Below are 44,080 nucleotides of genomic sequence, written 5' to 3' on the forward strand. Positions count from 1 at the left end.
TCTTGGTTTTTGTTCCTACTTCCATGATGACACAAAAGAGCTTCCTTGGCTGTTTTCTTAGCTTGAGGGGTATAGGGCGCATCGCGATGCGCCCCTACGGATGGGATGCCGGGCATTCAATGGGGTTCACACAAAGGCGAGGAACCATGACCGACAATAACGACGAACTCCAGCGCCTGTTGCCGACGCTGCCACCAGAGGAGTTGGCGCGCCTGCTGGCAACCTACGGTGCGCCACCGCCGCCCGCCATCGAGGTTGACCAATCTGGTCACTCCGGGGGCAACAGCGGCGGTGCAGCGAATACCTATGGCGACCAGACCCAGATTGGCGATACGGTTCACGGCCCGAAGATCGAGGGTGGGGTGGAGAGTGAGCGCGATACCAATCTCGCGGGGCGCGATCAGATCATCAACAACTTTTATGGTGCCGATGCGGCTGATGTAGCCCCCCTGCTGCGCAGTTACCTCGCCGAGCTTGCCGGTACCTGTGATCGCCTCGCGCTCGCCGATACGGATAGCGATGACCCCCACAAGGCCGCGCTCAAACTGCAAGCGGTCTATGTTGGCCTGGAGGTGCGGCGTGAGGTGGCGTTGCCGCCCGAAGATCCGCAGCAGGTGCGCGAACGGGCGATCAAAGTGATTAAGGATTGGGGATATGCCAGCCCTGAGGCGTATGCGGCGGCCTATGATGTGTCACTTGAAACGGCAATCAATCATGTCATCAAGCAACTCAACCCCCGCGAGCAACAGCGCCGATTGCGGGCGGTCGAGGTGTTGGCCGCCCATCCGCGCTTGGTGATCACGGGTGCTCCCGGCAGCGGCAAGAGTAGCTTCGTCAACTTTGTGAGCATCTGCCTTGCCCAAGCCTGGATTGGCGGCGCAGATTGGCTCGATCACCTGGGGGCAGATTGGCCCCACGGTCGCTTGATCCCGATTCGGGTGGTGCTGCGCGAGTTTGCGCATTGGCTCGCGGGGCGTGCGCATCCTGCGAGCGTCGATCCGGCTCTCTTCTGGCAGTGGCTCGAACACGGGGCGGGGCATCCACGCCTGCTGGTGCAGCACCTGCGCGCCGCCTTCGCCGATGGTCAGGCCATCCTGATGCTCGATGGCTTGGACGAGGTATCGTCGGATGCGACTGGCCAGCCGTTGCGCCATCTGCTTGCGATCATCACGACGCTCGCCAACGGGCAGGGGCGCTGTGTGCTGACCTGCCGGGTGCTCGATTACCAGCGCCCGGAGCGCCAATTGGCCGACTGGCCGGTCGAAGAGATTGCGCCGCTGGCGCTCAGCCTGCGCGACCAACTGATTGCCCAGTGGTTCGCCGCACTCGATGTGCTGAAGCGCCCCATGCGTGGCAATGCGGACACGCTGCGCGATGGTCTGCAACGGGCGATCCGGGTACGCCCGGAGTTGCAACGGCTGGCTGGGAATCCGCTGCTGCTCACCATGATGGCGCGCCTCCAAGCCCACGATGGCGATTTACCCGGTGAGCAGGTCAAGCTCTACGAGCGCAGCCTGACCCTGCTGCTGCTCCAATGGCGGCGCGATGCGCTGGGGCGAACCGCGCTCGGTGAACAGTTGGGGCTGCCGCAGTGGAGCGATTCGCACATGGATCGCCTGCTCGACCGACTCGGCTATGTGGCGCATACCCGTGGGGTGAGCGGTGATGCCGAACAGGGTGCGGATCTCCCGCGTTCCGTGCTCCGCGATGCCGCCGAAGCCTTCTTTGATGCCTATGGGTCGGATCAGAGTGTCATCCGCGCCCAAACCTTCTTGAACTATATCAGTGCCCATGGCAACGGCGTGCTTCAGCAGCACGACCAGAAGATCTACCGCTTTCCGCACCGCACCTTCCAGGAGTACCTAGCCGGACGGCGCTTAATGAGCGATGAGGGCTGGGAGCACGCGGACGAACAGGAATTTGTTGATCGGGTGCTGAAGGTCAGTGCCGAGGGGCCACAGTGGCGCGAGGCGGTGCTGCTGGCGATCAGCGACTATGCGATCCGGGGGCAGACGCGCCCCGCCCTGAACGTGAGTGAGGAGTTGTTGCGGCGTGCCGAGCGCGAGGGGCATGGCCGCGACACCATCCTCGCCGCCGAGGTGCTGTTAGAAGTCGGGCGCGAACGGGTCATGGCGCGTTCTCCGGAACTCTGGCAACGCCTGCGCCGTGCCATCACCGCGCTGCTTCAGCGCCGCACCCCTGATGGCAGCGCCACCCACCCGGTGGCCGAACGGGTACGGGCGGGCTTCCTCTTGGGGCAACTGGGTGATGAGCGCATGCCGGTGCGCAGCGCCGAGTGGCAGGCACACTGCACCCAGCGCAGCGGCGATGGCTACTTCTGCCCCATCCCCGCCGGGAACTACCAGATAGGCAGCAGCGATGATGATCCTGATGCTGATGACGATGAACAACCGCAGCACACGGTCAAACTCGAAGCCTATTGGATCGCCCGCTTCCCCATCACCAACGCGCAGTGGCAGGAGTGGGTTGCAGCCGGTGGCTCACCCGCTCGCTACGCCGATGATGATGACGTGAACCAGCCCAACCAGCCGGTGGTGGGCATCACCTGGCACGAAGCGAACGCCTTCTGTGACTGGCTCACAACACAGGTGGCTGCGGTGTTACCAGCGGGCTATGTCGTGCGCCTACCCCGCGAGGCGGAATGGGAAACAGCGGCGCGCGGACCAACGGGGTGGCGCTACCCCTGGGGCGCGACGTGGCAGCCTGACTGCGCGGCGATGGGAGATGATCAGGATGCCCGTGGCGCGTACTGGACGGTGCCGGTGGGCTGCTACCCATCCGGCGCAGCAGCCTGCGGGGCGCTGGATCTGGCCGGGAATGTTTGGGAATGGACATGTGACCGCTGGCAGTCGTACCCCAACGCGAAGAAACCTTTTACACAGGAGAAGTTCGTGGTGGTGCGGGGAGGGGCATACTACAGTAATAGAACATATGTTCGCTGCGGGGCGCACGGCAGGCTTCTTCCCGACGCCTGGGACGACAACGACGGTTTTCGGGTGGTGGTGGCCCCTCCGCTCGCACAAACGTCCTGATTTCTTGCTTCTGAATCCTGATTTCTGCATTGCTGAATCCTTACGGGTGTCAAGGGTTTCTGGTGGTTGATCGCCAAGAGTATCCGCAGATTACGCAGATTACGCAGATTATTGGGTAAGCTATGGTTCAGAAGGGGCACACCTGCTTGATACATGCGGTGTGGCCCTCGCCCCCCTCTCCTGTGGGCGAAGCCCACGGGAGAGGGGGGCGAGGGCTGTTCGGCAGCGCCGTAGGCGCGAATCGGGGTATTTTTTTGCCCCATCCTCTGCGCACCTCGGCGTCCTCTGTGGTTTCGATTCGTCTACCGCAGAGGACACAGAGGGACGCAGAGGATGGGGGCGGATTGGCAGATATGCTGGCTGGGCGCATCGCGATGCGTTTCTCCATCCCATCCTCTGCGCCCCTCGGCGTCCTCTGCGGTGGATCACATCTCCCATTCTTCAACCGCAGAGGAGACAGAGGGACGCAGAGGGGGCGTTGTTGCGATGGTTTTTCCTCTGCGTCCCTCTGTGTCCTCTGCGGTTTCGATTCGTCTACCGCAGAGGACACAGAGGGACGCAGAGGATGGGGGCGGATTGGCAGATATGCTGGCTGGGCGCATCGCGATGCGTTTCTCCATCCCATCCTCTGCGCCCCTCGGCGTCCTCTGCGGTAGATCACATCTCCCATTCTTCAACCGCAGAGGAGACAGAGGGACGAAGAGGGGGCGTTGTTGCGATGGTTTTTCCTCTGCGCACCTCGGCGTCCTCTGTGGTAGAACAAAGGAACACATCCCCAAATAGCGAGGCTCCATGAACGACAAGAAGATTGACCAATCCCACCACTCCGGGAGCAACAGCGCCGGGGCGGGCAACCACTTCGCTGGCCCGGTGCAGATTGGCAATACCGTGCATGGCCCGGTCATCCACGGCGGGGTTCAGAGCGGGGGCGATACGTATATCGCCGGGGGTGACCAGACCATCCACCATGCGGATCGGGATGCGCCGGAGGTTGCAGCGCCCCCACCCACCCCGCCGTCGCTGCGGCTCAGCGCCTCGCAGGAGGGCGACGGTGACCACCTGGAGGTTGGTGCGGAGGCGCTGGTGCATCTTGAACTCACTGCCCCCACCCATGCCGACGCGATCACCCTCTTCTTTGCCCGTGGTGGTGAGACGGTGCGCCTCGTGTTGCTCGAACGTGGCCAGAGTTGGGATGTTCCCCTGCCCCTCACCGACCATGACCTAGCCAGCCTCACCCAGCGCGCCCATACGACGTTGCGCGACCTCATTCTGCACCAACCTGGCCGCGCCCTGAGCGGGACGCTACGGATTGCGCCTGTGGTGCGGGATGCGACGTTGCGCCGCTTGGCCGATGTGGGGGCTGGGCTGTGGACGGGGTTGTTCCATCCGCATGGCGCGTCGAGCGACCTGCATGACCTGCGGGCGCACCTTGCGGCGCGCAGCCAGCGCGGCCCGCTCCAGATCACCATCGTCGGCCACCGCGTGGCCTTGCCCTGGCAGTTACTCTTTGTGGGTCAGCCCGATCCGGCGATTCGTGCCGACTCGTTCTGGGGCTTGCGCCACGAACTGGCCGTGCAGCCGCTCCAGGGGCGACGGCGGGCGAGTACGCTCACCCCCGCAGCGTCCGCGCCGCGCACTGCGCTGCTCGCTTTCAACCTTGGCATTGACGATCAGGTGAAGCTGCCGGTGATCGCCCCGCAGCGTGCGGCGCTGGCTGTACTGGGCCTCCGCATCCACGAAGTGACGACCGAGGCTGGTCTGCGGGACGCGCTCAGCAGTGGCAGTGATGCGGCGCTGGTCTACCTCTACGGCCACATGCGCAGCCCGCTGCGGCGACCGAGTGGGCCAACGGTGGATATAGATCAGATGGAGATCGAGTTGACCAGCCCCGCGCAGGCGATCAGCCTGGAGGAACTGCGGCGCGTGGCGGCGGTGGAGCATGAAGCCCGGTTGCGGGCTGGCCCCTTGGTGCTGATCAACGCCTGTAGCAGTGGCGAACAGACCCCGCTGAGCTTCGGGGGCCTCGTGCCCTACCTGCTGGATCTGGGGGCGCAGGCGGTCATCGGTACCGCCGTGGAGACCCCCATTCACTTCGCGGCGGCCTTTGGCCCGGATGTGATCGGGCGGGTCTTTGGCGCGGGCCAACCCGTGGGCGCGGCGCTGTTGGCGGCGCGTAGCAGCGCCCTAGAGCAGCACGACAACCCGTTGGGGTTGCTCTACGAACTCTTCGGGAATGCGACGGTGCGGGGGTAGAATGTAAGGGCGCATCATACGCATCAATCGAAGACAAGGTTCGTAGCAATGCGATCAATTGCCGCCGAATGGCGCTCACCCCCAGCCCCTCTCCCATGGGCTTCGCCCACAGGCAAGGGAGGCTAGGGGGGGGGAGCGCCAATGACGTTAACCTGCTCTTTTGCCCTTGCACAAGCACGGGGTAAATCGTGTACAATGTACTCCCGTACCCTGTTCTGACAAACACCCCTCAGAGAGGAGGCACTCGCATGGGATATGATGATACCCATCGCCGGTCAATCGAAGATCCAGCCGGCTATTGGGGCGAGTTGGCCGAAGAGCTGCACTGGTATAAGCGTTGGGATAAGGTTCTCGACGACTCGCAGGCACCCTTCTATCGTTGGTTTGTTGGTGCTGAAACAAACCTTTGCTATAACGCTGTAGATCGTCACGCACTCGGTACGCGCCGAGGTCAGGCGGCATTGATTTGGGAGAGTGCGGAGACGGGGCAGTCCCGCACGCTGACCTATTTTGAACTCTACCGTGAGGTAAACCGCCTTGCAGGGGTGCTGAAGAATCTGGGCGTACAGAAGGGCGACCGGATTATCATCTATATGCCCATGGTGCCTGAGGCGATCATCGGGATGCTCGCCTGTGCCCGTTTGGGCGCGATCCACTCGGTGGTCTTTGGTGGTTTTAGTATTACCTCACTGGCCTCGCGGATTGATGATGCCGAGCCGGTGTTGATCATGACCGCCGATGCCAGCATCCGTAAGGGTATTCCTGTTCCGCTCAAAGAGATTATTGACCACGCCCTCGAAGCGGCGGAGGGCGATAGTGTCCGCAGTGTGCTGGTACTCAACCGTGACATGGTCACATGTGAGATGAAAGAGGGCCGGGATCTAGATTGGAAAGAGCAACTGGAGAAGCGCGGCGAGAAGTATGTCGAGCCAGTGCGCGTTGCGAGTACCGATCCGTCCTACATTCTCTATACCTCTGGCACGACTGGCAAGCCCAAGGGTGTGGTGCGCGATACCGGCGGGTATATGGTCGCGCTGCACGCCAGCATGAGCCAGATCTACAACTGCGGTGATGGCGATGTCTTCTGGTCTACCTCGGATATTGGCTGGGTGGTGGGCCATTCCTACATTGTCTATGGGCCGTTGCTCAAGGGTGTGCCGACGGTAGTCTATGAGGGTCGCCCCGATCATCCCGATCCGGGGGTCTGGTGGCGGGTGATCGAGAAGTATGGTGTCACCCATGTCTTCACCGCGCCGACGGCACTGCGCGCACTGCGCAAGTTCCCCGACCAGTGGATGAAGAATAGCGACATTAGCTCGATGCGGATTCTCTATGCCGCTGGTGAGCCACTGGATGCGCCGACCTATGAGTGGGCCAAGGAGACTCTAGGGGTGCCGGTGATTGATCACTACTGGCAGACCGAGAGCGGTTGGAGTATGCTCACCAACCCGGTGGGGGTGGAGTTGCTGCCGATCAAGGCCGGGTCGCCTACGAAGGCCGCGTTTGGTCACTTCTTGGAAGTGGTGGATAGTGATGGCAACCCGGTGGCGCGCGGGGAGAAGGGCTTCCTCATTGATAATGGCCCACTACCACCCGGTATGCTCATGACGCTCTGGAACGATGATGATCGTTATGTCCAGAGTTACTGGAACCACTTCAAAAACAAGCTGATCTACATGACGGGCGATTATGCCATTCAGGATGAGGATGGCTATTTCTGGATGCTTGGGCGCGCCGATGAAGTGCTGAATGTGAGTGGCCACCGCCTGGGTACCCGTGAAATTGAAGAAGTGATCGCCTCGCATCAGGCCGTGGCCGAGAACTGTGTGATCGGTGTGCGCCACGAACTGAAGGGCGAGGGCGTGTTGGTGGTGGTGGTGCTCAAGCAGCATATCGCCCCCGCCGACCAAGATGGAGTGGCACGCGAACTGCGCACGCTGGTGCGCGAGCGGATTGGGCCAATTGCCAGCCCCGATGCGGTTCACTTTGTCAATATGCTCCCCAAGACCCGTTCGGGTAAGATTATGCGCCGCGTGATCCGGGCGGTCTATCAGGGTGATAACATTGGTGACTTGAGCACCATCGAAGATGATGCGACGGTTGATATGGTTCGTGAGGCGGTGGACGTGCTCAAAGGCGAGCTTTAATCGGAGCAAAGTCCTTGGGGCTACGCCCCAAGCCCTAAATCGTCGGGGCGGCTGCGCCGCCCCCAAACCCCACCAGGGGTGGACTTTGCACATACTCTGTGACGTGTCCTTTATTCTGTGAACTGTGCAGCGTAACAAGGAGGTTCCCTGTGGCCGAGTCCCCTGAGATGGTTGCCCCTAATACCAGTGAGATCTACCACCCCAATGCGTCCATCGTTGAGCAGAGCAATGTGATGGCTTATGCACGCAGCAAGGGTATCGAGAGCTATGAAGAGTTGCACAAGTGGACGCTAGAGCACAACGAAGAGTTCTGGGTCGACATGGCCAACGAGTTGGAGTGGTATGCACCTTGGGAGAAAGTTCTCGACGACAGCAATAAGCCCTTCTACAAGTGGTTCACCGGCTCCAAGACCAATATTGTCCACAATGCGATCGATCGCCACCTCAAGACTTGGCGCAAGAATAAGCTGGCGCTGATCTGGGAGGGTGAGGATGGCTCGCATCGCACCTTCTCCTTCTTTGCGCTCAACCGCGAAGTGAGTAAGATCGCCAACGTGCTGAAGAGCATGGGTGTCAAGAAGGGTGATATTGTCACCATCTACATGCCGCGCATCCCAGAACTGATGTTCAGCATGCTCGCATGTGCCAAGATCGGTGCTGCGCACTCGGTGGTGTATGGTGGCTTCTCCGAGGCCGCATTGGCCGACCGTCTGGCTGATGCGAAGAGCAAGGTGCTGATCACCGCCGATGGCGGCTTCATGCGCAACAAGGTCATTGAGCTGAAGAAGATTGTGGACGAGGCACTGTCGCGCACCCCCACGGTTCAGACCTGTCTGGTCTTCAAGCGCACCGGCCATGCCGTCGAGATGGTGCAGGGCCGCGATCTCTGGATGCACGATCTGCTCAACCTGCCAATCGCCAACACCTACTGCCCGACCGAGGAGATGGATGCTGAGGATATGCTCTTCATCCTCTACACCTCCGGTACTACCGGCAAGCCCAAGGGCGTTGTGCATACGCACGGCGGCTATCAGGTAGGCACGAGCACCACGCTGCGCTACGTCTTCGATGTGAAGGATGAGGATCGCTACTGGTGCGCCGCCGATCCGGGCTGGATCACCGGACACTCCTTCATCGTCTACGCCCCGTTGTTGTGTGGTGTCACCTCGATCATGTACGAGGGTGCCCCGAACTATCCCTACCCAGATCGCTGGTGGCAGATTGTGGCCCGCACCGGGGTGACGATCCTCTATACCGCGCCGACCGCCATCCGTGGCCTCATGCGCTTCGGTGAACTGTGGCCAACCCGCCACGATCTGAGCAGCCTGCGTCTGCTGGGTTCGGTGGGTGAGCCGATCAACCCCGAAGCCTGGAAGTGGTTCTACGAGGTGATTGGGCACAAGAACTGCCCGATTATGGATACCTGGTGGCAGACTGAGACCGGCCACTTTATGATTACGCCCACCCCGGTGGTGCCGCTGAAGCCCGGTTCGGCCACCAAGGCGTTCCTGGGGATCGAGGTGGATGTGGTTCACGAGGACGGTTCGCCCTGTGCCCCCAACGAGGATGGTCTGTTGGTGATCAAGCGCCCCTGGCCGGGAATGTTGCGCAACGTGCTCAACGATCCGCAGCGCTATGTAGACAACTACTGGTCGCGGCTGGATGGCATGTATGCGGCGGGTGACAGTGCCCGCAAGGATGAGGATGGCTATATCTGGGTGATCGGGCGTCTGGATGATGTGATCAAGGTCTCCGGTTACCGCCTGGGCACCGCCGAGGTGGAGAGCGCCCTGGTCAGCCACCCGGCTGTTGCCGAGGCGGCGGCGATTGGTCTGCCCCACGAGGTGAAGGGCAATGCCATCCACGCCTTTGTCATCCTGCGGTCGGGCTTCGAGGGCAACCACGCCCTAGAGGAGCAGTTGCGCGCTCACGTTGGCCATGAGCTTGGGCCGATTGCGCGCCCCGACTCGATCACCTTCACGCCCTCGCTGCCCAAGACGCGCTCCGGCAAGATCATGCGCCGCGTGCTCAAGGCGCGGGCGTTGGGTCAGCCTGAGGGTGATGTTTCGACTCTGGAGGAGTAGGTTTTTCTTGTTCTTGTGTGGCGGCTGCGCCGCCACACAAGAACATGTACGATCTTTGGGGCACAGCCCCAAACCCCGAACCCCCACCCCTACAATTTGACAATCAACTCCATCAAGCGCCGCCGATAGGTGGCGCTTGTAATTTTTGCCCAGCGGGCGGGGAGGCTGGCTTGGGCGCTGCGGCGTTCGTTCTCACGCAGTGCGAGGTAGGTGGTTACGGCGGGTTGGCTCGTGGGGCTGAGGGTGACGCTCTCTAGAATCATTTCGGCCACAATTGTATCGTTGAGGATACCCAGATCATCCTGGAGGTTGGTGAGTTGATCCACCACCAGATCGGCACGTTCGTTGAAGCTGGCGGCGAAGAGTTCGAGCACATAGCGCAGCTTTTTGGCGTCAATGCGGAGGGCATGCATTGGTGGGCCATCAAGCGGCATGTGGCCTTGATCATGGGCGCGCAGCGCTTCGTAGTGGCGCCAGATGGTTGAGCCAGCGAGATCGCGCACCTGGGGTTGCTCGTTCCATCCCTCGGCAGTGTTGATCAGGTGGGCAAAACGCTCCTTGAACTGGGCATAGTCGGGGCTATCAAAGAGCGTGATCAGGCGTTGGTAGGCCGCGCTGCGCTGATCGGTGAGCGTGGCGACCAGTTCATCCAGACCGACATGCAGATCAGTGGGGAGATCGGCGCGGCTTTGCGCGAGATGTACGAGCAGTACATCACGGTCGCGCACGGCCCCGGCAGATCGGGCGAGGCGGCGGATGGCCTTGTGGATGGGGCGCAGGTGCTTGGCCGGGGCCACTGGGGCAAGTAGGTGCAGGGTGGCACGCAACCGGCGCGAGGTAACGCGCAAGACGTGGATCTCTTCATGATCACGGTCGGCACGAATGGCACGTTCTGTGGCGATGAGACGGCGCAGGTAACGACGGAGGAGCACGCGGCCCAGTTCGGCTAACGTGGTGGTCGGAGCGGCGTACCACGGTGGCAGAAGTGGATGCTCCTGGACATCCGATTCTGGCGCGATCACCGCCACTTCAGCGGAGGTCACAACCACACCCAACTCCAACGGCAGATCGAAGCTGCGCTGCCAGAGATCGGCCTTGGTGATGGCGCGGGCACCATCGCTGGCGGCTTGGGGGCCTTCTAGGTTCAAGCGGTAGGCCGTCGCGCTTGGTTCAAGCGCCACGATGCGCGTAGATTGGGTGTGGCTATAATCTAGGCCATCGGCCACGCGCAATATGGCCGCCAGTTGCAGTACCAACGGACGTTGCTTCTTGGGTAGGCTGAGGAAAGCGGGTTCCTGCTGCGGGCGCACCCGCTTGCGGTGGAAGGCGACCAGACACGCCACCATCCCGCGTTCAGTCGGGGTCAGATCGGCGATCTGGTGGTGAAGCACAATGTCACGACCCGCCACATGATGGTTGGGCGGGTCGCTACTCAAGCCGACATCGTGCAGCAGCCCGGCATATTCGAGCAGCAAGCGCGAGTGATCGGGCCACGAAAGATGATCGGCAAGCGCATCAAAGAGCGCCAGCGCGTGCGCGGTAACTGCACGGACATGCGAGAGATTGACCCGATAGGTGGTCAGAATTTCAGCCAGCGCAGCACCAGGTTCATGCATCAGAGTTCCTCCATCAAGGCCAAGCCGCGCTGAAGTTTGGAGCGCGATTCGGGGTGAAGATCAATAATGGTGCGGAGCGTATCCGCGATGGCCATCAGATCCGATTCGGAGCCGCCGGGGAGAAGTTCAATTTCAAGTTCACTAAAGGGCTGCTCGTGTCCAGATGCGTAGATCATGCCCTGATCCAGACAGATCTCGGCCACCGTGCGATCCTGGTAGGCGGCAAAGATGATCTTGCGGTGGGTCATGATCGTCACGGTCGGAACCAGCCTCGCGTTCCCAATCAGCGCCAGGGCCAGTTCACGCGCCGGGCCAGCCGGCCAAGTGTGGGGGTCGGGATCGGTGTGATCAAACTCATACTCGGCGCGACGGTGAAGGCCATTCGAGACCTCAGCGGGGCCTTTGAGGGTCACCAATGAGCGCGCAGGTAGCTCGCGCAGCCGCAGACCATAGCGCGCCTGAGCCAAACGCCGGTCGGGCGTGTCAAAGTAGCGATTCTGTTGATGTTCCGGCTTGGGTTCGGGATGCAGAACGTAGGGGCCAAGCTGATCGAGTGCAGCAATGACATCCATGTCACGCACACTGACCACGTATTTCGCCTCAACTTCCATAGTTCAGCGGGTCCTATGCTATACTCATCGCTTACAGAGCGCCAGCCCAACCGGGATGATAACGGAGGCGCGGGCTGACATGTATGTATAGAATACCACACGCCGATGAGCCAGCGCATCATCCAGATCTCCGATGTCCCCTTACCAACGCCCGATCCCTGGGCCGATGATGCAGCGGGAACGCGGCGTTGCCCGGCATGTGCGTTGGTTGATCCGGGCAAGGATCGCTGTCGGCGCTGCAAGGAGCCGCTCACACGCCAGATTCGGCAACGCAAACCAATTACGGCCACTATGGCCAATCTGTTGGTGATGCTGACCGGGCGCGGCCCATTGTTGATCATCATTGCGGCGGTTTACCCGCCCGAAGGTATGGGGATCGTTAACCCCTGGTCGATCCTGTTGACGCTTGAAGCTGCGATCTATGTCGCCTGTGGCATCGGGATGGCTCTTTTGCGCTGGCGTTGGACATGGTTCATGACCATGGCAGTCATGCTCTTAGATTCGGTCATCCAGATCGTTTTTCAATATATTTTTCAAGGCAATGCGCTCGTTCCAGTCGCTGCGGTTATCAGCAACTTCATGGTGCTAGGAATGATGCTGATTGTCTATGATGAGGTACGCATCGAGACTGCAATCATCGGTATGCCACCCGATTATGCGCTGCCCAAGACGCCCCAAGGCTCGTACAATGTAGGGGTTGAATATAGCAAACTGGGGCAGTGGTATTTTGCGGCGCGGTTATGGCAGCGTGCCGTGGCACTCGAACATAGCGAGGGGCGCTACCGGCGGGCGTTGGGCACCGCCTACTTACATTTAGGTGAACGCGGCGCCGCCGCCCACGAGATTGCGGCTGCACACTGGCTCATGCCGGATGATGAGCAGACGCGCAAGTTAATGAAGATAGTTGAGGCGCATGTGGATGCGTCGTGACGCACCCACATGACCATGGGGCTACGCCCCAAACCGATGGTTTTGGTGGTGCGTTTGGCCGCAAAGCGGCCAAACGCACCACCAAAACCACAAATTTCGTGGGAGCCTGCGGCCTCCACACCCTCGCTACGGGCGCTGCCCCCCTACTTCAGAATATAGTACGTCGCCCGTTTCTCCCCTACCCGCAGTAACATCCCGCGCTCGACCAGATCGGCCAGATCGCGGCGGATGGTTTCGGGGCTGACATCGGGGTGACGATCCTGAAGATCGCGGTTGGTGATGCGGCGTTGTTCCGCGAGGAAGATCATGGCATCAATCTGGCGCTGGTTGAGGCCCAGACGCACCCACGCACGGGTATCTATCGTGTCAGGGCCGCGATCTTCAAGCAGTTGGCCCTGGAGCGTGACCAGAAAACCCGCCGCTGTTTCGCGGAACTGGGGTGGTGGCAGACCGGCATCCTCCATGTGGCGCAGCATGCGGTCAATGCCATAGCCGAGGCGCTCGATCAGGCCCAGATCGGCCAACACCTGCACGATGCTCTCGTTGCGAGAGAAGCGTTCAACCACGATATTCTCAAGCGTTACGTGGCCGGGCAGCCGCCCCGGTGAGTAGCATTCCAGGCGATCCGCAAAGAGACCAATCCGCACCCCCTCGCCACGCACGCTATAGTCGCGGTGAGCCACCGCATTCACCAGCGCCTCGCGCACCGCAGCGGGCGGAAACTGGGTCCAGTCGTGGCGTTCGAGGCCGACCATGCGGCTGCCCTTGCGCATATGCTCGCTGAGCCAGCGTTCGGCGCGGCGGATGGCTTCGGGCAGGGTATCGCGCACATCTTCGCGCTCAAAGGCATCGCCCATATCGCGGCCCTGGTAGTGAACCAGAGTGATCTCGGCTTGGGGATAACGCACTTCAACACTGTGCGCAAAGAGGAGCAACCCGGCATTCGTCGGCAGCGCCGGATCGTCGGACACCAAGCACCCGCGCCGCCGGAGCAGATCGCGGGGATCTTGTTCGGCCTGCGGGCCAACCCGGCGCGCATAGGCATGCACTTTATGCGGATCGAGTTCGGCCAGACTGACAGCGGGGGGCGTGCTGCGATCCCAGGCGACATCGCCACGGGCGATCAGGAGGCGGCGCAGCGCATCGGGGGCGAGGGGTTGGTTGGTGGCGGCAGAGCGGGCCAGATACTTGCCGTGTAGGCTATAGACCTGGGCCAACCCGGTGGGGATACGACAGAGGAGCAGATCATGATCGGCGTAGCGGATATGATGCGGCAAGGGCAGGATGAGCGGGGGGGTACAGGCCAGCGCCGCTTCGAGGAGCAGTTCGTGGGCGGCAGCAAGATCGCTCAGCCCTTCAAGCTTGGGTTTGGTGTGGCCACTCACCCCTAAGAGCAGATCGCCACCCTGCGCATTGGCAAAGGCCACCATCGTCTCGGCCAGATCCTCCAAGCGGGTACGCTCGCGGGCAAACGCGAGGCGCGGGCCAGCGGGGGTTGTGAGCAGGGTAGAGATCTCGGCGTCGTCCATAAGGCTCCCCTCCAAGCACTGCGGGTGTGTGGGTAGTATACCAGAATTCGCCCGAATGTGCTAGAGTAATGGACGCCGCTGTGCCCATGGGCGGGCGCGTTCAAGCTGGCCAGCGAGACGGAAGAGAGTGGCTTCATCGCCATAGCGAGCGGCAAACTGCATCCCAATCGGCAATCCTTCGCCGCTCCAGATCAGCGGCACCGACATGGCTGGTTGGCCGGTGATGTTGAAGAGTGGCGTGTAGGGCATGTAGTCATAGAGCTGATTGGCGATCTGGTGTGGAACCGTGAGGGCGCGCAGCATCCAGCCCGCCCCTAGACGATTGACCACCCGGAGGAGGAGAGCTTGGGGTGGGGTGAGGGCAAAATGGCCGAGCGGCAGCGGTGGCTGGGCGAGGGTGGGGGTCAGCAGGACATCATAGTAGGTGAAGAACTGACCCACCTCGCGGGCGGTCTGGCGCATACGCCGCCAGGCGGCCATATACGCCTGGAGACTATAACTCGCGCCGAGTAGGCCCAGCGCATAGGTGGCCGCCTCAAAGTCCTCTGGGTGCGGGCGCCGCCCGGCCAATAACGCCGCCTCCACAAGTGCGGCGCGTACCTCAGCGGACACCACGATCATCATCGCCTTGGCACACACCCCGCCATCTATACGCGGGGCATCCTCAACCACCTCGTGGCCGAGTTGTTCCAACATGCGCGCCGTAGCCCGCACCCCAGCGCGACACTCGGGGTGAACCGCATGACCAAAGAAGGGGTGGTCGGTAAAGGCGATCCGCAAGCGACCCGGCTCACACGTCACCTCATCCAAGAAGGGGCGCTGCGGTGCTGGCGCAGCGTAGGGTGCGCCCACATCCATCCCGGCGGTAGCATCGAGCATCGCGGCACTGTCACGCACGGTGCGGGTGATCACATGTTCCACGCCTAGCCCGCTCCACATCTCGCCATGATCGGGGCCGGACGGGGTGCGTCCGCGTGAGACCTTGAGGCCAAAGAGGCCACAACAGGCGGCGGGCATACGGATCGATCCGCCACCGTCTGTCGCACTCGCAATCGGCACCATACGGGCTGCAACCGCCGCCGCAGAGCCACCGCTCGATCCCGCCGGAGATCGGCGCAGATCCCAGGGGTTGCGGGTTGGCCCGAAGGCGGCTGGCTCGGTGGTAGGCTGAAGGGCAAATTCGGGGACATTCGTCTTGCCCAGAATGATCACGCCACTCGCCTTCCAACGCCGAACCATTTCGCTGTCACACGGACGAGGAAAGTGGCGTAACATCGCATTGCCATCGCTGGTAGGTACCCCGGCGCATGTGGCCCAGAAATCCTTGAGCAACATGGGCACCCCGGCAAATGGTGCATCAGGAAGCGGAGCCTGCGCTGCCGCCCGTGCATGATCAAAGAGCGGGAAGGTGACCGCATTCAGGGCGGGATTATGCGCCATAATCTGCGCAATCGCCGCCTCAACCAACTCCAGCGGCGTTACCTGACGGGTACGAACAAGATCGGCAAGGCCGAGGCCATCATAGTTAGGGTAGTCGCTGAAGGGTGACATAGGTGCCTCACATAGTTGGGAGGATATACTTGTACAAACTATCCAAACCCACCCCCCCAAAGCTTGGATAGCCTAACCGTAGCGCACAGTGGGTAATTTGGCTATACTGAACACAGTTACTTCATACCAAACCGCTCGTGCGGTAACAATAAGTGAGGACACTACAATGGAACTGATCATCGCTCTCGTGCTCTTCTCCGCTCTGGTCGCTACTTGGTTCGTTCTTCCCGCTACAGCCGTGGATGAGCCCGCCGAGAAGAGCGGAGTGGTGGTGACCAGCAGCGCAGTTGCGCATACCGCGTAGGGTTCCAGTAGGTCTCTCGTAAACTAAAAAAGCAAGATTGAGTATACACTCAATCTTGCTTCTTTGTTTGTGGGGTACGCAGAGACGCCATGGGGAGGGGTAGAGACGCCATGGGGGGGGGTAGAGACGCCATGGGGGGGTAGAGACGCCATGGGGGGGGGTAGAGACGCAATATCTTGCGTCTCTACCCGCGATAGGCCAATAAGCGCAGCCCGTTCAGCACCACGATGATCGTTGAGCCTTCGTGGCCGACAACACCGAGTGGCAGAGGAACCCCGATAGTGAGGGTGGTGACCACCAGGATGACCACTACTGCCAGGGCGAAGGTGATGTTCTGCCAGACGATGCGCTGGGTGCGCTTGCTTAAGCCAACCGCGTAGGCAATCGCGCCGAGATCGTCGGACATAAGCACAATATCGGCGGTCTCCAGGGCAGCATCGGTACCAGCGGCACCCATTGCAATCCCACTGGACGCAGCGGCAAGGGCCGGGGCATCATTGACGCCATCACCGACCATCGCTACTGGCCCGTACTGTTTGCCCAACTCCTCCACCAGACGCAGCTTATCTTCGGGCAAGAGGCCCGCGTGAACCTCATCAATCTTGAGGCGACGCCCCATTGCCTCGGCGACACGGGCGTTATCGCCGGTGAGCATCACCACCCGCCCGATGCCCGCCGCCCGCAGCGCGAGAATCTTCTCGGCGGCGTCGGGGCGCTCGCGATCCATCACCGTTACCAAGCCGAGCCAGCGCTGACCGCGATGCACGAGTAGCACCGTCCCGCGCCCCTCATCGGCGAGGCGATCCATCTCGGCGAGTAGCGCGGCAGGCACCTGTAGTCCCGCCTGATTCATGAGGCGCGGCGAGCCAACCAGGGTCTCCTCATCGTCCCAGGTGGCGCGCACGCCCATCCCGGTAACGGCGGCAAAGTGGGTTGGTTCGGGTGGGGTGAGGTTCTGCGCCGCTGCATAGCTCATGATGGCGCGGGCAATTGGGTGTTCGCTGGGTTGCTCGGCACGCGCCACCGCTGCGAGCAGTTCATCGGTGCTCACCCCTGGTTGAGGAACCAGATCGGTCAGTTCGGGGTGGCCAAAGGTGAGCGTGCCGGTCTTATCGAGGGCGATAATCTTCACCTTGCTCAGTTCCTCCAGATGCGCCCCGCCCTTAAAGAGCACCCCACGGCGAGCGGCATTGGCAATCGCACTCAGCAGCGCCGCCGGGACACTAATCACCAGCGCACAGGGCGAAGCAACGGTAAGCAGCACCATGCCCCGGTAGAAATTCTCGCTGAAGGGAACCTGGAAGAGCGGCGGCACCAAGGTGATGAAGAGCAGCACCGCAACGATGACCCCCACCGCGTAATACTGCTCGGCGCGGTCGAGGAAACTCTGGGTACTCGCCTTACGCGCCTGAGCTTCACTGACCATCGCGATGATCCGCGAGAGCGTACTCTCACTCGCCGATTTGGTCACCAAAAGCTCAATCGAGCCATTGATATTGAGCGTTCCAGCCAGCACATGATCGCCCACATCACGCAGCACCGGCATCGCTTCGCCCGTGATCGCCGCCTCATCGAAACTGCCGCGCCCGCGCTGAATCGTACCATCGAGCGGCACCCGGTCGCCGGGGCGCAACAGCACCACATCACCGACGGCAACATCCTCAAGCGCGAGTGCCAGCACCTCGTCCTCGCGACGCACATCAACATGATCGGGGCGCAATTCGAGCAGCGACGAGATCGCCCGTTCGGTGCGGCGCATCGCATAGCCCTGGAGCACATTACTGAGCGAGAAGAGGAAGAGCAGGATCGCGCCTTCAGTCCAGGCACTCACGTAGGCAGCACCCAGAGCGGCAAGCACCATCAGCAGATCAACCTCGATGGTGCGCTCGCGCAATGCGGCAATAATGGCGCGCATGGCATAGAAGCCACCCGCTGCATAGGTAGCGATATTGATCGTGAGGAGCAGTTCCGCCGCTAATCCCAGATAATCGATCACCACACCACTTATGATCCCCAGTAGCGTCAGGGAGACCAACAATGGCTCAATAAACTCATCATTCCATGTGAATGGCCAGCCAGAAGCCGGTTTGATACGGGTTTGTTGGAGGGTAGACATAGGGCAATCCTTACGTTATTAGTGCAACACCTGTTGATCTTCAGGATCGAGCTTTTGTAACAGATCGGCACCCAAACGAGCAAAGATGCGCTGGGCGAAGAGTTCCATCCAGATAAACTGGCGGGCGATGAGCACCATATTGATATTGGTCGTCACCGTGGCATCTGTATGTTGATGACCAGAAGAGATCAAGAACTCACGCTCATCAGCAACCACAATCAGCGTCTCCTGCATGCGGTGCAGTTGGGTCTCTCGTTTGGGATGGCGCACCACCTGCCCAAGATCAAAGGGCAGGTCGCCGGTGAGGATGATGCCTAAAGCGACGCCACGGGTATGAGCAGTAGTGAGATGCGGATGGAGAGCAACCACATCCGCATCGGTGAGGACGAGCATCAATTCATGCTTGGCCTCATCAATTAAATCTATCGCGTAGTTGATCGCCTCGCGGCGGCCACTAAAATTCCACAGCCGCCCGGTCTTCTCTTGCTGGTAGATCGGTACGAGGGCGGTTCGCAAACTGGAGGCGAGATCATGGGCTTGGCGCTCATAGCGATCCAGCAGCATCTCCGGATGGACGGGGCGATAGATCGTCGCCTTCTCTTCCGGCGACTTGAGCACCGCACCGCGCACCTCTAAGCGCCCCAGTGCCTCGTAGACCATGGAGCGCGGCACGCCCGAGGTTTTACTGATCTGGTAGCCGGTGGCGGGATTTTCGCTGAGCAACGCCAAATAGACCTTGGCCTCGTAGTCGGTCATGCCTAGCGCAGAGAGTTGTTCGAGGAGATTATTCATACATCACTCATAGTAGTTTGAATTAGAACTACTATGAGGAGTATAGCGCATCAGAGGTCGTTCGTCAATGGAGAGATACGAAGTAACCGTTCACGATTGGGGTAAAGAACAATGCGCCCAAGCAGAAGCGCATCCTGGCGAAGATCCACGAGCGGATTGCCAACCGGCGCAGCGACTTCGCCCATAAGGAAAGCCGCAAGCTGGTGAACGCCTATCAAGTGATCGTTTTCGAGGATCTGGCCCCAATGGAGATGGGCCGAAGCCGTGGGATGCGTAAGAGCATCTTGGACGTGGCGTGGACACAGTTCATCAGCATGACCGTTGCCAAAGCGGAAGAAGCTGGGCGACGGGTGATTCTGGTGAACCCCAAGAACACGACCAAGATGTGCTCGACCTGCGGCGAGATGGTCCCCAAGGCGTTAAGCGTGCGCGTCCATGCCTGCCCGCATTGTGGGCTGGTCATGGATCGAGACGAGAACGCGGCGCTCAACATTCTGCAACGGGGACTCCTTTCGCTCCGCCTGTAGCGTTGTGGGATGGGGCGGCATCCCTCAAAAGGTGTCACTTTTTTTAGGGTGCCGTCCCAATGCGGCAAAACGGCTCATGGGTGCGTGCCAGCACGGGTGCTGCATCAGGACGCGCTCGCGGCGACCGCTTCGGCACGGAAGCCTGCAAAAGCCGTAAGGCATGGGTTCAGAAGGGGCACATCTGCTTGACCGTTGCGTCATGGCCCTCACCCCCCTAGCCCCCCTCTCCCGTTCGCTGCGCGAACAGGCGAGGGGGGGATACGCTCCGGGGGATACCCCAGCACGGTGCCCCCCTCTCCTGTGGGCGAAGCCCACGGGAGAGGGGCTGGGGGTGAGGGCCATGCGGCGGCGAACTGCCACGTGGCTACGAACCATGTCTAAAAAAGTGACACCCTTTGAGGGCGGCATCCCCTTGAAGCCCAAGAGCTTTAGCCTTGGGAGCCGTCACGCCGCCGGAAAGTGAGCAAACTGGGGCGCTCAGGTGCCTCATTGGGGCGATTGAAGGCATTTTCGCCGGGGCGCAGGTTGGGGCGACTCTCTAGCCAGATGTCGCGCTGCTCTTTGGCGTGACGCAACATAGCCTCAACCGACGCGGCATCACCGGACTCAATCGTGTCGCGGGCCTCAACCAGAAAGGCGATCATCGTATTGATCCAGTGGCTCATCGCCTGGGCGTTGGTGAGGCAAATATCGCGGTGCATGGTGGGGTCGCCCGATGCTAAACGCGAAACATCGCGGAAGCCACTGGCGGCCAGCGGGGCCATCTCCTTCCACGCCGGGCTACGGCTGGTGATCGCGGTCAAGCCAACCGAGAGCAGGAAGGGGATGTGCGAAATAGCGGCGACGTAGGAGTCATGTTCGATGGGATCGATATAGTAGGGTTTCGCCCCGACAGTACGCACCAGCGCCTCGACCGCCTCGACGGCCTGGGGGCGGGCGTGGGGGCTGACGGTCAGGCAGTAGATCGCGCCATTGAAGAGGTCGGGATCGGCGGCGGCGGCCCCGGCCTGCTCCTTACCCGCCATCGGGTGGCCCCCGACATAGCTCAGGGTTGCCGGGAGCAGTTCGGCAGCCCACTGGCCCACCTCGCTCTTGGTGCTGGCCACATCGGTAATGATCGTCCCGGCGGGAAGCAGCGTGGCCAGTTCGGCGAACACATCGCGCATGGCGCGCACCGGGGTTGCCAGCACCACCATCTGCGCATCGCGCACCGCATCAGCGAGGCTGCGCGCCTCATGATCGATGGCCAAGCGCCCGCGTGCATCCTTCACCGCTCGTGGGTCACGGTCGTAACCGACAACCTCCAGCGCCCCCAGCGGGCTTTGCTGGGGATCAGCATTGCGCAGCGCCATCCCCAACGAGACCCCGATCAGACCCATTCCTATGATACTGATGCGAATCATCGCGGTGTTCTCCTGCTTATTCAGCCTGAACGCGGGCCAAAAAGAGCAATTCGGCCATGGTGAAGGCCAAGGTGAGGAGCAGCACATTGCCCCACGTAAAACTACGCAACGCGGCGAGTGCGGCCAGTGCGGCGAGTAAGAGGCCACATTCGTAGGACTGCCGCCGCACGCGGCGCTGGTCGAAAGCGCGCACGCGATCCGTGAACATGCGCCGACCGAGGGCGTAGAGGATCGGACGAATGATCGCCGCGCTACACAAAAAGATCGCGCCGATCAGGAGCGTATAGACCGGCATGTCGGGTGGTGAGAGCAGCCATTCGGTGGGTGGCGGGACGAAGGCGAGCGCGTAGAGGAGCATGGTGACGCCCACCCCACCTTCGACCGCCAGACCCTTGAGGCGCATACTCCACTCAATCGGGGTGAAGGTGAGAATCGCGGCCCCCAGCACCAACCCGTAGTAGAGCAGGCGCAACTCGGAGAAGAGCGGCAACTCCGGGCTAAGCCCACCCAAGGCCAGCAGACTCAAGGCACCGGCCCAGCAGAGTCCGGCGGCGAGTGCAGCAATCAGCGAGAGCGGGATTTCGGTACGTGGACGTTCCATGGGCAAGTACCTACGGATATGTGCGGCGCGGGGCTTCGACAAGCTCAGCCACCGCGCCGCTGGCGGTAGCTGAGCCTGCCGAAGCTGAGCCTGCCGAAGCCATGCGGCGCTCCCAGGTTTCTCCCGGCATCACTGACCCGCTGGGGCATTGGTGAGTACCTACGGATAGGTCACCCGTGCGCAGCGTTGGCGCAGCAGATGATCGGCCAGCACGAGCGCCAACATCGCCTCGGCCACCGGCACCAGACGGGGCAGAACGGTGGGATCGTGGCGGCCATGGACTTCGATGCTGGTCGGGTTGCCATCACGATCAACGGTCGGTTGGGGTTGAGCAATGCTAGGCGTCGGCTTGGCAGCGAGGCGCACAATAATCTCCTCGCCGGTCGAGATCCCACCCAGGATACCGCCGTGGCGATTGCTGAGCGTACCGATGCTACCATCGTCACGGCGCACAAAGGGGTCGTTATTCTGCGACCCGCGCAGATCGGCGACACCAAAGCCCTCACCGATCTCCACGCCCTTGATGGCGGGGATCGAGAACATCGCCTTACCAATATCGGCCTGGAGCTTATCGAAGACCGGCTCGCCCAGCCCTGGCGGAACGCCCCGGGCGCGGACTTCCACCACGCCACCTAACGAGTCGAGATCGCGGCGTGCCTGATCAACGCGGGCGATCATCGCTTCAGCAACGGCAGGATCGGGGCAGCGCATGATATTGCGTTCAATCTCGGCCTCATCAATCTGGGTAGCACGCAGATCGCCCAACTGGAGCGTATAGCCCACAATCTGCACCCCAACGTGGGCCAGCAGCAGCTTGGCAATCGCGCCGCCCGCCACACGCCCAATCGTCTCGCGGGCGCTCGAACGGCCACCGCCGCGCCAATCGCGCAGGCCATACTTGGCATCCCAGCTATAATCAGCGTGGCCAGGGCGGTAGAGATCTTTGATCGCCGCATAGTGGCTCGACTTAGCATCGCTATTCAGCACCAGCATCGCAATCGGTGCGCCGGTGGTACGGCCCTCAAAGACGCCCGACATGATCTGCACCTGATCGGCCTCTTGGCGCTGCGAACTGACCTTACTCTGACCAACCCGGCGGCGATCCAGTTCGCGTTGAATATCTGAATCAGCAAGCGCCAAGCCTGCGGGGCAACCATCAACAGTACAGCCCACCCCCGGCCCGTGCGATTCACCCCAAGTTGTGAGGCGAAAGATCTGACCAAAACTATTCCCTGACATAGCTTACTATTTACCCCAATTCCCGGCCTGCCACTCAGCAAGCACCCGCACATAGATCTGAATGGTATCTGCCGCGATAATATCCCACGTATAGGCGCGTTGCACCTCAGCGAAGGCAGCCGCAGCGCGCATCTGGGCCTGTTCCGGCTCGTGGAGACAATCGAGCACCGCCGCCGCCAGGGCGAAGGGATCACCAGCCGCCGCGATCATGCCCGTCTCGCCGTGGCGCACCACCTCCGCCAAGCCGCCAGCGTCACTCACCACCAGCGGGCAACCCGCCGCCGAAGCTTCGAGGGCCACAATCCCAAACGGCTCGTAGACCGAAGGAAAGACCGCCACATCGGCTACGCGATAGATTTTATCACGCTCCTCATCACTCATAAAGCCCGCGAAGTGGATCACATCATACAAACCCATCGCTTCGGCCTGAGATTGGAGCGCATCGCGGTAGCCACCGGTACCAGCAATAAGGAGGTGCGCATTGGCCCCGGCCATAATCTGCGGCCATGCCTCAATCAAGATCTGCAAGCCCTTTTCGGCGACAATCCGGCCCACATAAAAGACGAGGTAGGCATCATCGGGAAGGAAGCGGCGGCGAAAGATACGGCGCTCTTCATCATGACAGTTGGCGAAGGGATCGGGGGTGAGGGTGACCCCATTGGGCAACACATCAATCTTGTCGCTCGGAGTATGGAAGGAGTCGGTCACTTCACCCAACATAAACTGTGAGCAGACAATAATCCGCCACGCCTCGTAGGTGAGCAACCACTCCTGATCATTGATCTGTTGGGCAGCGCGGCCATTCAGGCTACCGCGTCCGCGCCCGCGCTCAGTGGCGTGGATCGTCGCGATCAAGGGAATCTGCCAGAGGTGCTTGAGACGCGCCGCTGCTTCAGCGGTGAGCCAATCGTGGGTATGGATGAGATCGAAGCGGCCCAAGGAGCCTTGGAGACTGAGTGCGGCCCGTTCCAACTCACGATTACACAGCGCCACAAAGTGGGGATAGTCGGCACCGGGGGCATACTCCATCGGGATACGGTAGACATTGAGGCCAGGGGCGAGCTGCTCGGCATCAGGCCCACCACGTAGCTGCGGAGTGACAATTGACACCCGCAAGCCAGCCGCAGCAAGGGCCGGAGCCAATTCCGCCACATGGCGGCCCATTCCACCGACAAGGTGGGGCGGAAACTCCCAGGAGAGTTGGAGGACGTGCATAGGCGGATTATAGCATAAGAGGGTGCGAACGCGAACCTACGATTTGCGTGTACCTGTTTATGCTTGGGTAAAACGCAAATGACAATGAGGCTACCGGCGATCCAGCACCTGCTGAAGCGCCTGCTGAAGTGTCGCCATTGCGGGAATCTCGTCGGTAAGTGCCCCCAGCGACACCAACGTCTGCGCAATTTCGGGGCGAACACCAACCAGGATACAGCGTGCCCCAAGCAGGGCAGCAGATCGTGTCGCCTGGGCCAGCGCCACTGCGCCAGCTTGATCCAACAACGGTACTCCGGTGATGTCCAGCAGCACTAGGCGTGCCCGCTCACGCTCAATCGCCTGGAGTAGCAACGCAGTCAACTGCTGAGCCCGTACCGCATCAAAATCACCCACCAGCGGCAACACCAGCACCCCATTGAGGATGGGAATCACCGGCAGAGCCAGCGCCCGCACGGTCGCCACGAGATCGTCGCGCTCGCGCTCGCGGGACTCCAACGCCTGCACAGTCGCCGCCAGACGCATGCGTTCGGCCTCAAGCTGAGCACCGCGCTGTTCTAGTTCGGTCATGTCGCGCCCTAGTAGCAACTGGCCCACCGTATGCCCACGCCGATCACGCACCGACGTGCGGTTGACTACGACCTGGCGACCTGCCAACGTTAGCGCCACATCCTGCTCGGCCATAGCATCTGTATCGCAAAGCAAATGCTGCGCCTGTTCCGCCGACACCCCCACGGCAGCCATGGCATCGGCCAACGAACGACCACTGATCAGCCCTAAGTCTTGCGCCGCAGGGTTAGCATAGAGCAACTCTCCATCGGGCGTGATCACCAGCACCACATCGCGGATAGCCGCCACCGCCAAGTCGAAGGCAGCCTGGGTGGGAACAAGCAACTGGGTACGTAGTACAGCATAGGCAAGCGAACCCAACACCGGGATGGCTGTCGCCAGAGTCTGGAGGGAGGCGAGCGCGGGAACCTGAACGACGAGCAACCCACTCAGGATACTGATGCTAAACCCGACCATCAGTATCACAATTGTTTTGCGCTGCTGCGGCTGGCGTACAAAACCGGCGATCAACACGGCGACATGTATCAACCAACTCGCACTAAACAAGAAGATCACGAAGGGCAAGCGAGGATGGATACCCTGTAGCACCATCCGATTTCCTACCTTAGCGATCCCGGTGAAGATCAGGCCGGTTCGTCCGAACAGGTCAATCACTAAGAACATTGTCACCAGTAGGTAGGGCAACCCGATCCAGATGATCGGTCGGCGACCCTGCCACCACTCAGGAATGAAGATCCGGCTGAGCAGCAGCAGCACGGAGATCGAGACCAAGCCCAGTAGTACCACATTGGTTGAGGCCAACCAATAGGCCAACTCCAGGGTGTCGGCTACCTGGCGGAGGGCAGAGTTAAGTGAGATCGCGACAAACAGGGTAATCACGAGCACCAGCAGACGAGCCGGGGGATAGGTACCCGCACGGATGATCACGTAGGTCGCCAGAGCCGCTGCAACAATCATGAGCAGGTAGCGTGAGAAGAGTTCAAGCATAATGTCTCACTACAAGACAGGAGCTATCGCAATGGTATCAGCATGGTTCAAATGCGCATGACCACTGGTTCCACAGGCCAACATAGCCCCCGGTAGTATTGTGTAATTAGAGAAGCTATCGTGCGTCACAGTATACCATTAACCCTATACCATTAACCCTGTGCATAGGTACAGAGCAGGGCATATGCAAAGTCACCTCCGGTGGGGGTGCGGGGGCGGCTGCGCCGCCAAAACACCACAAAAAATGGGGCTTGGGATGCAGCCCCAAGGACTTTGCACATGCCCTGAGGTACAGAGGGTGTGACGATACTGCACCTTGATGAATGACAAAAATCTGTGAAATCTGTAACCAGCATGTAACTACCATCGGCTATACTCGTCATGTCCTGTGCAATACCTGGGCAGCGGCCCATGTGTCAGCCGATGTCAGCGGAGACTTGCGGCTTATTTGCCTTCTCTGATCTGCGGCGAGCTCGTGCGCCCTGCTATCATTTGGTCTCTTAACACTAGAAGTCTGTGAAAGGAAGAGGATTCATGTCGCGCGAGCAGCAGATCGCTCAGATTGCCGAGAGCTGGAACAGCCCTCGTTTTGCTGGTATTACCCGTGGCTATTCAGCCGAGGAAGTCTATAAATTGCGTGGTTCGGTCGTTCCTGAGTACACGTTGGCCCGTATGGGTGCCGAGCGACTCTGGAATTTGCTCAACACCGAGCCATTCGTAAATACCCTGGGTGCCCTGACCGGCAATCAGGCGGTGCAGCAGGTCAAGGCGGGGCTGAAGGCGATCTATCTGTCGGGCTGGCAGGTGGCGGCAGATGCCAACCTCGCGGGCCAGATGTACCCCGACCAGAGCCTCTACCCGGCCAATAGCGTGCCGATGATCGTCAAGCGCATCAATCAGGCATTCCAGCGCGCCGATCAGATCCAGCACAGTGAGGGCACCGGCGACACCTACTGGTTCGCGCCGATCATCGCCGATGGTGAGGCGGGCTTCGGTGGGCCGCTGAACGTCTTCGAGTTGACCAAGGCCATGATCGAGGCCGGTGCCGCCGGTGTCCACTTCGAGGATCAGTTGGCCTCCGAGAAGAAGTGCGGCCACATGGGTGGCAAGGTGCTCCTACCGACCCAGCAGGCCGTCCGCAACCTGATCGCCGCTCGTCTTGCGGCTGATGTTTCGGGTGTGCCGACACTGATCATCGCCCGCACCGATGCCAACGCCGCGAACCTGATCACCAGCGATGTGGACGAGCGTGATCACCCCTTCCTGACCGGCTCACGCTCGCCGGAGGGTTTCTACTACGTCAACGCAGGCATCGAGCAGGCGATTGCGCGTGGTGTGGCCTATGCCGAGTATGCCGATATGGTCTGGTGCGAGACCGCCGAGCCGAACATCGAGGAGGCGCAACGCTTCGCCGACGCCATCCACGCCAAGTACCCCGGCAAGCTCCTGGCCTACAACTGCTCGCCCTCCTTCAACTGGAAGAAGAAGCTCAGCGACGCCGACATTGCCCGCTTCCAGCGCGCCATTGGCGAGATGGGCTACAAGTTCCAGTTCGTCACCCTGGCTGGGTTCCACTCGCTCAACTACAGCATGTTCACCCTGGCCCACGGCTACAAGGATCGCGGTATGGCCGCCTACTCCGAGTTGCAGGAGGCCGAGTTCGCCGCCGAAGAACTGGGCTACACCGCCACCAAGCACCAGCGCGAGGTCGGTACCGGCTACTTCGATGAGGTGAGCATGGTCATTTCGGGTGGCACCAGCTCCACCACGGCGCTGGCTGGCTCGACCGAGGCCGAGCAGTTCCATTAGGCAAATCGCGGTGGTGCGCACTGCAATGTGCGCACCACCCGTAGGGGCAAAGCATCGCCTACCATGTAGCCTTGGGAACACTGACTGGATTGGCAGGCGATGCTTCGCCCCTACTGGGGCGGCGTAGCCGCCATTTTTTCGGGTATAATAGAAGTGGAATGCTTTTCCACTATATGAAAAAATCAAAAGGACACCCGTATGACCACACTCCCCACCGGCATGAGCATCAGCGGGACGATCAGCCCCGAATTTGCCGCGATCCTCACCCCAGAGGCGCTCGAACTGGTTGCTACGCTGCACCGCCGCTTCAATGCCCGCCGCATCGAGTTGCTGGAGCGCCGTCAGCAGCGCCAAGCCGAGCTAGATGCAGGCAAGTTGCCCGATTTCCTGCCAGAGACGGCGGAGATTCGGGCGGGGGATTGGACGATTGCGCCCTTCCCTGCGCAGCTTAACGACCGCCGCACCGAGATTACTGGCCCAGTGGATCGCAAGATGGTCATCAATGCGCTCAACGCCGGGGCCAAGGTCTTTATGGCCGACTTCGAGGATTCGAGCACGCCGACCTGGGAGAACACGATCCAGGGCCAGATCAATCTGCGCGATGCGTTGCTGCGCACGATCTCCTTTAGCTCGCCTGAGGGCAAGCAATATGCGCTGAAGAGTGACGTGGCGGTGCTCTTTGTGCGCCCGCGTGGCTGGCACCTGAACGAGAAGCATGTCACCGTGGATGGTGAGGTGGTGTCGGGCGGGATCTTCGACTTTGCGCTCTACATGTTCCACAATGCGCGTCAGGCGATCAGCGTGCAGGGTGGCCCCTACTTCTACCTGCCCAAGATGGAGAGCCACCTGGAGGCGCGCCTCTGGAATGCGATCTTCGTGGCGACCCAGGAGGCGCTCGGTTTGCCCCAGGGGACGATCAAGGCCACCGTGCTGATCGAGACCATCCTGGGGTCGTTTGAGATGGATGAGATCCTCTACGAGTTGCGCGAGCATTCGGCGGGTCTCAACTGTGGCCGTTGGGACTACATCTTCTCGTGTATTAAGAAGTTCCGCCACAACCCCGATTTTGTGTTGGCCGACCGCGCCCAGGTGACGATGACGACCCACTTTATGCGCTCCTACTCGCTGTTGGCGATCAAGACCTGCCACCGCCGCAAGGCGCATGCGATGGGCGGGATGGCGGCGCAGATTCCGATCAAGAATGATCCGGCGGCCAACGAGGCCGCACTGGCCAAGGTGCGCGCCGATAAGGAGCGCGAGGCGAGCGATGGCCACGATGGCACCTGGGTGGCCCACCCCGGTCTGGTTGCGGTGGCGTTGGAATCCTTCGACAAGCACATGCCGACCCCCAACCAGATCGAGCGCACCCGCGATGATGTGCAGGTAACCCGCGACGACCTGCTCAACTTCGGGCCGGAGGGGCCGATCACCGAGGCGGGTCTGCGGCTGAACATCAATGTCGGTATTCAGTACCTTGGCTCGTGGTTGGCGGGCAATGGCTGTGTGCCGGTCTTCAACCTGATGGAAGATGCGGCGACGGCGGAGATCTCGCGCGCCCAGATCTGGCAGTGGATTCGCAGCCCCAAGGGCGTGCTCGATGATGGACGCAAGGTGACGGTCGAGATGTTCCGGGCGCTGCTGCCGGAGGAGTTGGCGAAGATCAAGCAACTGCTTGGCGCAGACTATAGCGCGGGCAAGTACGAGGAGGCGGCGCAACTCTTCGATGAGATCACCACGAGTGATGAGTTTGTCGAGTTCCTGACCCTGCCGGGGTATGCGCGGATTGATTAGGCTCTGATGCAACATTTCCTCGTGCTAGTGCGGTATAGAAGTAACCAATCTAGCACGAGGAGAACTGTATGCAGCCAGCGCCCCAGAGCTACCACCTCCGGATTAAAGAATTCCCTCCCGACTCCCAGCCGCGTGAACGGCTACGCGATGCTGGCCCCGCCGCCCTCTCCGATGCTGAACTGCTCGCCATCCTGCTGCGCGTGGGCGTGGCGGGCACCAACGTTCTGCAACTCGCACAGCAAATCCTGGCCGAACATGGCGGATGGGTCGGGCTGCAACGCGCCGATTACAGCGAACTCTGCCGCCGTCACGGGGTCGGCGAGGCCAAAGCGGCGACACTCAAGGCAGCATTGGAGATTGGTCGCCGCATCCTGATCACCGGCACCGATGCGCGCCCGCAGATTCGCTCCCCCACCGATGTCGCCAACCTGCTGATGGTCGAGATGGGCCACTTGGATCAGGAGCACTTGCGTACCGTGCTGCTCGACACCAAGAACCGGGTGCAGCAGATCAGCACGATCTATGTCGGCTCGGTCAATACCGCCGTGATCCGGGTGGGTGAGGTCTTCCGCGATGCGGTGCGCAAGAATAGCACCGCGATCATTATGGTACATAACCACCCGTCGGGCGACCCGACCCCCTCAACCGAAGATATCCTGGTCACCCGCCAGATCGTCGAGGCGGGCAAGTTGCTCGATGTTGAGGTGCTCGATCACCTGATCATCGGGCGCGGACGCTATGTGAGTATGCGCGAGCGCGGGCAGGGGTTTAGTGGATGATAGGCGAGGTTCCCGGAAGGTATGACCTTCCGGGAACCCTAGGGGCATTTAGATTTCAGAAACGGTGGGGTGGGCTGGCTCGCTAGTGCGGCGCAGCGGCAGAGCGGGGATGAAGAATGCGAGGATCAAGGCGACCACCGCCAACACAATCGCATAGCGGTAGATGTTGGCGATACTGTCGGTAAAGGCGTGCTTGATCGCCAGATCAACCTCCTGGCCCAACTGCTGGCCCTCGTGCAGCGCCGTAGCCTCGGCAGTGTCAAGATTCTGGAGCACCTGCGCTAAGGTCTGGGAGCGCATCTCGGCGGGCATCCCCGGTAGCGCCTCTAGCAACGCCCGCAACTCCGGGGTGGTCTGCGGATCGGCTTGGAGTACCTGAATCGCGGTCGGGTCAGCGGAGCCAAGCGCCTGGGTCAGGAGGGTACGCTGGGTGGCAAAGCGTTCTTCAATCGCCGTGGTGATGCGCGCCACCGGATTGAGCGCCTCGCCGGTGCTGCCTTCGCCCCCGGCGGTGCCGTTGCGCAGCAGCGCCGGATCAAACTGCGCCGCCATTGCCGGGGGCAGTTTGGCCTGAATCGGAGCCAAATTGGCGGCCAAGGAGTTGGTCAGGGTGACGGTGAGCACCGCCCCAAAGACTGCTGAACCGAGTACTTGGCCGATCTGCTGGAAGAACTGCCGACTGGCCACCGCCGTGCCGACATATTCACGCGAGACCGCGTTCTGGATCGCGAGGTTAAGCATGGGCAGTGATGGGCCGAGACCAAAACCGAGCGCGATCATCTGCACCCGTATCAGCCAGATTGAGGAATCAATCTGGATAGTGGTGAGCCAAAAGAGCGCAGCCACCATGATCATCAGGCCGACAATGATCGCGCCTTTGTAGCGCCCCAAACGCTGTACGATGGCCGAAGAGACCACCGAGCCAAAGACGAGACTCAAGGTCAGCGGGATAAGCGTGGTGCCCGCTTCGGTAGCGCTCACCCCCAGCACATTGACGAGGTAGAGCGAGAGGAAGAAGATCGCCGCGAAGAGCGTGGCACCGACCGCGACACCGATGATATTCACCAGTGTGTAGGTGCGATTGTGAAAGAGGTGCAGCGGCAGGATGGGAGCCACGGCGCGCTTCTCGGCGACGATGAAGAGCACCAGACCCACGACGCTCAAGGCGAGCAAGCCCAGGATCAGCGGCGAAGTCCAGGCGTGCTGGTTCTTATCAAAGGTGAGCGCGAGCAGCAGCGGAACCACCGCCACCACCAACGTAAAAGCCCCGAAGAAATCAATCGGGCTGCGCACGCCACTATCCAACTTAGGCATCTTGAGCAGAATAAAGACCATCGCCACCAGACCGACCGGCAGATTCACATAGAAGACCCAATGCCAACTGATCAGGTCGGTCAGTAGGCCACCAGCGAAGGGGCCAATCACGCTCGCCAGCCCAAAGGCGGCCCCGAAGAGACCCATATAGCGGGCGCGTTCGGCTGGCACAAAGAGATCGGCGGGGATGGCGAAGGCGGTCGAGGTGAGCGCAGCCGCCCCCAAGCCCTGGATACCACGGAAGATCACCAACTGGAGCATGGACTGCGAGAGGCCACACAAGACCGAGGCAAATAGAAAGACCGCGATCCCAAAGAGCAGAATGATCTTGCGCCCATAAATGTCGGAGAGCTTGCCATAGATCGGCACCATCGTGGTACTGACCAGCAGGTACGAGGTGGAGACCCACGCCAACAACTCGATCCCGTGCAGGTCGGCCACGATGCGCGGCAACGCGGTCGAGACAATCGTCTGATCGAGGGACGAGAGAAAGAGACTGAGCAAAACACCGACCAGAATCAGCATCTTAGTACGCTGATCGAGCAACGTCGTGTAATCAATACGGGTACCAGTCGGTTGATTGATTGTGGTTGTAGCCATAGTTCCTCAGGTTTAAGGATGGGGTTGCAGCGCCGCAATCGCCTCTTCAAGCAGCGTGCTCAGGCGTTGGACGAGATCTGGCGGCAAGCGATGAAGCTGCTGTGAGGCATCATTGATACGGATCTCATAGAAGCGCACCACCACATCGCGCCCCTGATCGGTGATCGAAACCGTCTTGTGGCGGCGATCCTGTTCGGCTTCGCGGCGCTCGACATAGCCGCCCTGCACGAGTTGATCAACCAAGTGGCTGGTGGTAGCCATCGCCAACCCCAGGTGGTCGCCGATCTGTGAGATCGAGGCCGAGTCGGTACGGTGGAGGTAACTGAGCGTCACCAAGCGCGGGAGTGAGAGATCGGCCTCGCGTAGCAAGGCCATCACATCGCCGATCAGTTGGACATTCAGCAGCCCATTGAAGCGCATCACCAAGCAGGCGAGATGTTTGATGTCGGAAGTTGGTTCCATATTCTGAATAGTTCGGACTTTCTAACTATTTGATAGAAAGTACCATATTTCTCGCGTATGTGCAAGATGAGCTACTCCATCATCCAGGGCATGTGCAAAATCACCTCCGGTGGGGGTGCGGGGGCGGCTTCGCCGCCCCCGCAGAACTTTTTTGTGGTGTTTTGGCGGCTACGCCGCCAAAACACCACAAAAATTGAGGTTTGGGGCACAGCCCTAATGACTTTGCACATGCCCTGCTCCATCATCACTGGGTTCCGCGATCACCCCGTAGGGGTGCGCCAACCTCGTTCAAGTGCCCCTGCTCCATGGCGGGCGATGCTTCGCCCCTACTACGATGCACGTGCGTTGAGTATGCGTTATAATGTACAAGGTAAGGTAGCGATGCAAGAATCGGCAGGATACAACAATAGGAGAGAGACTCGCAATGTCAGATATTTTGCAGGGGGAGGCAGGTGGCCTAGGGGGCATCCCATTTACAGGCTACGCCATCCCAGAGGGTGCCCGCCTGACCGAGATTCACATCTTCGCTGATCAATTTGTCAATGCACTCCAATTCGTCTATAGCGACGGCAATGGAGAGCGGATCGAGATGGGGCGCATTGGCGGTGAGGGTGGAACGCACGATACATTCATCCTCGGCCCAGATGAGCACATCACCATGATCAGTGGTCTGGCCGACTGGTACATCGATCAGATTCGCTTCCACACCAATTTGCGCGTCTCGGAGACCTACGGTCGTAATGGCACGGCGATGGACTTTGCCCTAGAGGTACCGCGTAACCATGCGCTGGTCGGGCTGTATGGCCGCGCCGATTGGTTCATTGATAGCCTGGGGATCATTTGCCGGAAGGTGGAGCATGCGGCGGAGCCTGCCCCAGAGCCAGAGCCTGCCCCAGAGCCAGAGCCTGCTCCAGAGCCAGAGCCTGCTCCAGAGCCAGAGCCTGCCCCAGAGCCAGAGCCTGCCCCAGAGCCAGAGCCTGCCCCAGAGCCGGAGCCTGCGGAAACCCGCGAGGCGCGACCCAAGGATTTAGAAAAGATCGAGGGCATTGGCCCCAAGATCGCAGCTCTGCTGGTCAGCAATGGTATCCTCGATCTGAGCGATCTGGCGGTCACACCAGTGAAGCGCATCAAGGCCATCCTGAGCGCGGCAGGTTCGCGTTACGCCATTGCCGATCCGACCACATGGGCGGAGCAGGCTGCGTATGGGGCACGCGGTGATTGGGATGCGATGCTGGCCTTCCAGAAGAAGCTGAAGGGCGGACGGCGAGCCTAGGGCGTAGCCCGTGTCGTAGCCGCCACCATCTGCGCGACAAGTGGGTGGTGGCGGTAGGGCGGCGGGGTGCGGTAGGGGTAGGTGCGGTTGGTGAGCAGCACCAGCGCGGCTTGAACCTGTGGGATGATCACGATCACGGTGCCGGTGAAGCCGGTATGGCCTATCGTCCCCGCTGGGGCTGATCCCATAAAGGCGCTTCGATCCCGCGCCCAGCCTAGCCCACTCGCCAGGGGCTGGCCGGTGGGTGTCCGCATGTGGCTGGTGTAGTCGCGGAAGGCCAGGGCCACCGTAGCTTCACGCAGGATCTGACGCCCGCCCCACGCCCCGCCTTGGAGCCAGAGGCTGGCAAAACGCGCCATATCGGCGGCGGTGCTAAAGAGTCCCGCATGACCCGCCACCCCACCCAGCGCATAGGCGCTCTCGTCATGCACGACGCCATGCACCAGACCTCCGCGCCAGTGCTCGTCCCACTCGGTGGGCGCGATGCGCTCACGCAGGTGTGGCGCGGGGCAGAAGGTGGTGTCACGCATCTCCAGGGGAGCTAGGATTAGTTCGTGGATGGCGGCATCAAGCCCAGCCCCAAAGACCGCCGCTACTACTTCGCCCAAGAGCAGGGTGTTGATATTCGCATACGAGAGGTACGTGCCGGGTGGGTGCAACGGCTCAAGGTGCTGAATGGCGTCCCGAATCCCCGCCGCCCCCGCTTCACGCAGGCTGGAGAGCCGAATTTCTAGCCCGGCGCTATGCGTGAAGAGATGGCGCAACGTAACCCCATGCGCCCGCATGGCGGGCAGAAAGCGCTGCAACGGATCATCAAGCCGCAACAGACCGGCATCCATCAGGATGAGCGCCGCAGTCGCCGTGAAAGGCTTGGTCAATGAGGCGATGTCATACATCATCTCGCACGTCACCGGATGGCTACCAGGATCGCCATACATGGTGTTGCCGTATGCGGCATAGTGGAGTGTCTGCCCGGCACGCTGCGCATGCACAACTGCGCCAGGGAACATGTGGGCGTGGATGGCCTCGTTGACGAGGGTATCTATATGCGTAGCGAACATGCGATAAAAACCTCGTAGGGGCGAAGCATCGCCCACAAGCCGCGTTTGGGTTCTCCTGCTCCATGGCCCATAGCGGGCGAAGCATCGCCCACAAGCCGCGTTTGGGTTCTCCTGCTCCATGGCCCATAGCGGGCGAAGCATCGCCCACAAGCCGCGTTTGGGTTCTCCTGCTCCATGGCGGGCGATGCTTCGCCCCTACAGGATGATCGGGGAACCCAACGATGATCGGGTTTCTTTGCGTCTTAGCGCCTTGGCGTCAAGAAGAAATTTGGCAAAAATCCTCGCCGCAACGCAATCTCCACCACCCAGAGCAGCAGCGCCATACCCACCAGCAGCGGCCACAGGTTGAAGACTCCCGCCCCCACCGGCGTGGTTCGCGCTTCACCCACTACCACCGGGCTGAGTTGCCCCCCACTGACCTCGGTGATCGCTTGGAGGAGGGTTGCTCCGTCGGTGGGTGCGTGGTCTAGTTGGTACTCCTCGGCCACGGGTTGCACATAGCCCACCACATGTTCTTGGCGCTGTCCATCATACAGCACCACGACCGAGACGCAGTACGCGCCGGGGGTGGGTAGAAGTAACTCTTGGGTATAGCGCCCCGGCGCACTCTGGCGCACATCAAAGGTGCGCGTTGTGCCGTCGGGAAGGGTGATCAGCGCGTTCACCGTCGCCAGATTGATCGGGATACCGCCGGGTTGCGCCGCATCCACGATCAGGCGTGCGCCCCCCGGCTGGGGATCGAGGCGTACCTGAAGCAGCCCGCTCTCTGGGTCGGGGAGGGTGTAGCGCACCAACTGAGCCAGAAAACGGCTCGTGCCCCCCCAGGCTTGCCACTGGCCCATCCATGCCGGATCGAGGCCGGGTAGCCAGGCCACGGCACGGCCAAGCCCGTACTGCCAGGTGGCAAGCAGGGGATCACCAGCGGGGGATTCTAAGATCACCTCGGTCTGCGGGCGTCTACTCACCGCCACATAGCCGCCCAGTTCTGGCAGATCGGCGGGGGCAATGTCGCGCATGAGTTGGTGCGCCTGGGCGAGTTCGGCGCGCAACGCCTGCTCGACCGCCGGATCGGAACCGGCGATCTTGCTCTCTAGCAGCGTGAGGCGCGGGATGTCAGCGGGTTGATCGGCGTAGTAGTAGCGCCCGCCACCCCACGCGGCAAGTTGCTTGAGCAGCGCGGTGTCGGAATCGAGACCAATCGCAATCGTCGAGAGGGTGATCTGTTGGCTGCGGGCGGTCTCGACGAGGCGTTGGTAGAGGGCGGTATCGTTGAGGAAGGAGCGTCCATCGGTGAGCAGCACGGCGTGACGCACCTTGGTCGGTTGTTCAGCTAACGCAGGCAGTCCCACTTCTAAGGCGCGCTCGATGCGGGTGCCACCGCCACTCGGCAGGTTAGCGATCTGCTCCTGGATCTGAGCCACACTCAACCCGCCACTAATCAGTTGGAAAGGCACCACCCACAGGGTCTCGGTATCAAAAGCGAGGATACCGATCCGATCCTCTGGTTGCAAGGTCTCGCTGGCCAATTGCGCCGCCTCTTTGGCCATATCAAACTTACTCACCCCAAACGAAGCCAACATACTCGCTGAGCGATCCATAATCAGCAGGAGCGCCACATCACTGCGCTGCGGGCGCGGGGGCGGCTCCATCAGCACCGGCAACACATCGGCCAGCGGGGTATCCTGATAGGAGCCGAGGGTAAACGAGGTATGCCCGCCCAGCACCAGCAGGCCGCGCCCTTCACTGCGCACAAATTCGCGCACCGTGGCCATCTGATCGAGACTGAGCACCGTGGCGGGCAGATCCAGCAGCACCATACCGTCGTAGGCGGCCATATCGGAGATACGCGAGGGCATGCGCTCCGGGGAGATCTGGCTAGTACGCAGGCCCTCCTGCTCCAACAACTGCGCCAACCTCGCCCCCAATTCAGCCTGATTGGCCACAATCAGGATCGTGGGCGGACGCACCACCGTCGCCGTCGCACCAGCCTGGTTATTGGCGGCGAAGGTATCGCTCGCATTCGGATTGGTGATCAGTTCGGCCTGTACCTGAATCACCCCCGGAAGCCCCGCACGCTGGCGAACGGTGAACTGGGTATCGCCGGGAGTCAACATCAAGGCTTGATCGCTCAGGAGTTGGCCATCCACCCAGAGCCGCAGGCGAGCCGCGAGATCGCCGCCCCCCGCGTCGGGTTGGTAGCGCATAGTGACGACCAGCGGGAACTCCTCGTCGGGGCGCAGCAGGCGCGGGAGATCCACCCCAACAATCGCCGCATCCGGCAGAAGCGCCGCCTCAAACGGTAGCACATCAATCGTAATCCCCGCCGCCGCCAGTTGCTGCGCCGCAGACAACGCATCATCACGGGTCTGCACACCATCCGAGAAGAGCCAGATCCGCCCGCCGTTAGGCAAGAGCGCATGCGCCGCCCGTAGGGCACTCGCGAGGTCAGTTGCCGCCGGATCAACCGGAGTAATCGAACCAGCCGCCACCACCTGTGCGCCGAAGAAGAGCATACGCGCCTCGCCCGGCACCGCCTGCAAAGCCCGTTCAGCCTCCTGGCGCAACGTCACCCGCCCATCTGGCCCCAGGCTATCCGACTGATCCACCAACACAATCAGCGGCCCATCGGGAGCGACCTCCACCCCCAGCACCGGGTCAGCCAGCGCCAACACCAGCAGCGCCACGATGCCCAAGCGCAGCGCCAGCACCGACACGCCCACCCGCAGCCCGCGCCAGCGCCAGAATAGCACGACGCTGGGGAGGAGGAGGAGGAGCCAGAGCAATTGTGGAGAACGGAGAAGCATGGTCATACTGGGTAGTATACACGTTCACCGCCGAGGACGGACGATGCTTCGCCCCTACGCGGTTGAATAATGGGCGATGGGGTGTACCGATCATCCCGTAGGGGCGAAGCATCGCCCTCCAACTTCGTTCGGGTTCCCCGGCCACATGGAGGGCGATGCTTCGCCCCTACTAACAATGGGTTCACCGCATCACAATGCGTCCAGCCCGTGTGCCCCCCCCACTCAACGCCGCGCATGCACATAGATCCACTCGCCCAAGACCACCGCCAACCCCAAGCCCACCAGCCACGGCCAGAGCAACTGCGGATCACGGCGGAGACTCGCCGCTACCGCCGGAGCGTTACGCGCTGCCGGGAGGGCTTGCGGAGCTAAATTGGATTCCCGCGCCGCGCCGCTATTGACCGCGAGAATCCCCCGGAAGATTTCGCGCTCGCCCGCCAGTTCGCGTACTTCATAGAGGCCGGGGTGATCCAGGTTCAGAATCGGGTGGATAGCGGATTCAACAGGAATACGGTGTAGGATACCGTGTGGATCGCGGATCTCGATCAGATCGCTGCGCAGATCAGGACGCAGGGTGAGGCGTTGCCCAGCTAAGATCGAAGCCGGAAGATCAGCGGGAGCCAGATCGCGCAGGGTACGTGCAAGGAGTAACGGAAAGGCCAACCGGGTGGTCAGGTTGGTCTGGGCCAGATCCATATTCCAGATCGCCACGTCGCTCTGCGCTACCTGCCCGCGCAGAATGAGCGGCTGTTCGGCATAACTCAGCAACACCTCGGCCCACAGCGGCGGCGTAATCGGTGCCATCGTCTCTACCACCACCCCACCCAGACTCAGCCCGGCAAAGAGATCTGGTCGAGCCTGAACCATGATCGGCCCCGCCTCCACCCGCTGCGCTGGCTCCACATCCAATAAGGGCGAGCCAGTCGGCGGATTCAGCACCAACACCGCCCCCGCTGGCCACTGGTTGGGCAAAAAGCCATCTAGAATAGTGAGATCCGCCTCGGTTACTTCAACAAACGCCCCCGGACTGATCACCTGCACCTCAAGCCCCGGCATCGCCCGCAAGGCGCGTTCGAGCAGCGCCGGATTCGCACTGACCAGACGGGTGCGCAGCGGGCGGCTGACGAGACTCAGGTAGGCCACATCATCGGCGGGCAGGTCGTCGTTGCCGTCCAACTCGGCACGCACGCCGCGCACACCGGGCGGGATCGTCCACACCTGCTCCACCTCCGCCTGGGGCGGGAAATCGAGGCTCCGGGTATCGAGCAGGCGATCATCGGCGAAGAGGCGTACATTGCTGCGCTGACGCGCATGGCTGTAGTTCGCGGCGCGCAGATAGATCTGCACCATCCCGCCCTGGTTCTGGGGGCGCGCCGCCAGGGTCAGAATCGCCCGGTTGGGCAGTTCCGTGCCGATAGGCTCCCAGCGCAGCGCCAAGTGGGTAGGGGCGTTACGCAACTCCGTATCGAGAGCGGGCAGCGCCGCATCGGTCAGCACCACCACCTGACCTGCGGGGCGATGCTGAAGATCGCTGGCCGCCAACGTCAATGCGGTTGCCAGATCGCTGCCCACTCCGGCGGGTTGCAGTGCCTCGGCAGCCGCCAAGAGGCGACTCACACCCGCCGGGCCAGCCCGATCCACCAGCCGCGCCTCTGGCCCGGCGCTGATCAGGGTCAGCGTGGCCTGACCGTTCAGCCCCGCCGCCAACGTGCGCAGCCGCGCCCGCGCCGCATCCAAGCGACTCCCCGATCCCGCCGGAGCCGCCATGCTGGCCGAGGTATCCACGATCACCACCAGATGTTGGGGACGCCCAAAGAGATCGCTCAACCATTGCGGCTGCGCCAAGGCCAGCGCGAGGAAGAACGCCGCCAGCAGATGCAGCACGAGTAGCAGCGTCAACTTGAGATGACGCCGACTGAGCGCATCATGGCGGCGCGGCAGGTGCTGCCAGAGCAGCAGCGCGGGCACCACCACTCGCCGCCGCCGTTCGCGGATCAGGTGCAACACCACAATCAGTGGCAGGCTGAGTAGGGCGAGTAGCCCCAGTGGAACGAGGAGGCTCATGGGTTATGTCAACAATCGCCGAAGGCGCAGATAGGGCACCACCTGTTGTTCGAGCGGCCAATCGCTCAGAATCGGGGCATAGATCGCCCCACGCCGCGTACATGTATCGGCCAACTCCGCCTGCCACGCCCGCAGCCCACGTTGATAGGCGGCGAGGGTCTCGGCATCGAGCACCAGTTCCATGCGTTGCCCACTCTCACTATCCTCCAACTCCAGTGCCCCGTGGAGATCGGGCTGAAGATCGTGGCGATCCAGCAGATGCAGCACCAGCGGTTGCCAACGCGGCGGGCTGAGAGTACGCAGAACCTCCGCCAAGCCGTGTGGATCGAGCAGATCGGAGCAGAGCACCACCAGACCACCATGGGGGTAGGTGCGCCCATGCGCACGCACCAGCGCCACCAGATCAGTCTGCGGCTGCGGTTCAAGTGCCTCGATAAAGCGCAGCATCTCGATGCTGCGCGCCTTGCCCTGTGCAGGGCCAAAGGCGGGCAGCGGGCGATCCCCGAATGGCACAATCAGCAAGCGGTCGCTATGCGCCAACGCCAAATAGCCGAGTGCGGCCACCAACTGCTGCGCAAGGCGCAAGCGCGAGGGAGCGCCAACCACCATACTACGCGAGACATCCAGCAGCAGATGGACATGCACATCCTGTTCGGCCTCACCGAGACGCAGGAGCACATGATCGTGGCGCGCATAGGCATTCCAATCCACATAGCGCAGATCGTCGCCGTGGCTATAGGGCCGATGATCGCTCAGGATGCTCGCAGGCAACTGGTGGCGGCTCAGATGCTCACCACTGGCCGGATTGCCACGCAGCGTGCGCTGAGCTTGCAGGCTCAAACGCTCCATCCGCCGCAGGAACGCCTCATCAAAGAGCGGGCGTTCGGTAGCCGTAGCAGTATTGGTTTTAGGGCGAAAAATAGTCTTGAACCACATCACGCAAATCCGCTGGAATACGCAGAGGATCATCACCCGACTGCACCGGGTCGCTACTCAGTTGCGGATCACCCTGCGAAAGACTACCACCATTGCCGACACTCTCCGCCTCAGATTCGGCATTGGCCTGTGCCGGAGTTGAGCCATCGCCCTCGGTTGCCAATTCGAGCGGCACCCCATCTACCCCCAAGCGCGGCGACTCCTGGGCACGTTGCGCACCGGGGAAGGCACTATCACCCGCGCCACCCGCCTGGGGCATCCCATCCTGTTGGGCTTGATCAGCCTGCGCAAGATCCTCGATCATATCCGCGAGCGCCTCCAGCGCCTGGGCCGCCTGATCATCACGCCCCGACTGCAAGCCATCCGCCTGCTGACGCAGTTGATTGGCCAGATCGGGATTACCCGCCTCGATCCGATTGGCGGCGCGGCGCAACGCATTGCCCAGATCATTGCGGGCGGACTGGCCAATCTGCCCCGCCTGATCGGCCAGTTCGCGCAACTGGCGCGCCGCTGTCTCCAGATCACCGCGATCAAGCGCCTCGGCTGCTGGGCGGGTCAAGCTCTGATCGCGCAGCGCATCAGCGAGCGCCTGCATCACAGCCGGATCGGGCATACTGGGCGCACTCCCCGGCGCAGTGGCGGGCTGCTCCACCAACGGATCGGGCGGGGGCGGCTGAGTCTGCGGATCAGGAGGAAGAGCCAGCGGCGGCAGCGGCTGAGCCGAGCCAAGCGGCAGCGGCGGCGCAACACCGATGAGCAGCAACATACCGCCCAGCAACAGCGCAAGCGTCGTGGTCAGCGCTACCTCAGACCAGGGGAAGGAGCGCTGGTGTTCGACGAAACGCACAATCTGGGCCACATTCTGATCGGCCTGCGCACGCAGATGCGCCGCGACCCCCACCGGGGTCGAATCAAGCTCCAGCGCCGTCGCAAGCTGCTCATGCAGATTGAAGCGCCGGTCGAGACGGCGCGCCACCAGCACCGGCTTCAATGGCGGGCGCAGGAGCAACAGCGCCGCCCCCGCCAGACATGTCAGGACGAGCACCGCCAACCACTCCCAGCGCAGTGGCATGTCGAAGAGCAGCACCGCACCGAGCAGACAACATGCCAACGCCAAACCCAACCAGAGACCACGCAACAGCAGGCGCACCCCACGCCGCGCCCAGCGGTCACTTGCAAGCCGAGCCAGTTGGATATGTAAGGGATCGTGCATGTGGGCATTGTACCCGTCGCAGAGCAGGGGCGTCAATGCAGGTTGGGTTGGAGATTAGGGCATGGGCATCGCCCGCAGTCAATGGAAATAATTGGTTAAAAGTGCAAGGGTGGCAAGTTTATTTGTGTATTAACATGCAAACAATACCGATTTTCAATTTCATTACCATATTTTACCTTGACAGAACAAGTACCGGTACTATAATCACAGACAGGATAAGGTTATTTACTGAATAATTAACAACATTACCTATCGCTCACTACGCTCAAACCACTATGAGGTGAACGATGATATTTCTGTACGACATCGTCAATGAGGATTTTATCCGCTTGAAAGATGACCAGCAAGTATCTCAAGTAAGTGAACTCTTACAACGGATTACTCCTGCGCGTATAATCATCGTCTCTCAACCTATAGCCCCATCAAACAAAGTTAACTATCACGTATATACCCCGAAAGATCTTCTATCGCAATTAGCCAAATCCTCATTAGAGCTATCATTAGCAGAGGCGCTCAACCTCAGTAATCAACCAACAACGCCGACTCTCCCCGCCCACACAGATGCCGAATCTGCGCCTCCACTCTGTATCATCATTGAAGATGATGATCAGATCATTGGGTTTTATGATGAAGCACTACCTCGTTTAAGCACGAATCGCTATGGCAGCAGCATAAGAGATAGTGTTGAGGCCGATTCCTCCTACATGCTCACGGCAGATAGTGCAGAACAAGTCACATTCGCGCAAGTTATCCCCCTTCTTGTATCAATCGCACATCGATTCACGCCCCAGTCTGCGATTCCGATAGAAACGCTGGCCGGAGCCGAGGTCGATATTGTCGTTAGCGCGAAGCAAGGCTTTATGGTAGAGGGGCCGAGTGTGGCTCGCTATGTTGTTACTAACGATGCTGAACCATTACCGTTCCAGTTCAAACTGCGCGCCACCAGCATTGGCCCCGGTAAGATCTGGATTCAGTGCTTTCACCTTGGACAGCCGCTTGGGCGTCTGACGTTGACACCGCTAGTACTCCCCATCGCTCATGGAACTGACGAGCGCCCCGCTGAGCACAAGAAAGCGCTGGTATCACCTGTTAACTCACCGCCGGATCTCACGCTGCTGGTCTTTGAGCGTATCGAGCAGGGGCAAATTCAAATCGAGTTCCGTCTCTCGGCTGCCGACCCCACATTAAACTTGAATCTCAAGCTCTTTCATCCAGCCACGCTGCTACGCCTTGACCCACTGCGCTATTTCCAGCTCTTCTTTCATGATATTGAGGATCTGAGCCGATCCGCTGGCGGCAACCCAGCAGTTATTGCCCAACGCCTTGAACGCAAAGGGGCAATGCTCTTTCAGGAGTTGTTGCCCCCTGATCTCCAGACACTGCTCTGGAGATTACGTGACCAAATCCATTCGATCTATATCCAATCTGATGAGCCATGGATCCCATGGGAACTGTTGCGGCTACAAGGCGGAGATGACGGCATCATTAGCGAGGGGCCGTATCTCTGCGAGGCATTTGCAGTCACTCGCTGGTTTCCAGGCATAGGCCAACGACCAACGCTGCGCTTGGAACGTATGGCCGTTGTCGTCCCACAGGACTCGGGCCTCCCATATGCGCAGGAGGAGCGAAAACACCTCTTGTCATTGGCCCAGGGCATACGGACTGTGGTGCAGGTGCCTGCGAACTACCTTGATATCCTCGATGTGCTCTCCCAGGGAATATACGATGGCGTGCATTTTACCGGGCACGGCGTATTTGCTGAGGCTGATCCGAATCAGTCAGCGATCATGCTTGAGAAGCACGCACGACTGTCTCCTGACGATATCATTGGCAGGGTTAAGAACCTTGGCCGGGCGAGTCCGCTCGTCTTCCTGAACGCCTGCCAGATCGGACGCCAGGCTATGGCGCTGACGGGCATTGGCGGCTGGGCCAAACGCTTTGCTGAGGCGGGCGCTGCCGCATTTGTCGGATCGCTCTGGTCGGTCTCTGACCACGCAGCCTGCGAGTTCTCAAGGGTTTTCTACAATCACCTACTTGCAGGCGAGCCGATTGGCCGGGCGACACAGCAGGCCCGCGCAGCCATTCGCTCACCTGGCGACCCGACCTGGCTGGCGTATACCGTGTTCGCCGATCCGATGGCGGCTGTCATGGAGCAAAACCTCTAACAGAACTTGAGTCAGCATGACGGGATTACAGGAGGTAACCAATGGCTACTTATTGCGCTGAGTGCGAATCGATAAATGATGATTCTGCGACAACTTGCTCTGCGTGTGGTGCAAGTTTAATCGGAGCGAATGCAATAACTGAGGTAGCTAGATCCATAGATGCGGCCACTGAAAGGCCGATAGGTAGTATTTTAATTATATTATTATCTCACCTTACGCAGTACGTATGTACGGATAAAGACGGTCTTTCGTGCCAGATCATGCTCCTTGCGTCGCCCGTAGCG

31 protein-coding genes are annotated in these 44,080 nt (G+C 61.0%); 13 read left to right on the plus strand and 18 right to left on the minus strand.

The features are described 5' to 3' along the window. Positions 1 to 146 precede the first annotated feature (146 nt). The 4 genes from EKD03_RS13655 (at position 147) to acs (EKD03_RS13670) (ending at position 9,537) form a co-directional block, all read left to right on the plus strand. On the plus strand, positions 147 to 3,053 hold the full coding sequence (locus EKD03_RS13655; RefSeq protein WP_161569265.1) for an SUMF1/EgtB/PvdO family nonheme iron enzyme: 2,907 nt from the start codon (positions 147 to 149) through the stop codon (positions 3,051 to 3,053). A 792-nt stretch (positions 3,054 to 3,845) separates the two neighbouring features. Beyond that, positions 3,846 to 5,306, plus strand: coding sequence for a hypothetical protein (locus EKD03_RS13660; protein WP_129631818.1), 1,461 nt, complete (start codon positions 3,846 to 3,848; stop codon positions 5,304 to 5,306). Positions 5,307 to 5,554: 248 nt separating this feature from the next. Then, positions 5,555 to 7,453: an acetate--CoA ligase gene (acs, locus tag EKD03_RS13665; protein WP_129631821.1), complete on the plus strand. Its 1,899-nt coding sequence runs from the start codon at positions 5,555 to 5,557 to the stop codon at positions 7,451 to 7,453. A 149-nt stretch (positions 7,454 to 7,602) separates the two neighbouring features. Then, positions 7,603 to 9,537: an acetate--CoA ligase gene (gene acs, locus EKD03_RS13670; protein ID WP_129631824.1), complete on the plus strand. Its 1,935-nt coding sequence runs from the start codon at positions 7,603 to 7,605 to the stop codon at positions 9,535 to 9,537. Between the two features lie 89 nt (positions 9,538 to 9,626). Here acs (EKD03_RS13670) and EKD03_RS13675 read toward each other — a convergent pair whose 3' ends face one another. Both EKD03_RS13675 and EKD03_RS13680 read right to left on the minus strand, forming a co-directional pair. Next, entirely contained in the window at positions 9,627 to 11,153 is a 1,527-nt protein-coding gene (locus EKD03_RS13675) for a CHAD domain-containing protein (RefSeq protein WP_129631827.1), read from the minus strand. Next, positions 11,153 to 11,764, minus strand: a complete 612-nt coding sequence (locus tag EKD03_RS13680) for a CYTH domain-containing protein (RefSeq protein ID WP_129631830.1) — start codon at positions 11,762 to 11,764, stop codon at positions 11,153 to 11,155. The genes EKD03_RS13675 and EKD03_RS13680 overlap by 1 nt, the downstream gene beginning before the upstream one ends. Before the next feature lie 105 nt (positions 11,765 to 11,869). Here EKD03_RS13680 and EKD03_RS13685 point away from each other — a divergent pair, with 105 nt between their 5' ends. Beyond that, positions 11,870 to 12,694, plus strand: a complete 825-nt coding sequence (locus EKD03_RS13685) for a tetratricopeptide repeat protein (protein ID WP_129631833.1) — start codon at positions 11,870 to 11,872, stop codon at positions 12,692 to 12,694. 143 nt (positions 12,695 to 12,837) lie between these two features. On the opposite strand, the gene EKD03_RS13690 is transcribed toward EKD03_RS13685, so the two are convergent. Then, positions 12,838 to 14,223, minus strand: a complete 1,386-nt coding sequence (locus EKD03_RS13690) for an ATP-binding protein (protein WP_129631836.1) — start codon at positions 14,221 to 14,223, stop codon at positions 12,838 to 12,840. A gap of 60 nt (positions 14,224 to 14,283) precedes the next feature. Beyond that, complete coding sequence (locus tag EKD03_RS13695) at positions 14,284 to 15,774, minus strand: amidase (protein ID WP_129631839.1); 1,491 nt, start codon at positions 15,772 to 15,774, stop codon at positions 14,284 to 14,286. A 166-nt stretch (positions 15,775 to 15,940) separates the two neighbouring features. Here EKD03_RS13695 and EKD03_RS18455 point away from each other — a divergent pair, with 166 nt between their 5' ends. Continuing rightward, entirely contained in the window at positions 15,941 to 16,078 is a 138-nt protein-coding gene (locus EKD03_RS18455) for a hypothetical protein (protein ID WP_161569266.1), read from the plus strand. A 184-nt stretch (positions 16,079 to 16,262) separates the two neighbouring features. Here the strand turns inward: EKD03_RS18455 and EKD03_RS13700 are convergent, their stop codons facing one another. After that, positions 16,263 to 18,194: a heavy metal translocating P-type ATPase gene (locus EKD03_RS13700; RefSeq protein ID WP_129631842.1), complete on the minus strand. Its 1,932-nt coding sequence runs from the start codon at positions 18,192 to 18,194 to the stop codon at positions 16,263 to 16,265. Between the two features lie 18 nt (positions 18,195 to 18,212). Further along, on the minus strand, positions 18,213 to 18,986 hold the full coding sequence (locus tag EKD03_RS13705) for a TrmB family transcriptional regulator (protein WP_129631845.1): 774 nt from the start codon (positions 18,984 to 18,986) through the stop codon (positions 18,213 to 18,215). Positions 18,987 to 19,081: 95 nt separating this feature from the next. Between EKD03_RS13705 and EKD03_RS13710 the strand changes: the two genes are divergently transcribed. Then, on the plus strand, positions 19,082 to 19,513 hold the full coding sequence (locus EKD03_RS13710) for an RNA-guided endonuclease InsQ/TnpB family protein (protein WP_129631847.1): 432 nt from the start codon (positions 19,082 to 19,084) through the stop codon (positions 19,511 to 19,513). A gap of 428 nt (positions 19,514 to 19,941) precedes the next feature. Here the strand turns inward: EKD03_RS13710 and EKD03_RS13715 are convergent, their stop codons facing one another. Then, positions 19,942 to 20,916 (minus strand): prephenate dehydrogenase, encoded by a 975-nt coding sequence (locus EKD03_RS13715; protein WP_129631851.1) that lies wholly within the window; start codon positions 20,914 to 20,916, stop codon positions 19,942 to 19,944. 16 nt (positions 20,917 to 20,932) lie between these two features. After that, complete coding sequence (locus EKD03_RS13720; protein WP_129631856.1) at positions 20,933 to 21,517, minus strand: hypothetical protein; 585 nt, start codon at positions 21,515 to 21,517, stop codon at positions 20,933 to 20,935. Between EKD03_RS13720 and EKD03_RS18460 the strand changes: the two genes are divergently transcribed. After that, positions 21,505 to 21,672 carry a hypothetical protein gene (locus EKD03_RS18460; protein WP_161569267.1) on the plus strand — a complete coding sequence of 56 codons (168 nt, stop codon included), beginning with the start codon at positions 21,505 to 21,507 and terminating at the stop codon, positions 21,670 to 21,672. The genes EKD03_RS13720 and EKD03_RS18460 overlap by 13 nt on opposite strands. Before the next feature lie 4 nt (positions 21,673 to 21,676). Here EKD03_RS18460 and aroC read toward each other — a convergent pair whose 3' ends face one another. From aroC to EKD03_RS13735, 3 genes are all read right to left on the minus strand, one after another. Further along, positions 21,677 to 22,756, minus strand: a complete 1,080-nt coding sequence (gene aroC / locus EKD03_RS13725) for a chorismate synthase (protein WP_129631859.1) — start codon at positions 22,754 to 22,756, stop codon at positions 21,677 to 21,679. Between the two features lie 6 nt (positions 22,757 to 22,762). Next, complete coding sequence (locus EKD03_RS13730; protein WP_129631862.1) at positions 22,763 to 23,971, minus strand: glycosyltransferase family 4 protein; 1,209 nt, start codon at positions 23,969 to 23,971, stop codon at positions 22,763 to 22,765. A gap of 90 nt (positions 23,972 to 24,061) precedes the next feature. Beyond that, a complete protein-coding gene (locus tag EKD03_RS13735; RefSeq protein WP_129631865.1) occupies positions 24,062 to 25,525 on the minus strand; it encodes an STAS domain-containing protein in 1,464 nt (487 codons plus the stop codon). A 534-nt stretch (positions 25,526 to 26,059) separates the two neighbouring features. On the opposite strand from EKD03_RS13735, the gene aceA reads away from it, so the two are divergent. The 3 genes from aceA to radC all read left to right on the plus strand — a co-directional run bounded on the left by aceA (position 26,060) and on the right by radC (position 29,904). Next, complete coding sequence (gene aceA / locus EKD03_RS13740; RefSeq protein ID WP_129631868.1) at positions 26,060 to 27,334, plus strand: isocitrate lyase; 1,275 nt, start codon at positions 26,060 to 26,062, stop codon at positions 27,332 to 27,334. Between the two features lie 198 nt (positions 27,335 to 27,532). After that, positions 27,533 to 29,125 carry a malate synthase A gene (aceB, locus tag EKD03_RS13745; protein ID WP_129631871.1) on the plus strand — a complete coding sequence of 531 codons (1,593 nt, stop codon included), beginning with the start codon at positions 27,533 to 27,535 and terminating at the stop codon, positions 29,123 to 29,125. A 68-nt stretch (positions 29,126 to 29,193) separates the two neighbouring features. Continuing rightward, a complete protein-coding gene (radC, locus tag EKD03_RS13750) occupies positions 29,194 to 29,904 on the plus strand; it encodes a RadC family protein (RefSeq protein ID WP_129631874.1) in 711 nt (236 codons plus the stop codon). A 48-nt stretch (positions 29,905 to 29,952) separates the two neighbouring features. Here radC and EKD03_RS13755 read toward each other — a convergent pair whose 3' ends face one another. Then, positions 29,953 to 31,818, minus strand: coding sequence for an MDR family MFS transporter (locus EKD03_RS13755; protein WP_129631877.1), 1,866 nt, complete (start codon positions 31,816 to 31,818; stop codon positions 29,953 to 29,955). A gap of 12 nt (positions 31,819 to 31,830) precedes the next feature. Continuing rightward, complete coding sequence (locus EKD03_RS13760) at positions 31,831 to 32,280, minus strand: MarR family winged helix-turn-helix transcriptional regulator (protein WP_129631880.1); 450 nt, start codon at positions 32,278 to 32,280, stop codon at positions 31,831 to 31,833. A 424-nt stretch (positions 32,281 to 32,704) separates the two neighbouring features. On the opposite strand from EKD03_RS13760, the gene EKD03_RS13765 reads away from it, so the two are divergent. After that, positions 32,705 to 33,553 carry a jacalin-like lectin gene (locus EKD03_RS13765; RefSeq protein WP_129631883.1) on the plus strand — a complete coding sequence of 283 codons (849 nt, stop codon included), beginning with the start codon at positions 32,705 to 32,707 and terminating at the stop codon, positions 33,551 to 33,553. Here EKD03_RS13765 and EKD03_RS13770 read toward each other — a convergent pair. From EKD03_RS13770 to EKD03_RS13790, 5 genes are all read right to left on the minus strand, one after another. Further along, the gene (locus EKD03_RS13770; protein ID WP_129631886.1) at positions 33,550 to 34,614 is read right to left on the minus strand and encodes a serine hydrolase domain-containing protein; all 1,065 of its coding nucleotides are present in this window, start codon (positions 34,612 to 34,614) and stop codon (positions 33,550 to 33,552) included. The two genes, EKD03_RS13765 and EKD03_RS13770, sit on opposite strands and share 4 nt — an antisense overlap. Positions 34,615 to 34,856: 242 nt before the next feature. Continuing rightward, positions 34,857 to 37,424, minus strand: a complete 2,568-nt coding sequence (locus EKD03_RS13775) for a VWA domain-containing protein (protein ID WP_238613521.1) — start codon at positions 37,422 to 37,424, stop codon at positions 34,857 to 34,859. 216 nt (positions 37,425 to 37,640) lie between these two features. Next, complete coding sequence (locus tag EKD03_RS13780) at positions 37,641 to 39,482, minus strand: vWA domain-containing protein (RefSeq protein WP_129631889.1); 1,842 nt, start codon at positions 39,480 to 39,482, stop codon at positions 37,641 to 37,643. Between the two features lie 3 nt (positions 39,483 to 39,485). Then, positions 39,486 to 40,418, minus strand: coding sequence for a DUF58 domain-containing protein (locus EKD03_RS13785; protein WP_129631892.1), 933 nt, complete (start codon positions 40,416 to 40,418; stop codon positions 39,486 to 39,488). Continuing rightward, positions 40,390 to 41,631 (minus strand): hypothetical protein, encoded by a 1,242-nt coding sequence (locus EKD03_RS13790; RefSeq protein ID WP_129631895.1) that lies wholly within the window; start codon positions 41,629 to 41,631, stop codon positions 40,390 to 40,392. The genes EKD03_RS13785 and EKD03_RS13790 overlap by 29 nt, the downstream gene beginning before the upstream one ends. A 287-nt stretch (positions 41,632 to 41,918) precedes the next feature. Between EKD03_RS13790 and EKD03_RS13795 the strand changes: the two genes are divergently transcribed. Then, positions 41,919 to 43,796, plus strand: coding sequence for a CHAT domain-containing protein (locus EKD03_RS13795; protein ID WP_129631898.1), 1,878 nt, complete (start codon positions 41,919 to 41,921; stop codon positions 43,794 to 43,796). Positions 43,797 to 44,080: the final 284 nt, after the last annotated feature.

The sequence above is a fragment of the Candidatus Oscillochloris fontis genome (assembly GCF_004138135.1).
Lineage (GTDB): Bacteria > Chloroflexota > Chloroflexia > Chloroflexales > Chloroflexaceae > Oscillochloris > Oscillochloris fontis.

What these genes read in the sequence shown, in the direction of transcription:
- EKD03_RS13655 (WP_161569265.1), top strand. Translation starts at nt 147, where the DNA reads ATGACCGACAATAACGACGAACTCCAGCGCCTGTTGCCGACGCTGCCA.
- EKD03_RS13660 (WP_129631818.1), top strand. Translation starts at nt 3,846, where the DNA reads ATGAACGACAAGAAGATTGACCAATCCCACCACTCCGGGAGCAACAGC.
- acs (WP_129631821.1), top strand. Translation starts at nt 5,555, where the DNA reads ATGGGATATGATGATACCCATCGCCGGTCAATCGAAGATCCAGCCGGC.
- EKD03_RS13675 (WP_129631827.1), bottom strand. Translation starts at nt 11,153, where the DNA reads ATGCATGAACCTGGTGCTGCGCTGGCTGAAATTCTGACCACCTATCGG.
- EKD03_RS13680 (WP_129631830.1), bottom strand. Translation starts at nt 11,764, where the DNA reads ATGGAAGTTGAGGCGAAATACGTGGTCAGTGTGCGTGACATGGATGTC.
- EKD03_RS13685 (WP_129631833.1), top strand. Translation starts at nt 11,870, where the DNA reads ATGAGCCAGCGCATCATCCAGATCTCCGATGTCCCCTTACCAACGCCC.
- EKD03_RS13690 (WP_129631836.1), bottom strand. Translation starts at nt 14,223, where the DNA reads ATGGACGACGCCGAGATCTCTACCCTGCTCACAACCCCCGCTGGCCCG.
- EKD03_RS13695 (WP_129631839.1), bottom strand. Translation starts at nt 15,774, where the DNA reads ATGTCACCCTTCAGCGACTACCCTAACTATGATGGCCTCGGCCTTGCC.
- EKD03_RS18455 (WP_161569266.1), top strand. Translation starts at nt 15,941, where the DNA reads ATGGAACTGATCATCGCTCTCGTGCTCTTCTCCGCTCTGGTCGCTACT.
- EKD03_RS13700 (WP_129631842.1), bottom strand. Translation starts at nt 18,194, where the DNA reads ATGTCTACCCTCCAACAAACCCGTATCAAACCGGCTTCTGGCTGGCCA.
- EKD03_RS13705 (WP_129631845.1), bottom strand. Translation starts at nt 18,986, where the DNA reads ATGAATAATCTCCTCGAACAACTCTCTGCGCTAGGCATGACCGACTAC.
- EKD03_RS13715 (WP_129631851.1), bottom strand. Translation starts at nt 20,916, where the DNA reads ATGATTCGCATCAGTATCATAGGAATGGGTCTGATCGGGGTCTCGTTG.
- EKD03_RS13720 (WP_129631856.1), bottom strand. Translation starts at nt 21,517, where the DNA reads ATGGAACGTCCACGTACCGAAATCCCGCTCTCGCTGATTGCTGCACTC.
- aroC (WP_129631859.1), bottom strand. Translation starts at nt 22,756, where the DNA reads ATGTCAGGGAATAGTTTTGGTCAGATCTTTCGCCTCACAACTTGGGGT.
- EKD03_RS13730 (WP_129631862.1), bottom strand. Translation starts at nt 23,971, where the DNA reads ATGCACGTCCTCCAACTCTCCTGGGAGTTTCCGCCCCACCTTGTCGGT.
- EKD03_RS13735 (WP_129631865.1), bottom strand. Translation starts at nt 25,525, where the DNA reads ATGCTTGAACTCTTCTCACGCTACCTGCTCATGATTGTTGCAGCGGCT.
- aceA (WP_129631868.1), top strand. Translation starts at nt 26,060, where the DNA reads ATGTCGCGCGAGCAGCAGATCGCTCAGATTGCCGAGAGCTGGAACAGC.
- aceB (WP_129631871.1), top strand. Translation starts at nt 27,533, where the DNA reads ATGACCACACTCCCCACCGGCATGAGCATCAGCGGGACGATCAGCCCC.
- radC (WP_129631874.1), top strand. Translation starts at nt 29,194, where the DNA reads ATGCAGCCAGCGCCCCAGAGCTACCACCTCCGGATTAAAGAATTCCCT.
- EKD03_RS13755 (WP_129631877.1), bottom strand. Translation starts at nt 31,818, where the DNA reads ATGGCTACAACCACAATCAATCAACCGACTGGTACCCGTATTGATTAC.
- EKD03_RS13760 (WP_129631880.1), bottom strand. Translation starts at nt 32,280, where the DNA reads ATGGAACCAACTTCCGACATCAAACATCTCGCCTGCTTGGTGATGCGC.
- EKD03_RS13765 (WP_129631883.1), top strand. Translation starts at nt 32,705, where the DNA reads ATGTCAGATATTTTGCAGGGGGAGGCAGGTGGCCTAGGGGGCATCCCA.
- EKD03_RS13770 (WP_129631886.1), bottom strand. Translation starts at nt 34,614, where the DNA reads ATGTTCGCTACGCATATAGATACCCTCGTCAACGAGGCCATCCACGCC.
- EKD03_RS13775 (WP_238613521.1), bottom strand. Translation starts at nt 37,424, where the DNA reads ATGACCATGCTTCTCCGTTCTCCACAATTGCTCTGGCTCCTCCTCCTC.
- EKD03_RS13780 (WP_129631889.1), bottom strand. Translation starts at nt 39,482, where the DNA reads ATGAGCCTCCTCGTTCCACTGGGGCTACTCGCCCTACTCAGCCTGCCA.
- EKD03_RS13785 (WP_129631892.1), bottom strand. Translation starts at nt 40,418, where the DNA reads ATGTGGTTCAAGACTATTTTTCGCCCTAAAACCAATACTGCTACGGCT.
- EKD03_RS13790 (WP_129631895.1), bottom strand. Translation starts at nt 41,631, where the DNA reads ATGCACGATCCCTTACATATCCAACTGGCTCGGCTTGCAAGTGACCGC.
- EKD03_RS13795 (WP_129631898.1), top strand. Translation starts at nt 41,919, where the DNA reads ATGATATTTCTGTACGACATCGTCAATGAGGATTTTATCCGCTTGAAA.